Origin of the sequence: Vibrio sp. YT-16, assembly GCF_033337405.1 — a bacterium.
GTDB lineage: Bacteria > Pseudomonadota > Gammaproteobacteria > Enterobacterales > Vibrionaceae > Vibrio > Vibrio alginolyticus.
The window spans coordinates 57,672-115,342 of record NZ_JAWOQQ010000002.1; the positions used below are offsets into that span (position 1 = coordinate 57,672).

The following is a 57,671-nucleotide window of genomic DNA, read 5'->3' on the forward strand; positions in this document are numbered from 1 at the left end:
GAAATGCAAATAAATAACCAAAGTCGTGATGTGTTCTATGTTTCTGACGGTACGGCGATAACATGTGAGACATTAGGGCATGTTGTTCTCGGTCAATTTCCGTTCATTCCTAACGAAAAAACCTTTCCGTTTGTAGAAAGCCAGGACAAAGCTACTGACGTAGTCAAAGAAATTGAAACTTCCTACCAGCGCAATGGCGTCAAACCTCTGGTCTTTTTCTCAATTGTCGTTCCAGAAGTACGTGAAATGCTGCTTGAAGCGCCGGCATACAGTTACGATGTGTTGGAGAGTATTGTGCAGAAAGTGCAAGACGACATTCAGATGGCACCAAAGCCTAAGTTGCAGCGTTCTCGCAGTGTGGGGAAAGATTCCGACACCTATTTTGACCGTATTGCGGCTATTGAATACACATTGGCGCATGATGATGGCATCACGCTAAAAGGGTTGGAACAAGCCGATATTATCCTGCTGGGAGTATCGCGCAGCGGAAAAACGCCGACTAGCTTGTACATGGCGATGCAATTTGGTTTACGTGTTGTGAACTATCCGTTCATTGCGGAAGATGTGAAGATGATGCGTTTGTTGCCTGAGTTTGAGATCCATCGTCATAAGTTGTTTGGGCTGACTATCGATCCCGAGCGCTTGACTGAAATCCGTGAAAATCGTTTGTCTGGAAGTGATTACGCTAGCACAGAGCAGTGCAAGCTGGAGCTAGACACTGTTGAGGCGTTGTTTAGAAGAGAGGCGATCCCATATATCAATACGTCCTCTCTGTCTGTTGAGGAAATTACTACGCGTATTCTGGAAAAAGCAGGAATGAAGCGTCGCTTGTTTGGCTAACAAGAGACGCTCATGTCGCTATGTGTAAGAGGAGGTAAGGTGTGTACCTCCTCTATCGAATGAACCTTAGACAGAATTAATAGTATTGGAACATCTTTTGGATGTCTTGATAGTTTTTGGTCTGAGTCAGTGACAGCATCAGTAAGATACGTGCTTTTTGTGGGTTCAATGTACCAGCGGCAATAAAGCCGTATTTTTCGTCATCAATTTCAGCATCCAAAGTGGTTGAGCCGCTAGGCGTTCGGGAGCTTCTTACAACAACAACGCCATCTTTACTCGCTTTCTCTAGCTCATCAAACACAGTGTGGTACAAGTTACCATTACCGACACCAGCACTTACGATGCCGTCAAACTTCGCATCCACAAAGGCTTTCACTGGCAAATTGGAGGCATTTGCATAGTTATAAACAATACCGACCTTAGGCAACTTAGTAAGCTTTGATACATCGAATGGGGTTTCTGTCGTATGTTTACGCTCTGGGCTTCGTTGATATTTGGCATCGCTATTATGAATGTAGCCGATAGCACCAAAGTTGGGTGACTGGAAAGTGCTGACGGAGGTTGTATTGGTTTTTGTCACATCTCGCGCATCGAAAATCGTGTCATTCATTGCGACTAGCACGCCACGTCCTTCTGAATCTTCATCGGTGGCTGTTACGACTGCATTGTATAAGTTGACTGGTCCATCAGCACTCATTGCGGTGGAAGGACGCATTGCACCAACGATCACGACAGGCTTTGTGCTCTTGACGGTCAGATCAAGGAAGTAAGCGGTTTCCTCTAACGTATCCGTACCATGAGTAATGACGATGCCGTCAACATCATCTTGAGCGAGTAGCTCATTAACTCTTTTCGATAATTTTAGCCACACTTCATCATTCATATCTTGTGAACCGATACTGACCACTTGCTCTCCAGAAATATCGGCAATCTTGGTCATACTCGGCACCGCAGAAATCAATGATTCAACGCCGACTTTACCTGCTGTGTAGTTTGACTCGGTTGCAGATTGACCTGCGCCTGCAATGGTGCCGCCAGTGGCAAGAATTTTAATGTTCGGAAGATCGGATTGCGCGAAAGACAAAGAACTAAGGCACAAACCAAGGGTTATCGTACTGAGGCGGAAAAGATTTTTCGTCATGGGAATCACCTGCTGTTAGGTTGGATGTTGGGGAACTCATCTATCCTAAAAACAGCGGGTTAGATTTTTTGAGTACTAGTTCAACAAATTGCAGATGAAGATCGTGATCAACTAATCACTTAAAGAATATCAAATCAACCAGTTAACCTAATTGACGTGCTTCTTTAACAAGTGAGATGTGCTAGTAACGTGCACAACGTGTTAAGTCCTATAATTTATTGATTTATAAATAAAGGAGGTAGGAGTCTCGTGATGAGGTTATTAAACATGAATTTAGCCGTGCAATTTTCCAAAGTTTACAGTGTAAAAAAAAAGCGGCTTTACCCCGGAACAGATAAAAGCCGCTTGCCAATGATGTGTTAATTCACATCTTATCGCATAATCATTTGTTCACGACCAGGACCCACAGACACCATTTTTACTGGTACGCCCATGAGTTCCTCAATGCGTAGAACGTATTTCTGTGCTGCTACTGGAAGCTCTTCAAACTTACGACAACCTGTGATGTCCTCGCTCCAGCTTTCCATCTTCTCGTAGATTGGCGCAAGAGAGGCAGTTTGAGGCCAGATTGGGTTTTCGCTGTGGTCGCCTTCGTAGCCAACACAGATTTTCAGATCGTTAAGGCCAGTCAAACAGTCTACTTTAGTTAGCGCAATTTCAGTTGCTGCTTGCAGTTCAACACCATTCTTAGTAGCGACTGCGTCGAAGTAGCCCATATCGCGTGGACGACCTGTAGTTGCACCGAACTCGCCTGCAAGTTCGCGGAAAGCATCTTGCTCTTCCATTGCAGTGATCAACGTACCAGTACCTACTGATGAGCTGAATGCTTTTGCAACCGCAATAACGCGCTCAGGGCGAAGTGCCGGAAGACCACTGCCGATACCCGCGTACATTGATACAACGTTAGAAGATGTTGTCCAAGGGTACTCACCGTAAACAAGGTCACGACCTGCGCCAAGCTGTGCTTCGAACAATAGTGTTTTGTCTTTCGCTTGTAGTTCTTTTAGAGGAAGCGTTACGTTGCAAATTGAATCGCGCCAAGGTGCAGAGACTTCTAGCAGCCAGTTCGCCAGTTCTTCAGCGGTTTGTTCAAACTCGAACGTCGGGTAAAGTGAACGCAGTTGCGGCAGTTTCCAATCCATCATGAATTGAAGGCGTTCAACCAATACTTCTGGTTGCTTCAACCAACCAACTAGGATGCCTTTCTTCATTACGCGGTCACCGTAAGCAGGTGCAATACCTTGACGAGTTGAACCGTATGCTTTGTCGCCTAAACGTTGTTCTTCTAGCGTATCTTCTAGTGCGTGTAGAGGTAGACACAGTGTTGCGCGATCTGAGATGCACATATTCACTTTTACGCCTGCTTCTTCAACTTCCGCAATCTCCTGAGACAGCAACGCAGGGCTGATAACCATACCCGGACCTAACACTGCCAAACAGTCTGGGTTGAATACGCCACTTGGTAGCTGGTGCAGCTTAAACGTACCTAGATCGTTAACCACGGTGTGACCCGCGTTGTTACCACCTTGGAAACGAATGCTCGCAGAAGCTTGCTCTGCCAAAAAGTCAACGATGCGGCCTTTGCCTTCATCACCCCAGTTTGCACCCACAACAACGATAGACGACATAATTTAATCTCCAAAAACAGATGCAAAAATCTTAAGACGTTCGCCATAATAAGAGAAATTAATTATACTCATTAACTTGATAAGAATCTCATATCGGAATTGGCAATGTTAGATTTGAACTGGCTGCGAACCTTCGTAACTCTTGCAGAGGTAAAACACTTTGGTAAAACAGCGACGGAACTGCACATGACGCAGCCGAACGTAAGTTTGCATATCAAGCAGTTGGAGCAAGCCACGCGCACGAAATTGATTGAGCGAAATCCCGTGCAGTTGACGCAAGCGGGGAAGCGTTTGTTAGCTACGGCGCAGCGGATGCTCAATGAGCTGCAAATTTGTCAGTCAGATCTCAATGCCATCAACGATCTTACGCAGGGGACGCTTTCTATTGCGGCGAGCGATATTGTTTCACGTTTACTGCTTATCAAACCATTTCAGCAATTCAAAAGTGAATATCCGGGGATCGACTTGGCATTGTTCAACACCACATCTTCTCAAGCGGTGGATTTGGTGAAAAGTGCGCGTGCCGATATCGGCTTTGTTATCGCACAAAAAGAGAGTCAACCGCTGCATTTTACGCCTCTCACGCAGATTCACTGGTGTGCGTTTGGCGATAACATTTTTGAGTGGCAAGACAATCGAAAAGAGAGCCAGACGCTGATCCTGCTAGGGCACGATACTCGAACCCGAGAGCTGATTGATGCGTCTTTACCTGAACTAAATCTGCCTAAGCATCGCGTGATGGAAGTGGGCAGTGTGGAAGCACAAATCGACTGGGCGGAAGCGGGGTTTGGGACTGCTATTGTGCCGGATTTCTCGCTCGATCCGAGATTAAAGCTTTCTCGTGAAGTTACGCCTTTGCCAAGTTTTCCAAACACTGATTTCGGCTACATCGTGCGTCAAAATCAGGTGTTATCCAAAGCGGCAAAACAGTTGTTGGCTTGGGTTGGCGAGAATGTGTCGGTGGTTGAGGGCTAAGGCGATGAAAGAAAAAGCCATGAAAGAAACGAAGATTACGATTTCGCTCCCATCCTTGATTCACCGTATTGGGGGTGACCATGCCAAGCGAGCGAAAACACTCGCAGCAGAAAAACAGTGCGATCTTAAGAGAATTAGACGATCTCGTCACTGGCAAATCTCAGGCGAGGCTTTGGATGTAAAAGCGTTTTTAGAGCATCTCAAAAACGAAGAAGCAGAGACGATGCGATTTGCGATCAACAAGATCGAACAAGCTCTACTTGCTCACCAAGACAAATTGGAACCTTTGGACGTGAAGTTGATACGTTTGGTGAGACAAAACCCAAACATCACCTTAGCGGAGCTGATGGCTGAAACGAACTGCACGTTAGTTCAAGCTCGCACGGCACGATTTGATGCTGAGTTGCTTTAAGATCGGTTTGTGGTTTACTCACTTTATTAACAGATGTTAGGGTACCGATCAAAATCACTCACTAAGACCATTTTATTATGGATATTTGGCAGCTTCTCCTTTTTATTCCTGCTTGCTTTGCTCTCAATATGGCTCCTGGCCCAAACAATTTATTGGCAATGAATAATGCGCGTTGTTACGGCTTTAGGGCCGCGTTTACGGCCAGTTTAGGCAGAATTGCTGCTTTTTCAGCGATGATTGCGTTGTCTGCATCAGGTCTGGCTGTGATTTTGTATACGTCAGAAATGCTATTCTTGGCAATAAAGTTGGTAGGGGCGTTGTATCTACTGTGGATTGCGTTCAACCTTTGGCGTTCAGAGTCCAGCCCGATCTCTGACTTGGACAATTCGCGCAATTACGCAGGACTTGCGAAGCAAGAATTTACGCTTGCTGCTGGCAACCCGAAAGCGATACTTATTTTTACTGCATTCTTGCCGCAATTTGTTGATGCCAATGCCAACGTTCAAGAGCAGTTTTTTGCCCTTGGCTCCACGTTTTTGATATTAGAAATGGTCGCCATTTCAATCTATGCCATCTTTGGTTTGTACTTGAGACACTGGTTTTCAAATCCAAAAATGGCGAAACGTTTCAATCGCGGATGTTCGTTGTTTTTAGCCGCATCAGGTGCGAATTTGCTACTAAGTAAGCAATAACAACACATCATCTCTGTAGATTATTTTTCTATAAAAAAAGCCGCTGATGTTACATCAACGGCTCTTTTCGTTGATGCATCGATTAATTTATTGTTACCACATCAAATCGTCAGGCACGACGAAATCTGCGTATGGATCGTCTTCTGCTGGAATGTCCGATTCAGGTTCTTTTTGTTCGATGATGACGGACTCATCACGTTGAGCAATTTTATTCGCTACTCCACGTGGAATGACAACATAGCTTTCACCAACAATTGCGATTGCCAAAATACCTTTGATCAACTGCTCGCGGATAAGTGAATCTACATAAAGTGATTTCACTAGCGTACCGTGAGTGAAGTTGTATTTGATGTCGCCATCTTTTAAGTCGATCTTGTTCACCTCAATCAATTGATTGATCTGCGCTTTGATCTCTTTATTTAATCGCTCAGCATTTTGTTGCTCGCTCAATTGTTTATCACGCTCTAACTGTTGGCGTTTATTCTCTTCAACCGCCGCTTTTACTTCGCGTGCTTGAACGCGTGATTTTTTAGAGCCTTTCTTCGCTTTCTTTAGTTTCTTTTCATTAACTAAGCCAGCTTTCAGCATTTGTTCTTGAAGGGTAAGTTTTGCCATGTTTTATCCAGTTAGTGCGCAATTTGGGGCATTTTACCCACTATTGCCACTTGTAGTAAATAATAGTGCTTTCTATGGGTCTAAAATGTTTGGTTGGCTTGTTATCTCTTTAATGGAAAGTGCAAAGCGGGCCTTCTCCAAAGCCCGCGAGCATTACTGAAATCTAGGTGGGTTATGGCTGCCACTGTTTAGATGTGACGAGGTTATCCATCACTTTGTTTACCGCTTGATGCGCTTTGTCGACAATGGTGTCTATATCGTTGCGATTCGCGATAAGCGGTGGAGCAAAACCGAGGATGTCACCATGTGGCATAGCGCGAGCGATTAAGCCTTGCTCTAAACAGGCCGCCGCGATTTGCGGGCCTACTTTCAAGTTTGGATCAAAGTGTGCACGGCGGAGCTTGTCTGAAGAAAACTCCAACGCATGCAACAAGCCAACGCCACGAGTATCACCGACCAATGGATGATCGCTAAACGTCTCCGCCATGCGTTGCTGCAAGTAAGCGCCGACTTCGGCCGCGTTTTTTACCAAGCCTTCACGTTCAATGATATCGAGGTTGCAGTTCGCGGCTGCCGCTCCCATTGGGTGACCAGAGTAGGTATAACCGTGTCCGATAGCGCCCCATTGGTCGGTGCCGTTTTCTAGCACACTCCAAACTCGTTCACCGACGATCACGCCAGACAGCGGTTGATACGCTGAGGTTAACCCTTTCGCTACCGTGATGAGATCTGGTTTCATGTCGTAGTGCAGTGAGCCAAAATCGGAGCCGAGGCGACCAAAGCCACACACCACTTCATCCGCAATCAAGAGTACATCGTATTTGTCGAGCACTTTGCGAATCGCCTGCCAGTACCCTGCTGGTGGTGGCACAATACCGCCAGTACCGAGCACTGGTTCTGCAATCATTGCTGCTACCGTTTCTGGGCCTTCTTCCAAGATCATCGCTTCGAGTTGATCTGCGCAATATTGAGAGAATTCGAGCTCAGACATACTCTCGTCTTCACGGCGATAATAATATGGCGCGATGGTGTGTTTGATACGCTCAAGTGGTAAATCAAAATGGGCGTGGAACAGCGGCAAACCTGTCATTGAACCGGACGCAATACTTGAACCATGGTAGCCGCGGTCACGCGAAATGATTTTTTTCTTCTCTGGTAGACCACGAGCATTGTTGTAATACCATACCAACTTAAGTTGAGTTTCGTTCGCATCGCTGCCTGACATGCCGTAGTAAACTTTGCTCATGCCTTCAGGCGCCATTTTGATGATGCGATCTGACAGTGTCACGAGCGCTTCGTTCGTATGACCGACGTACGTGTGGTAGTACGCCAGTTCTTTGGCTTGCTCATAAATCGCATCGGCCATTTCGGTCCTGCCATAGCCAATGTTTACACAATACAACCCGGCAAAGCCGTCTATCAGCTCGATGCCTTCTGAATCGGTGATGCGTATTCCGCTTCCGCTCGAGATAATTCTTCCCGGAAGCTCCCCGGCCGCATACTGCTTCAGGTGGGTTGAGGCATGAAATACTCTCTGACGATCGATCTCTAAAAGTTGTTGGGTTTTGTTACTCATGATCCTTCTCCTCGAATAATTGGATATCCATATTTCGTGTCTCAACTGCCACTGACGGTTGGTAAAGCGCCTAAGCAGCAGTATTTGATTTCGCTGTATTCTTCAAATCCGTGACGGCTTCCTTCTCGTCCAAGACCAGACTGTTTCACGCCGCCGAATGGGATAGGGTGCCCTGTCATTTTGACGGAGTTCACGCTCACCATGCCAAACTCCAAACCGCGCATGCAGTGCCAAATTTGGTGAATATCGTGACCATAAACATAGGCAGCTAAGCCGTACTCAGTGTCGTTGCTCATTTCAATCACGGTATCTAAGTCTTGGTAAGGCAATACGCCTGCCACAGGACAAAAATTCTCTTCGCGATACACCGCCATTTCAGGGGTTACATCGGCTAGCAATGTCGGCGCGAAGAAGTTTTCGCCTGGTACGGGCTGGTGGTATCCCGCTACCAATCGCGCGCCTTTGTCGAGCGCGTCATGCACCAAATCATGCGCTTTATCCACCGCAGTGCGATTAATAAGTGGTCCCATGGTGGTTTTTTCGTCTAAGCCATCGCCCAAAACGATGTGGCTCATTTCTTTGGCAAACGCTTCCAAAAACGCTTCGTACTTATCGTCAGGGACGAATATACGGTTTGCGGCCAAGCAGTCTTGTCCTGCGGTTTGAAACTTCGCATCCACGGCGGCTTTGGCTGCTTGCTCGACATCCATATCTGGCAGCACGATGAAAGGGGCGTTACCACCTAGCTCCATACTGCACTTCTTCACGGTTTGTGCCGCGTCGCGTAGCAATAGTTTGCCTACTCGAGTTGAGCCTGTGAACGAGAGCGCTTTGACTTTATCGGAGTGACACAAGGCTTGTGACACCATCACCGCATCGCCAGTGATCACGTTAAAGACACCAGGTGGAAAGCCAGCTCGGTCTGCTAACTCTGCCAACGCTAACGCAGAAAAAGGCGTTTCACTGGCGGGCTTAATGAGCACCGGACAGCCTATTGCTAGTGCGGCAGCGGCTTTGCGTGTGATCATGGCATTAGGAAAGTTCCATGGCGTAATCAGTGCTGCGACACCAATCGGCTCGCGCACGGTTGATAGCTGCGCATTCGGAATATGACTTGGGATGGTTTCACCATAGCTGCGGCGTGCTTCTTCGGCAAACCAACGAACAAAGGATGCGCCGTAGTCAATCTCACCTACAGCATCACCTAGTGTTTTTCCTTGCTCCATCACCATCAAATGAGCAAGATCTTGCTTTGATTCTAGAATCAGGTCGTGCCAACGCATGAGAATTTCAGCGCGCTCTTCTGCTTGCATTTTTCGCCATTGACGAAAGGCTTGGTCGGCTTCATCAATCGCTTGATAGAGTTGTTGCTGAGATAGCTTAGTGATGTAACCGATGACCGTGCCATCTGCTGGATTATCCACCGGATGAAATTGATCACCACTTACCCATTTGCCATTCACGTACGCTAAACCTCTCACCAAACGTACGTCTTTCATTATCGCCATCATGTCGTGCGAGGCTTTTAATTCTTCAGCGTGTAAGCTGTGCAGTGCTGTCATGAGTCCTTCTCCCAGCATCGTTGTCCATAATGAAACTGTAATGGAGAAGTGACCGAAATAATTTCTGATACCGAGGTTTAAAACGTCAGAACTTTCTTTTTAGTGCCGTTAAATATGGTGTTTTTTCTGTTCACGCCTGATACGCATTTTCCCTTTTATAACAAAGCGTTTTGGTTTACTTCGAATGTGCCCGCATCACGTTTGATTGTTTTTGTCACAATGTAAGTAAAGTAGCGCTCAATGCCCACATCTGAGTCTAACCAGTTGTCGATAAGCCGCTGATATTGGTCGATATCTTCTGACTGAATTTTAAGGATGTAATCGATACCACCGCCCGTGGCATAGCAATCAGTGACTTCTGGTGAATGTTGAACCAGTTGCTCGAAGCGTTTGAACGCTTGGGCGTTGTGTTCTTTGAGCGTAACTTCAACCATAACCGACGTTCGTTTGAACAAAATATCGGTATTTACTTTTGCTCCGTAACCTTCAATGATGCCTGCTTCTTCCAGTTTTTTGACGCGCTCCCAGCAAGGGCTCACGGATAGGTTGATGGCCTCGGCAAGGTGAGATTTGGTGATACGACCATTATCATGAAGTATTTGTAGAATTTTTACGTCGTAGCGATCGAGGCGCATTATGAGTCTCCCTGTTGAATACTAATCATTTCATAAAGGCTGATGACTGGTCGCTGTTATAAGGTGCTTTCCAGTTTGCTTCTGGTATGCCATTTGTTTTGATTTCTTTAGTTGGCTTTTCAATCAGCCTATCTCGCCGCAGTCTTCGGCTATAACTGCGATAGTGTCACCGATATTCACCATAGCAGGAAAACGACGTGCCGCGAAAATACCATTGCGCTGTGACTTGTACTCAACGGGGGCGGTACCTGTGCGCTCGGTCGAGAAGATTCTCACTAATACATCTCCCTTTTTGACGGTATCGCCAAGATCAAATAAGTATTCTGTGATGCCGTGGTGCTGGCTTTGCACATAACAACTTGCATCAGGCATATCTAATAACTTAGTTGGTTGGGTTGGTTGTTCGTAGTCACCGGGCAAGTTGCCTGAGAAGCGTAAGAAGTTGCGAATGCCACGGTCGGAATAAGCGATGGTTTCTGGAGTGCTGGTTCCGCCTCCTCTTAGTTCGGTGGTAACAAAGATTTTTCCCTGAGACTCCACGGCAGTGTCATACAGGCTGGTGGCGTCCATTTCGAGCAAGATCATGGTGTAAGGTGCGCCAAACAGTTTTGCACCTAATATGCAGGCTTCTTCTTGATCGAGATTGTCGAGACGATGGGCAGCGGCGAACGGCACGATATCTAACGTTTTACCACCTGAGTGAATGTCTAACGCAAAATCGCACTTAGGAACTAGGTAACGAGTAAAATAATCCGCAATTTTCTCGGTCACTGTGCCTATGGGGTTGCCGGGAAAGCTGCGATTTAAATTCCCTTTATCGATAAACGACGTACGTGAGGCATTTTGTACCGCAGGTAAGTTCATCATGGGTACAATAATGACACGACCTTGGATTTGATCTGCCTGAAGCGAGTTCGTCAATTTTAGCAGGCTGGTGATGCCTTCGTATTCGTCTCCGTGATTACCGCCAGTAAGCAGTGCGGTTGGTCCGTGACCATTTTTGATCACGGTGATAGGTATCATAATACTGCCCCAAGCGGAGTCGTCATGTGAATAGGGCAGCGTTAAAAAGCCGTGCTGTACACCTTCTCGGTCAAAGTCTATGGTGGCTGTGATCGAGCTTTTTTGCATATCAAGTCCTTTTAGTTCTCAGACCTGGCTCAACAGAGCTTAAGGTTTGAAAAATTAGTGTTTAACAAATAAGTGGCGTGGAAAATCACACAATGTTTTTGCTCCATCATGGGTAATGACGATACTTTCCGTTGTTTCTAACCCCCAATCTTTGAACCACAGCCCCGGCATAAAATGGAATGTCATACCTTCTCTCAAGATGGTTTTATCGGTGTCTCGCAAACTCATGGTTCGTTCCCCCCAATCTGGCGGGTAGCTCAAACCTATTGGATAGCCACAACGGGCGCCTTCGCGTGAGAATCCCGCTTTATCGAGAACCTGGTTTAGTGCATTGGCGATGTCGGCGCAGGTATTTCCGGGCTTTGCCACTTTCAAGCCCGCTTCAAGTCCTAGAGTTAGGGCTTCGTCGGCTCGTTTAAACTTGTCGTCAGGCTCGCCAAGAAAAATAGTGCGTGAGAGTGGGCAATGGTAACGGCGGTGCGCCCCTGCGATTTCAAAAAACGTCCCTTCGCCTTTCTTGAAGGGTCTGTCATCCCAAGTCAGGTGAGGTGCGGAAGCATCAGAACCTGATGGCAAAAGCGGCACAATCGCGGTGTAATCGCCAAAGTGGTCTTCATGCCCGAGCACGGCTTGGCGGTTAATCTCGGCAACAAGGTGGTGTTTCGGTAATCCAGGTTCAATCATGTCGAACGCGACGCGGTGCATATTTTCAACAATGCGAGCGGCACGGTACATGTACGCCAGTTCTTGATCGGATTTAACGGCGCGGCACCAGTTGACTAGTCCAGTTGCATCGAGAAGTTGAGCATTCGGTAGGTGCGTAGTGAGTGATTCGTAAGCGGTGGCGCTAAAGTAATAGTTATCTTTTTCTACGCCGATGCGACCACGATCCCAAAGGCGCGGAGCCAGTACGGCTTCGACTAGGAAATCCATCGGGTGTAACGGCGGGTTCATTACATAATGGTCTGGATAGTAGGTAATGTTTTCTGCCGACATATACGCAGTCCTGTATGCTCCGTTGGCATCTTGGCAGCGTCCAAACCAAACAGGTTCATCAGATGGACCAACAACGACACATTGTGGCACGTAAAAAGACCACCCATCATAGCCTGTCAGCCACGCCATGTTAGAAGGGTCATGAATGATAAGGACATCCAATTCTCTTTCTTCCATCGATTGCCGAACTTTCGTTAACCGATCCTGGAACTCATCCAGTGTAAAATGCAAAGCAACGCCTCTCATATTTTCTCCTTGTTAGAAATCCGACGCCTTATGGGCCTTCGGAGACGCTGAGGTATTTCTACCTTCTACCAGCTAGCCAGATCTGCGTTAAAAATGATTGCAATTTACCTCTGGGGTTGTATTTGGATTGAACGATGCTGTTTAACATGTTTGTTTAACCCATACATTTCATGTCAATCATTACAATTGTGGTTTATTTTTGTGCATTTCACCTCATTTTGTGAGTTAAAGTTCGCTGTTTGTTAAATGGAAGTTACAATGAGCGTTAAAAATGAATCAATTAAAATATTGTGTCATGACAATTTCTTTGAACCCGATCATTCGGCCAGGCACCGCTAAATACATCTCCATTGGTAACTATCTTGTCGAATGTGTCCGCAGTGGTTATCTAAAACCGGGGACTCGATTACCCACACATCGTGAGTTTGCAGAGCAAATTGGCGTCAGCGTACAAACGGTGAGCCATGCATATGGTTATGCAGAGAAAAAAGGGGCGATCGAGTCTTGGGTTGGGAATGGTACTTTTGTCAAATCAGGTTTTGTGGATGAAAGTACGGACACGGAGTTCATGCTGACACAAGAGATGAAAGAAACGCCGGATGAAATTGATATGTCGATTGCACATCCAGTGGTGACCGATCGCCACATTACGCTTTTTAATCAGGCGTTAATGGAGATTGCTGGGCAAACAAACAATCGTGGTTTGATCAGTAAAGCAAAGCCGGTAACAGGTCAGCCTCATCATATTGAGTCAGGGGCACGATTTCTAAGTAGCCAAGGGCTGGATGTGGGTGCCGATCAGATATTACTCACAAATGGTGCATGCCATGGTTTAACGTTGGCTTTAAGCACAGTTGTTGAACACGGTGATTTAGTTGCTTGTGGTCACTTGGTTGATCATGGCTTGATCTCTCGCTCGAGAATGCTTGGATTTAAGTTGCAACCACTTGAAATGGATGAGTTTGGTATAACGCCGGATGCATTTGAATGGGCATGTAAACACAAACCAATCAAGGTATTGTGTTGCACACCTAGCATGGCTAACCCGACTAGTGCGCATATGGATCTTGCACGCCGAGAGGCGATAGCGAATATTGCGCAGCAATACGACATCTATGTCATTGAAGATGACGTGTATGGAGCACTAGAACCTAACCGTGTCCCACCCCTTGCCACATTGTTACCCGAACAAGCTTTCTATGTAACCAGTTTAACCAAAGTTGTAGCGCCAGGCATGCGCACTGGCTATCTGACGGTCCCACGTCATTTTTTGCAGCACGCGATTGGTCGTTTAGCCGCAACGAGTTGGTCTGCGACTCCATTACCATTTGAAGTTGCTCATTTGTGGATCGAGAACGGTACGTTAAATCGACTTATTCGCTTTCAAGTCAATGAGTTTGCTAAGCGACAACGAATAGCAAAAGCCGCTTTAGAAGGGCATGTTTATAGCTCGCACCCGAATGGACAGCACATTTGGTTGAGACTACCCGAGCAGTGGAATAGCGATGACCTGGTTGCTTCGGCAAAGCGTTCAGGGGTGCAGATTACGGGATATAAACCGTTTGTTCTCGATACAAATCAGCCAATGCCTTACGTGCGAATCAGTTTGGGAGCAGAAACAAACCGAGGCTACATCAAACACGGGTTATCTGTGATTGCTGAAATTCTCGATACCAACCCTCCCACCTCACACTTTTTGGTCTGAGCGATAGGTTATTTATGCTTTTATCTGATGGGCTTAAACGTTTGTAACTGAGTTTTTTCTTGTCGCCATTGTCTCGGCGATTTCCCCGTCCAACGGCGAAAGTGGCGGCTGAATACCGCAGTTTCTGCATAGCCCAGTTGCAACGCGATATCGGTAATACTCTGAATATTCTCACTTAAACGCTGCTCGGCGAAATCCTGACGCACTTGCTGCAGTAGCTGTCGATAACTCGTGCCCTGCTGCTTTAGCTTGCTTTGCAGCATTCTCGGGTGTAAATCCAATGCTCTGGCGACACGCTCCACGCTGCATTCTCCGGTCGATAGCAAACGGCCAATCATGTTTGCTGCTTGGTCACTGAGATTGTTGGGGTAACGGGTTTGCAGCTCTTTGAGGTGCTGTTGAAAATGGCGCTCTAGTGCGTCTTCATCTTGGTGGTTCTTAGCGTTAAGCAGAGTCGCTTTAAGTAGGATACCGTCAAACTTATCACCGAAACGCAGTTTGTTCTGCTGGGCAAACTTGCTTTTTTCTACTTCCAATGTTGCGTGTTGAGTCAAATGTAGCGCGAAGTGACTTGCTTCAATATCAAGCAGACTGGCAATAAACATCGCCAGATGCGACACACTGAGCTGCATCAACTGCGCGATACCTCGTTCGCTGTGCACATCAATATTGAGCGACAACCGTACCCAATCATCTTGTGGCGTCATGTTGAGAGTGACCCCTGACGAATGCAGATAGAGAAAATCATTCACCCGCGCCAAGGCTTCACCGACCGTTTGCGCCCGGGAAACCAGCATTGGTAAGTCTCCCAAGCTCTGTAGGTTTTGACGCTCGGCGAGCAACACGCCAAACAGCGGTTGCTGACAACGAGCAGCCGCTTCCTCCAGCAATTCAGCCAGCCTAGGGTAGGCGAGATACGTATCGGGATTGCGAAACTGCGCCGCAGACAGCCCGACGGCAGCCATAATCTCAACCGGATTCTGCCCCAGTTCGGAAACCAAGTTATCAAATTTATCGGCAGCGCCACTTCGTACGATATACATGTCTCGATTTTTAAATGTTAACAGGTTGTAAGTCGCAATGTATCAAATTTACTTCGCAAAAGGTCAAGTGAGTGTCAGTGAGTTGATCTAGGTTACATTTTGATAACAACAAAGCATGGATGAGAAGGTGTATGGAACTTATCAATAAAACGGCCATTGTGACTGGGGCAGCTGGTGGAATTGGCCAAGCCATCATTGCAAAGCTGAGAGAGCAAGGAGCCAAAGTGCTTGCTGTCGATATTTCAGAACAATCACTGCAAATGTACACAAGTTTTGACCCAAAGCAGTTGGGAACCTTTGTCGCGGACGTCACCGATTACCAACAAGTTGAAGCTATGGTGAAGTGCGCGGTTGAACAGTTTGGCTCGCTTGACATCATGGTCAACAACGCGGGCATCGGTGCACCGAAACCTCTGCTTGACCACGACCCAATTGTCGATTTTGAGCCGATCTCTAAGGTCAACCAAAATGGCGTTTACTACGGCATTCTTGCCTCTGGAAGACAATTCCAAGCGCAAGGCACGCCGGGCGTGATCCTCAATACTTCTTCTGTTTACGCACGAATGGCGTCTGAGATGACCTTTACCTACAACGTCAGTAAAGCCGCAGTCGATATGATGACCAAATGCGCCGCATTAGAACTCGCACCATTGGGTATTCGTGTTTGCGCTGTCGCTCCGGGACGCGTTGATACTCCGATGTTAAGGCAATACGAAGAGATTGGCCTGTGGGACCACATCCGCAAAGAACAGATGCGTCAAAACTTCACACAACCAGAAGAGATTGCTGATGTGGTGGCGTTTCTGGTCAGCGAGAAAGCCAACTGTATCAACGGTTGTACCATCAGCGCATCTGACGGTTTCGAGAATTTTAAGTACCCACTTATGGGATAGGCGAGTACGCCACATTACAGCAATAGCGAGGATGTAAGTTATGTCATTACCAGAAGTTATTCAGCACCAAGATTTCTTATTAACTCTTAATATCAATGAAGAGTCGATCATCAAAGACGCGCTACCGGGTGTGGATGTTTACCCATTGTTTCTTGACCCAGAAAACGGGACTTGGGTGATTCGCGCCAAGTTCAAATCGGGTATCACTCTGCCTAAGCACTTCCACACTGGTGTGGTGCATTTCTATACGCTGAGTGGTGCTTGGCACTACATTGAGTACCCAGATCAAGTCCAAACCGCTGGTAGTTATTTGTATGAGCCAGGTGGTTCGATTCATACCTTTCACTGTCCAGAAGAGTCGGGTGGTGCAGATGGCTTTATGGTGATCCAAGGTGCGAACATTAACTTTGACGACGAGGGTAACTTCATCAACATCATGGATGCAGGTTGGATTGAGCAAGTTGTTATTGCAACAGCGAAAGCACAAGGCTTCACTGCGCGCTACATCAAACCGGGTGCGATTGCTGGCCTAAGCGATGAGCTAGCGGAGTAACCCCATGCAACAGATGAACAGTATCATAATGCAGGATGGTAGTGTCCGCCTGAAGCAAGTCGAAATCCCCAAACCTGCAGCGGGACAAGTGTTGGTTCGTAGTCTAGCTTGTGGCATTTGTGGCTCCGACCTTCACATTACTCGACACGCGGATGAGGTATTTGATGTATTCCACCAGCTCGGGTTGATGCCTGATGAAGCCGGTGAGCACGCTCAAGTGATGTTGGGGCATGAGTTCTGTGCGGAAATTATCGAATACGGTGCCGATACGCAGCAAACGTTGTCCGTTGGTAGCCGAGTCACCTCAGTGCCGATGTTGCTCAGCCAAAATGGCGCGGGCGTTGGTGTTACTCCGGGTACTTATGGCGCTTACTCTGAGTATTTCCTGCTTGATGAAGCGTTATTGCTACCTGTGCCAGACGGAATGCCGTCTGAGGCGGCGGCATTAACCGAACCACTAGCGGTCGGTTTGCACGCGGTCAACCGCAGTGAAATCGAAACGGAAGAAACAGCGCTGGTTGTCGGTTGCGGCCCTATAGGGCTGGCGGTGATTGCTGCACTGAAACAACGTGGCGTCAGCAATATTCTTGCGGTCGATCTTCAGGAAGAAAAGCTGCAACTTGCCAGCGAGTTTGGCGCAAATCGATTGATCAACCCGACCAAGGAAGACGAGATCGCCGTTGGTGAGCAGTACGCGATGAATTCACGCCTGGTCATTTATGAGTGTGTTGGCAAGCATACCTTGATTGACGATTTTCTGCGCCGCGCTCCTGCCCGAGCGCGAATCGTCATCTCGGGTATCCATACGACACCCGCAATCATTAACTACGCGTACGCGACGGTAAAAGAGCTCGATTTGAGATTCTCTTACTACTACCAACCGCACGAGTTTGAGCAATGCCTACAAGCGATTGCCGAACATAAGTTGCCTTGGCAGAAAATGCTCACCGCCAAAGTGGGAATCGATGGTGTCGAAGACGCATTTACAAAGTTAATGACGCCAAATGATCACATCAAAGTCGTTATCGAACCTTGGCGCAGCGGCGCGTTAGAAGTGATTTAACTCTTAGCCAGATTAAGCTAGCTAAAACCAATTTTAGTTTGGTGACAGCCCCAACCGTAGCAGCTAGGTTGGGGCTTTTTTGTTAGGCCTGTTCTGCGCATTCCTGTTGCAGAGCAGGGTAATCGGTGTAGCCTCGTTCGTTTCCGCCAAACAACGTTGAGCCATCGAGTTCTGCCAACGGATGGTGATGTTGCAAGCGAGAGACTAAGTCTGGGTTTGCTACGAATGGCCGTCCGAATGCGACAAGATCCGCGTAGCCTTTCTCTAACACTTCGTTTGCTCGTTGAGGATTGTAGCGACCTGCGACAATGATAGCGTTGCGAAAGCGCTTTCTAAGTTCGATTCGGAACGTCTCTGGAATCGTTGGTGCATCGGCCCAATCGGCCTCGGACAAGTGCAAGTAGGCAATGTCGCGCTCCTGTAGCTGTTTTGATGCCTCTAAGATCGTTGGCACGATATCTGGGCAGTCCATATCTTTAAAGGTAATGAATGGTGCCAATCTCACTCCAACTCGATGCGCACCAACAGCGGCGATAACTGCCTCCACTACTTCGATAAGAAAACGGATACGATTTTCTCGTGAACCGCCGTAGTTGTCTGTTCGATGGTTTGAGTTGGTTCTTAAGAACTGATCGATCAGATACCCATTCCCGCCGTGGATTTCTACACCATCAAAACCCGATTCAATGGCGCGTTTGGCTGCGTTCGCGAAATCACCGACAACTCGGTTGATATCTGCTTGTGTCATGGCGCGAGGCTCAACACAATCGACCATATTGCCGTTGCCTTGTTCATCTGCAATCCAAACTTGCGTCTCTACCGGAGCGAGCGCAGATGGCGCGATAGGCTGTTCACCATTTTGGAATGTTGGGTGAGACACTCTGCCCACATGCCATAGCTGACAAAACATCGCTGCGCCTTGTGATTTGACCGCTTGGGTCACACCTTGCCAGCCCGCCACTTGCGCATCGGTGTAAACGCCAGGGGTGAACGAATAGCCTTGAGAATCGTCCGAAATTTGCGTGGCTTCGGAAATGATCAGCCCGGCAGAAGCGCGCTGTTGATAATACGTTGCCATCATCTCATTCGGGATGTTGCCCGGCTGAGTGGTGCGTGCGCGAGTCATTGGTGCCATGACAATACGGTTTTGTAGTGACAACGATTTCAGTTGAGCTGGCTCAAACAGCTTATTTGTTCTTTGTTGCATGTTGCGCTCCTTAGATAAGTACAGGCACGTTGGTTGCTTTACGAGCGATTGCCATCCAGTGAAGTACGGCTGGATCCCATTGCACTTCGGGCGCACTGAAAAAGCCGCGTAGAATGGAAAACATAATGGCTTGATCAACCAGTGACGTTTGCTTTTCTGAACTTAGGTTGAGCAAGGGTTTGGTTTGTTCTATCAAAGCGGCGACTTCTTTCGCAATCGCAGGTGTATCGTTAATCAAAGCTTCAAAATTTAACGCTTCGGTTTCTTTTTTTGCACGCCATGCTTGTTTAGCGGTTTCTGTTGCAAATTCCGGTAACGTCATGTTTGACCAACGCGGATACCCGACTTTTTGTAGCGGTAAAAACGCTTGTTTTTGCCAGTCTAAAACCGGTTTGGAGGGTTGGCTGTTTTCGCTGGAAGATGCCAATTCAAGGAAGTAGTTGATGATGTCTAAGCTTTCCGCCATGGCTTCACCATCGTCTTTGATCAAAAGAGGAACTTGTTTTGCGCCGATGAGGTTTGTGGTGGTGCTCTCGTCGTTATAAGCAATGTTGATGACATCCAGCTTAATATTCAGCATGCCTGCAACAAAACGGACGCGGGCGCTAAAGGGGCAATGTTCATAAATGTACAGTTTCATTTTTTGTTTCCTATCTCTTGGCTGGGCAGGGCGTGTTGTTGTGCGTTGTACAGCGTTACGGCGTTTAACTTTTCCCTGTCACATAACGTTCTGGGTCTAAACAATGTCGATAGGGTCAGTATATGGATTCGACTTAATTTGATAATTGGGTAATATCTAAATTGATTATTCAGTTTTTCCAAATAATAAGAGCACGAAGATGGATAAGTTTTCGGATATGACGTTGTTTGTCAGCATCGTTAAACATCAAGGTCTGGCGGCGGCGGGAAGGGCGTTAGGTTTGTCTCCGGCGACGGTAACGGCAAGGCTGCAAGCGATAGAAGAACGCTATGGCGTAAAGCTGCTCAACCGAAGCACACGCCACGTATCACTCACGGACGCAGGGGCAATGTACCATCAAGCTTGTCTTAACATCATTGATAGCGTGAAAGAGACGGAAAACTTGCTGCAAACGGGTATTTCGCAAGTGCGCGGAACGTTGAAAATTTCAGCTCCACGAGATATTGGCAAACAAATTATTTCGCCGATGGTGTCGGCTTTTTCTGAGCAATATCCGGATGTGACGCCTTATCTTTATCTTAATGACAATTTATCGAACTTGGCTGAATCGGGGCTCGATTTGGTGATTCGTTATGGCGAGTTAGCGGACAGCAATCTCATTTCGCGCAGGCTGGCGTCGAGTCAACGCGTGCTGTGCGCATCACCTGACTATTTGTCGAAGCAAGGTGTCCCAAACTGTCCACAAGATCTCGCGGACCATCGCTGCTTAGCCATGGTGCGCAGCAATGAAGAATTAAAAACGTGGCACTTTAAAGATGAAGAGTCTCACCAATCGATCACGGTCACGCCAAAGCGATTTTCTGATGATGGTGAAGTGATTCGACAATGGGCGTTGGACGGTGCGGGGATTGCGTTGAAATCGATTTTAGATATTCAGCAAGACCTCAAAAAACAACGTTTAGTAACGGTTTTGGATGGGTATATGAAAAACTTCAGCGCCTTTTCGCAAGGCGCTGAAGCGGATCTACATGTCATTTATCAAAGCCGCCAATATCAACCGAAAAGAGTTCGCCTGTTTTTGGACTTTCTAGTTGAGCAATTTAGCGCGCTGAGTGATGCCAGCAATCAGATCTAGATGCGATTCAGAGGTTTCTCGGCGGTGGCGATAAATCCCGACGGTGCCAGGGTTTGGTTCGTTTTCCATGGTTAAGCATCGTAAGCCAAAGGATTCCAAATACGGTTTGAGGTGCCCGGTATAAGACATCACCGCGACGCTTTCTTTCAGTACATCAATACTGGCGAGCAGAGAATCCACTTCGTAAGTCGGTCTGTCATCCAGTTGCTGCCTTTCGCGTTCATTTTGCTTCGGGATTGGGTTATCGATGACGTGAGCGAATTTCTTAGCATCATAAGTGACCGAAAGAGCTGGGTATTCGTGCAGCATATCTTCGGTGACGGTTTTCCCTAGAAGTGGGTGGTTTGGGGAAACAAAATAGGCATCAACCGTTTGAAATAGCGGAATAAACGTAACATCACATTTAGACGACAAGCCGACAATCTCGTGGCCGATGAAGAATTCAATCTGTTCGTTGATTAATGAATCCATCAAGCCTAAGTGGTTGCCAAATTCGACGTGCGTAGATGCCGAAGGCTGCTTGGTCAGATGTTCATTGAGTGCTTTTTGGACGAACAGCGGCCACCACGCATCGCCAGTACCCATTTTAATTTTTCCGACTTGGTATTGTTTCCGTTCATCAATGCTTTGCATCATTTGGTTGTATTCATGCTGCATCGCGTTGCTATGGCGATAGAGGATGCGTCCGTATTCGGTCAATACCATGCCATTAGGGTGACGTTCAAACAGCGTCACGCCGAGATTCTCTTCCAGCTTCTTTAAATTGCTTGTTACCGTTGGCTGGCTTAACCCTGCCATTCTTGCCGCAGCACTGATGCTTTGGCAGCGTGCAACCAGTAAAAATTGCTGCAGAGATTTGTCCATTTTCTTTCCCCTCTAAGAACGAGGGGTATTTTGCACAATTTCATTTATAAATCACAAATCTATAATCTCATTTGATTGAAATTATGCGCATTTCATAGATCTACATCACTGTTGGGGTCTAACGTATAGATGTTATCTATAGCTCGCTCCTGACTTCCTATTTTCCCCTCAAAAAGGTGTTCTTTAGACTGTCGCCAAAACAACAATCTAAGGGATGAACATGAAACCGAGTTTTATTGCGCTTGCTGTCGCGTCTTGTATTGGTCTTGCTGGATGTGGGTCAGATTCTTCTGATGCGCCAGTGCCGGTCGACAAACCAATTATTTCAGCCGACTTATATTTACGTGGTTTAAATGGGGATTGGGGCACGGCAGAGCATGCCAAGCTAAACTATTTGGGTAATAACGAGTACGAAACCGTACTGCGCGTCGCTCGAGGTAGTAATCAGTTCAAGATTGCTGATCCGGGTTGGCAGATCCAATACACCTATTTTGAGGAGCCCGCGGCGTTCGATAAAGCTCAGGAGTACCAGCCAAAACCGGACACGAATGAAGCGTGTATGAACGATGATTGCAACTCTGAGATCACGTTTGAAGACAAAGGGTATTACAAGTTTTCTGTGAGCTTTGCCGATGAAAGTCGCGCGACAATGACTGTGACGAAAGCAACGCAAGAAGAAGCGGAAAAATACTACTCTGATGCGATTCTCGACCCTGCAATGGTGCATGAAGGGCATCAGAGCAAAGAAGTGAAACTGTTCGCCAATTACGATGACTCGAGTGATACCGTGATTTTTTCGGTGAAAGATCCTAAAGCTGAACTGCGTGAATTTGGTATTTCAACGACGACAGAATTGCGTGATGCGCTCGACCAAGGCTTAGTGATTAATGAGCAAACAGGGCCGCGAGTGGTGTCGGGTGATGTCGCGTTTGACGCGTTGTTTGCGTTGACGATGAAAGAGCTAGACCAGCTTGCCGTTTCTGAAATCAAAGACGGCAATTACAACTACAACAACCCAATCAAAGCGGAAGTTTTTGAGACGGGCGCGAAGTGGCATTACGTATGGACGCGTGATTTAGCGTACGCAGCAGACCTTTCGCTTGCATTGATGAATCCAACTCGGGTGCAAAATGGTTTGAATTTCAAATTGTCTGCTTTCCGCGACACGACCGATCAGCAATACGATGGCGAGCAGATTGTGCAAGACACGGGCACTGGCGGCAGTTGGCCAATCAGTACCGATCGCACGACTTGGGCGCTTGGTGCTGAACGCTTACTTTCGGCATTAGATGGGGAAGAGTACAACCAATTTGCCGAGCGCGCTTACAAAGCGATCAGTAATACACTTGAAGCCGATCGCCTGGCGGCTTTTGATGCGAAATCTGGTTTATACACTGGTGAGCAATCATTCCTTGATTGGCGTGAGCAAACGTATTCAACGTGGACGCCAAACGATGTCAATGCGATTGGTAGCAGCAAAGCGTTATCGACAAACGTGGTTCACTACCGCGCGATTCAGCTCGCGGCTAAGTTGGCAGAGAAGTACGATTCAACCAACGCGGTCAAATACACCGAGTGGGCTGCACAGCTAAAAACCGCTATCAACGAGCAGTTTTGGAATGCCGAACGCGGTATGTACGTAAGTTATTTGTTTGATAATGGCAAAGACATCGCGGTCGACAAATATGACATGTTGGGCGAAGCACTGGCGATCATCAGTGGTGTGGCAAGTGATGCGCAGGCGAAACAAATCATGGCCAATTACCCACACAGTGAGTTTGGCGTGCCGGTTTATTTCCCTCAACAACCAGACGTGCCTGTGTACCATAACCGCGCAATTTGGCCATTTGTTACCGCGTACAGCTTGCGCGCCGCGCATCAAACACAAAACGTGGCAGCAGCGAACAATGCCATTCAATCGTTGGTTCGTGGTACAGCGACCAATTTATCCAACATGGAAAACTTAGAGTGGCTTTCTGGTAAGTCATTCATCATCCATAGTGATCATGGCGAAGATCCGAGCTTGGATGGCCCAGTGATTAACTCTCAGCGTCAGCTTTGGTCTGTGGGTGGCTACTTGAACATGGTGGTAGAGACCCTATTTGGCATCCATACCGAAACAGGTAAGTTGGAAGTGAAGCCATTTATCACAAGTTGGGTGCGCAATAACTTGTTGGCTCAGTCTGAACAAATCACGTTGGAAAACTTTGCCTTCAAAGGAAAGAACTACTCGGTAACGATTGACTTGCCTGAAGTAAGCAAAGATGAAACAGGTTACTACCCAGTTGAAAATGTCACGATGGACGAAGAGGGGCATTTCCACGTGACACTGGGCGCGCTTGTGAATGTAGATAGCAGCATTACTTTAGTTTCTGGGGTGAAACCGTATGTGAGTGAAGATAGCCGCGTTTATTCTCCGCAAGAGCCAACATTGGTGGTAAAAAGCGTTGATAATTCGGTTTCGATTGACGTGATGAGCAAGTACAACGTGAACTTGTATCGCAATGGCGAGCTGATTCAAAAGAACGTGATTGCTCAATCTTATTCCGATACGCCAACAGGTTTTGCGTGTTATTTGGCTGAAAGCATTAACGATAAAGGTTTCCGCTCTAATCCGAGCCAACCAGTTTGTGTCGGTGAAGAGATCCGCATCAAACTTGATGGCGAATATCAGCCACTCAAAGACAATGTCTCAGTGGTTACGGTGAGCAAAGAGAGTGCCATCGTAAAAGGTGCAGAGTCGTTTACAGCTCCTGTAACGGGCACTTACCAGTTCGATGCTTGGTACAACAATAACCTGGGGCAACTTAATACTGGCATCACGAACACCGTGAAATTGTTAGAGGTATTGGATGATGCAGGTAAAGTGGTTGGTCAAGGTTACTTGCAGATGGGCCATATTGGTGAAAACCAAGGTATGCGTTACTCAACGCCAATTGAAGTGACGTTGGAGCAGGGGAAAACCTATCAGATCGCGCTGAAGGACCACTTCAATATGAGTTACCTCAAATCGAATGAAACCTACATTTACGCTGGTGGTATTGAGGGTGAAAAAAACGAAGCGCAAATCGCAGATATTCGAATCACACCTTTAATGTAGGCTGTTTTAACAAAGCTGCGTTCTAAAAACTGTGTTCTAAGAAAAACAAAGCCGCTGAGATTATCAGCGGCTTTGTTGTATTTGCTATCGGGGGCCGTTTACAGGTTAGTTTGCCGCCTGCGGACGAGGTTTACGGCGCTGACCTGACGGTTTGTTTCCTGCAGGTTTAGCATTGTTTGGCTTGCGGTTACCTGACGGTTTACCAGCGTTGCCACTCTTATTACCGTTTGGTTTATTTCCATTCGGTTTATTGCCATTTGGCTTGTTGCCGTTAGGTTTGCGGTCATCTGGTTTGCTGTTTGCACGACCTTGGCCTTCACGGTTGCCTTTAGGCTTGCCCGCACCGCCTTGGTTGGTGCTGTTTTTGTTGCCGTTGTTACCACCGTTGAAGCGACGTTTAGGTTTGTTTGCACCATTGCCTGCTTTCTTTTCGGCTGCTGGGGCGTTTTCACTTGCAGCATTTGGCGCTTTTGGTTTTTTCGGCTTCTTAGGTTTTTTCGGTTTGATTGGGCGAGTATCCAGTTTAGATTCTGGCACCACATTGGTTGGCGCAAAACCTTCCAACTCTTTACGTGGTAGTACTTCTTGAATCAAACGTTCAATCGCAAACAACTCAGATGCTTCTAGCGCACACACCAGTGAAATCGCTTTACCTACTTCGCCCGCGCGGCCAGTACGACCAATACGGTGAACGTAGTCTTCTGCCACTTTCGGTAGCTCAAAGTTCACCACTTGCGGTAATTGCGGAATATCAATACCGCGCGCAGCAATGTCCGTCGCGACCAAAACACGAATTTCACCCGATTTGAAATCCGCCAGTGCTTTGGTACGTGCGCCTTGGCTCTTGTTGCCGTGGATGGCAGCAGCCGGTAGATTTTGTTCGATCAGGAACTTCGCTAGACGGTTTGCGCCGTGTTTCGTTTTCGTAAACACCAGCACTTGCTTCCAATCGCCGTCTTTGATCAATTTAACCAACATCGGTGCTTTTTTCTTCACGTCTGCTGGGTAGATGCTTTGCTCAACCGTTCTCGCCGTCGAGTTTGCCGGGTTCACTGAAATCTCAACCGGGTTGTTCACCAAGCCTTTCGCAAGATCGCGGATCTCATCCGAGAAAGTCGCCGAGAACAGTAGGTTCTGACGTTGTTTTGGTAGCAGAGCTAGGATCTTACGAATGTCACGGATAAAGCCCATATCCAACATGCGGTCAGCTTCATCCAGTACCAGAACTTCTAGTTGGTCGAACTTCACTGCATTTTGGTTGTACAAATCCATCAGGCGGCCTGGTGTTGCTACCAACACATCCGCACCTTTGCGAAGACGCAGCATTTGCGGGTTGATCTTCACACCACCAAAAACAACCGCACTGCTTAGTGGAAGATGACGGCCGTACATAAACACGTTTTCTTGCACCTGAGCTGCAAGCTCACGTGTTGGCGTTAGGATCAGTGCTCGAACTTGGTTAGCACGAACGCGAGGGCCGTTCGATAAACGCTCAAGAATCGGTAGCGTAAAGCCTGCAGTTTTACCTGTACCAGTCTGCGCTGCTGCCATTACGTCTTTCCCTTCCAAAATAGCAGGAATTGCTTTTGCCTGAATTGGCGAAGGGGTGTCGTAGCCTTTCTCTTGAATAGCTTTAAGGATTGGAGCAGATAGACCTAACGAGGTAAAACCCATATGTATGATTCTCAATTGTAGAGTTAGATAACAACGCGCCGAAAACAAATCGGTGCGAAAAGTGCGACATTCTGAGGCTTTTACGCGCAGGCTTCAACTAATTCCGTCATGGATAAATATTTGAACTGGATCTCATTTCTTTTTGGCAGGCAAAACTGATAACTGGTTTGGTCGATCGATTGAATGGTTTTACGTTGGCGATGCCCATTCTTACATCGCTATCACGGTATGCAGTTTTAGTTTATCAAATGCTGTTCGGAGTGTGGGGGAGGCTTGCTCCTTTCATTACTCCGCTTTTGCATGCGTTAAAAACGCACTCGTCAATTGCTGAAAGAGCGAATCTACCGATGGGCGGTCGGATACATGATGGAAGAGCGGTGTGTGGACATCACCACGAATATCATCGCTGTGACCGCAAAGCTGATTACACATTCGTACTGGTTCGACAATCTTCTCGACGTCGGCATCAATCAGAATGCATGCTTGTGACAATACCACTTGTCCGCCGCCTTTTTTAAGTAAAACACGCTGCGCGGTTCCCACGACTTTTTGCCCGCCAATGTTGAGGTTGTACTCGCCATCGCAGTAGGAATAAGGCGTAGCATGAACATCCACTTTCACGCCGAGCTGTTTAAAGAAAACCGTTAATATTGCACATAAATCGAGATACGCTTTTTTGATGTTGTAAGGCTCGCCTTCTGGCCAGTGGTAAATGTGGGATAGATTGATAATACCTGGCACCTGAGGGACTGGGGCACCACCGGTTTTACGAGAAAAGAGCTTCCAGCCAGACGTATTTAACGCATGTTCTAACTCATTAGACACTGGCCATTTCTTACCCGCGGGAAGCACGAGCGTTGGACTTTTTACTTGCCAAAGCAATAGCACTTGCGAGAGTTGGTTGGACTGAACTTGTTTAATGAGCTCATCTTCTTTGTCAAATGCATCAGCGACTTCCGTAGCTGTGTAGCGAATTAGCTTATTTTTAGCAACCAAACTCTATCCCTCGCGGCTATTTAATCGTTACTGTTGTATCTCAGATACAGCTTTATTGCTAGGTCTGAGTGATTAGGCTTTTGCTCGCTAGCTGCATGATCACCTTTTGGATCTTTTCCGTTGTCCATTAATTCTGCTTGAACACGCGATAAAAAGTTTTTGCTAGTCATCACATCAGCCATTCATAAAATCTGCCATCTATGAAAAATTTTGGCGATATAAGTATGAAAAAGCGAGTGATGACTCTCGCGTTAGCGGCATCATTAACGGGATGTGTGACGTCCCCAACTCAAGAATCTGAGCAAGTACAGGTGCTTTGGGACAATGTGAATGCGATTGAAAACTGTGAACTAATGGGTACCGTGATCGGCTCAGAAGGACACTTTTACGACTACTGGTTTCACGCAGATAAAGACATGGTTTGGGGGACGCTAAACCAAATGCGCATCAAGGCGGCGGATTTAGGCGCAGATACCTTGTACTTGTATCAACCGTTGAGCTTTTCTACGTCAGTGACGATGTTTGCAAATGCTTACAAGTGCAAACAGTAGCGATTTTCTTGCTCATAATTGAAAGACAGGCGCTGCTCGCCTGTCTTTGATGCGTTCTACAAATACTGGCGACTTTGCGTTAATTGACGTTTGCTGTCGCCACCGCTGATGTATCAGAAAACGACAACGTAAAGTCTCGCTCGGTATTAAGTACTTTGGCTGGAAACTCTAAGCTCAACTGTGTATGTGGCGCGACTTCTGAAGCAATGCTAGTAACGAATTTTCGGGTTTCTCCAGGAGAGATCGATATGTCACTTCCACCTTGTGATGAGAGCTCAGCGATACCCATTGTTTCAAGTGTGTTACCTGCAGTATCCGCCAGGTGTAATAAAGATTCTGACTTGTAGATTAATTCTCCACTTTCTGTGCGATATGCATTAAACGAGTTGAAATTTGGTTGCAATGATCCTTGTGAACCAATGTTAGTAACGGAAAATGTCACATTAGCGCCATCAAAGTTCTCGACTCTTACGAGTACGTTACCGTCTTGGTAACGAGCGGCTGCAGCCGCGGTTGCTTGCTGTTTCTGCCTCTGTTTCTCTTTTTCAATGTCGCTTAACTGTTTCTGCTCATTAGCGATTCGATTCTTTGCCATGTAGTACGACTGATCGACCATTGCTATTAAAGCGGGGATTGAATACAAAGTGAGGCCTTCCAAATGGTCAAAGTCGATTTTGGCATGTTGAGTACGTTTATGATTAGAAAATTGGCAGTAACCATCAATCAAACTGATGAAAGCCACTTCAAAAGTGCCCTGTAATCGGCTTACTTCCTGTGCTGCTTTCTCTAGATTTGAGCGGACTTTCCGAATCTCTTCCAAACTCTTTTGTGAAAGACGACCGTTTGGCGATACGTCGTTAGAAACCGAAACCAGTTCTTCGGTCACAAATGGATTGTTTTCGGCTGGAATCACCGTAGTGATACGGTTGGATTTGGTGATGTCTTCGCCCAATAAAACCATCATTTTTTGCGATGCGGCAGTTGTGTTGCCCGCTAATACGTCACTACAGTTTGGCGACGTATTGGCATACACGGCGAATGCGGTAAAAAGTGAAAGTGTAACGGACCAGCCGATGGTGACGAGTCCTGTCGTGGTTCGAGTATTCATCCTGATAACCCCTCTGTCATTTGGTGCGATTCACTGACGTAATTGCCAATCAAAAGATTGGCTCGCGACATTCAGAATGGTTCTGGTCAACCCTTCGTAGTGGGTATGCCCACAGATGCTTTTTTAGTCGTTTATCAACCGCTAAGCCACGATTGATAAAGTGTCTGAAATTGAGAGCATTAACGCTGCGAAGTTGATGTCTTTGACTGAAAGATAGACGTAACTTTTCTAACCATCAAATACGTGATTGAGTTCTCATTTTTATATGAGTGAGAGGTTCAAGAGAAAACAGGCACTTACTGTAGAGAGTTGATTTGAAGGAAAAATATAAATTTTTTTGGGGAACTTTTTTGATGCTGCCTTTGAGACTTTTTTTGAATCTCAAAGGCAGGTTCTTACACTCGCGTTCAATTACAACGTGTTGAGGACATCCGCGAGTCGAGAGACAGCTGTCGTCAGTTCTTCTGGTGTGGCATTGGTAAAGTTAAGACGCAGAGCGGCTTTTACCTTTGAACCTTCTGGATAAAAGACCGGGCTAGGCACTACAGCAACCCAGTTTGCGAGAAGGTTTTTCGCCAGTTCGAAGGTGTCACATTCTGGAATCTCGACCCAAACGAACATACCACCATCGACGGGTTTGAGTACGCAACTTTCTGGCAGCTGTTTTTGTAGTTCAGCAAACATGACATCGTAACGTGATTTGTAAAGCGCACAGATGGTTGAAATGTGCGTTTCGAAGTTGTCATGTTGGAGCAGGCCATGCAGCAAAGCTTGCATAGGAATACTAGAGTGCAGATCGGCACCTTGTTTAATTTTGATGAGTGGCTCAAGGTAGCTACTCTTGCCCGTAACTACACCAATACGCAAGCCTGGTGAAGCTATTTTGGAGAAAGAGCGCAATACGATGGAGTGCTGTGGGCAGAAGTCCGAAACCAGTGGAAGCGCTTCACCAGAAAAACGCAGCTCGCGGTATGGTGCGTCTTCAATGAACGCCACGTCGTATTGTATACAAAGCTCGGCAACTTTTTGGCGAGTCTCTAGCGCCCAGCATACGCCCGTTGGGTTGTGAAAATCGGGTACGGCGTAGAACATTTTTGGTTGCTGCGTGGCAAAGCACTGTTCGAGTTCTTCAAGGTTTGGGCCACACTCGGTTTGTGAAACGGTCACGATGTTGGCTTGCACTAGACCGAATACTTGCATAGCACCAAGGTAGCTCGGTGCTTCCATCACCACTTTATCGCCCGGATTTACGTACGCACGCGCAATCAAATCTAGCCCTTGCTGAGAGCCCGTTGTGATCATAGCCAAATGAGATTCCGGCAGCTGGTAATAATCGGTCAAAAAGTTAAGTAGCGGGGCGTAGCCTGCTGTTGCGCCATATTGAAACACCTCTGGCATATTAGCGAGGTTTTCGAGCGTCGGTTTCATTAAGTCGATCGGGAAGGTTTTTTCGTCCGGCAAGCCACCTGCAAGAGAAATGACGTTCTTATCGCTCGCTGCTGCGAGGATCTCTCGGATGTAGGATGACTTAGTTTGTTGTAATGACTGTGCGATTTCCATGTGCTGTGCTTCTCGTAATTGTCTTTTTTTATGTCAGAAATAGTATAGGTAAATTGCCAAGCTTGGTGTGTCCATTTATGCTGTTAAATATGTCCATTTATGCTATTTAAGCGAAAGTTTACTCCGTGAGCCATCAACAAGTTTCCAGAATCAATGACGTGCTGTTTTACATTCACCAGGACATTAGCAGAGATTTATCGGCTAAAGAGCTAGCAGATGTAGCAGCCTATTCTGAACAGCACTTCCATCGTATTTTTAAAGATGTGGTAGGGGAGTCTGTCCATCAATATATCCGTCGAACAAGAATGGAATACGCCGCCAATCAACTGATGTTTGATACCAGCTCATCGGTGTTAGACATTGCTAACAAGTGCGGCTTTAGCTCGGTATCTTCTTTTAGCCGAGCGTTTAAAGCAACGTTCGCTATGTCTCCTGGTGCGTGGCGAAAGCATGATTTACAAGTCGCAGAAAAGCCGTATCTAAAAGATCCGGAAGTGGCTGCGGGTTATCATCGGGTTGCTAAACGCGAGTTGCCAGAACCTAAAATTATGGAGGTTCCACAACGCTTTGCGGCTTATGTGCGGCATGAGGGTTATAGCCGTTCCATTCGCAATGCGTGGCTGATTTTGAAGGCGTGGGCAAGCTCTGAGAATCGGGACTTTTCGGTTCAATATGGTTTGCATCACTCCAACCCCGCTTGGGTCGAGCTAGATAAGTGTCGCTATGTGGCTTGTATGGCGATTGATAAGCCGCTTAAAGTACGCGGTGTCGTGAATCAAATGACGATTCCGGGTGGTTTGCATGCTGTTTTTCGCTTAACAGGCGTATATGGAGAGCTTCTTCCTCAATTGAGTATGGTGTTAGAGAAGTGGTTGCCGAATTCAGGCTTTAAGCAGCGTTCTACACCCGCTTATGTTCACTATCAGAAAAACCATTTCCTTAGCCATGATGAGGCGTTTGAGCTGGACTTCTATCTGCCCATCAGCTTTTTCTAATTGGAGTATTTATTTACTATCCGTAAGGAAGAAAATGCTAAGCTCTATATGGTGATTTTTTACAAATAATTGAAAATTAAATGAACATCGATCATGTAAAGCTATTTGTCCGTTTGGCTTCGACACACAACATCAGCATGGCTGGTCAGGAGCTTGGACTTTCTCCTGCTGTCGCTAGCGCACACATCAATAAACTTGAGGACAGCTTAGGAGTTCGTTTAGTTCATCGCACCACACGCAAAGTTTCCTTAACTGAAGAGGGGCAGGCTTTTTTACCTCACGCGGAGGAGGTCCTTGCAACAGTGGAGGCAGCAAGGGGAGCTGTTGGCTCAGGGCAGAGTGCGCCAACGGGAGTATTACGTATAACCGCCTCTGCAACTTTTGGTCGCTTGCATATTGTGCCCGCATTAAAAGGTTTTATGGCGCGTTACCCAGGGTTAACCGTGGACTGCCGATTTTCTGATTCCATTATTGATCTGGTTGAGGGAGGTTTTGATGTCGCCATTCGTGTCGCTGAGTTGAAAGATTCTTCATTGGTTGCAAGAAAGCTTGCGCCAGATCGTCGTATTATCGTTGCATCACCAGATTATATTGAACAATTTGGGAGACCTAACAAGCCCCAAGACTTGGCGAATCATGAATGTATTAACTTAGTTGGAATGAATAATTGGTCATTCAATACAAAAGATGGAATGTTCAATGTAAGAACTTCTGGTCGTTTTAAAACCGATAATGGTGATGCGATGAGAGACGCGACGGTAAACGGGTTAGGTATTTCTATCAACTCGGTTTGGAGTGTTTATCAAGAATTACAAAGTGGTCAGCTAGTGGAAGTACTCGAAGATCACCCTTTAGCGATGGATGCTGGGATTTGGGCTGTGTACCCAAGCTCTCGTTTAATTGCGCCTAAGGTGCGTGCTTTTATTGATTACTTTGCTGAATACTATGGCACGCCACCTTATTGGGAGTTTGCGGAAAAGTGATAATAAGTTTCAATTATCGAATACATTGTTTTTAAGGTCCGAATAAAAACGAACCTCAAGATAATTCTTAATTGTTATTAATAGAGTTTGCTTAGGATTAATTCAATACTATCAATTATCTGCTGTGTTTTGCTCTGATCTAATGCATCAGGGTGTGGGGGCGCGAATGCTTCAATGTCATTATCGAAGTACATACCATGCGCTTGAGCAAACTCTTCTGATAGCGCAGCGCGAGTTAGAATATCTGCTCCTAAGCGGATATCACCACCAGCAACCCCATAAGCATCTTTAACCATCTTACTACCTAGGAATGATTTTGGGTTTACTGATACCAACATAGGGCCAGTGTTCTTAAGCTTTAGTCCGATTGCTCGTGACCACATCGTTAATGCCAATTTGCTTTGGGCATATGCTTCGCCATCTGACAATGGTTTATTACCGACTAAAGCGCTAGTGTTTACTGTTGTTTGTGCAGCTGAAGACAAATTAACCACACGACCCGTATCACCGAGCAACGGCAATAGCTCTCTAGTGAGTAAGTAGGGAGCAATGGTGTTGACTGCGAAGCGTACATCAAGACCCTCTTTAGTTCTTGGATTTGGTGTTGCGTACACACCAGCATTGTTAATGATGACGTCTAAACGATTGAACCGTTCTGTTATCTCCATCACTATCTGTTTTACCGCATTGGGAGAGGATAAATCAGCAACAAGGCTTTCAACTTTACCACTTTTCATCTCCCTCAAAATTTGCTCAACTTGTTGAATTTTCTCTATATTCCGGCCATGGATTATTACGTGTTGTTCACGGTTAATTAACATTTTCGCGGTTTCTAAACCAATACCGTCAGTAGATCCAGTAACTAGAATTGTCTTTCGCATGATCGCTCTCATTGTTGAGGGTTATTATAGAACGATCATAGTGGCATCTTTTGCATTCGACTATTGAGACTAAAAAGAAAACACTTTCTAGGAAAAATTGAAAATAACTTTGTTGTTCTTTTTGTGGACGGTGCGACGAATTAACGTCTCATTAGATGCTACGGTTATACATGTGGTGCTCAAAAATTAGGCACTGTTTTGTACTCAAATAATAGCCAAGAGGTCTCTATGTTAGGTGAAAATCACTCATTAACTCATGAATTCCCAGAACATTTGGATACCATTACTCAGCTTACCGAAAACGATGCATCATTTGCTGAAACCGTTAAAAACTACAATGCTTTAGATAAGGAAATCCGCGTACTAGAACTTCAAGGAAGCCCGATTGATGATCACGAAATGAACGTGTTAAAACATAACCGGGCTGAGCTCAAAGACTGGCTCCACTCGCGAATAATGGGTTCTTAGTGACGAAATGATCATCGGCTCGTAAATTGCGGGCCGATTTTAGTTCCAATGGACGATGCCAAGTGTGCAAACATTAGGAGTGCTGAGCAGGAGCTTGGAGCGGCAGGTGACCAGTTTTTACCCAAATGATCGTTTCTTGCTCTACAAAAGGAAAATGCTCGCTCATATGTGGGCTTCGGATCCAAGAGAGAGCGGGATAGGTACCTAGCTCGTCTCTAAACTCTCCTGACAATACGAAAATTTCTTCACCACCAAAGTGACGGGGTGGTTGAAACTTCTCACCTTTTGGCCATTTAACCAACGCGACATGTTCGTGCTCAAAATGATGCAGAGGCATGACTTGCAACCCACCGACACCACTCTGCCAGCTCGCTTGGTTTGTATTAATGCGAACTGTTTCAAGATCCTCAGATTCGAACTGATTTAGTTTAACTAAAATCACACAGCCTTCTTTGCTAAATGGTGCGTGTTGACTTCCTGGAGGGTTACGAAGGTAAGTGCCAGCAGGGTAGTCACCGTATTCGTCAGAGAATACTCCCTCGAGCACTAATATTTCTTCTCCGTGAGGATGAGGATGAGTCGAAAAGTGCGAATTTGGCTCGTATTTAACGACGCTGGTGGTGTGCCCTGATTCTTTGGCTTCTCGTTCCAAAGGTTTACGCCACACACCTTTGGAAGGGCTGGCGATCCATTCCTGTTGAGCAGTATCTATCACGATTCTTTTTGAAAAATCCATATTCAACATATTGAAATTCCGTTACTTATTTAATTACTAATTCTCATTAGTATACGTTTAAAAAACATCAATTGATTCATTTGTTGATAGCCTAATTCATGGATTGAGTACGAACAGGAAATCGGAACCTAATTTAAATTTCTGCTTGTGTAATGAGAATTGTTATATTATAACATCGCAAAATTAAATGTTATAACATAACAAAAAGGAAAAAGTAGTGAATAAGAAATTGGTGTCTCTCGTGATCGGTAGCATTTTTGCATCCCCTGTTTTTGCCGACACACTATCGAACCCACAGATTGGTGTTGTTGTTGATGGCTACTACCAAGATGGCCAACGTCATAATTCTGAGCGCGAAGAAGGCTTTGGTCTAGGCCATACGGAATTAAACTTCTCATCGAATATCGACGACAAGTTTTACGGTGCATTGACCGCGGTTCTTGAAAGTCACGGTGATGAGACAGAATTAGAGCTTGAAGAGGCATTCATCGAAACTTTGGCATTGCCATATGGTGTAAATGTGCGCGCTGGCCGATTCCTATCTGACTTTGGTTACCTGAACAACCAACACATGCACACCGATAGCTTTGTCGAGCGTCCAATTGCTTATCGTACTTTCCTTGGCTCGCACTACTACGATGATGGTGTACGTGCAAACATCGTGTTGCCAACCGACCTTTACGTAAAATTTGGTGTAGAAGCGCTTAGTGGTAGCAAAATGTCTTCTGTCGAAGATGGTTCTGAAGTTGGCGTGTACACCACGACGCTGAAGCTTGGGAATGACTTCTCCGAATCTTCAAGTTGGCAGTTTGGTTTAAGTTACCTGCGCAACGAAAACGGCAAGGTTAAAGAATTCGAAGATCACGACCACGGTCATGAAGAAGAGCATGATCACGATCACCATCATGGCGCAGCAGTGACAGGTGCGAACCTTTACGGGGCTGATTTTGTTTGGAAATGGGCACCAGACGGTAATTACAAATACAGCAACTTCACGCTATCGGCTGAATACATGCTGCTAGACGGTGTGGTAGACAGTAAATATAAAAACGATGCAGAGTCACCAGACAACTTAAGCGCCTACTATGTTTCGGGCGTTTATCGCTTCAACCCAAGCTGGTCAGCAGGTCTACGTTACGGCGAAGCAGAAAGCTACGATGGTCATGCACACGGCGACCACATGCATTTTACTGAGCTGAATGATAAAGAAATGGATGCGATGATCGCATGGGATTCTTCTCATTTCGGTACTATCCGTGCGCAATACACTCGCATTGATAACCAAGACAGCGAGACAGACAACGTGTTCACTCTGCAATACGTGATGACATTTGGAGCGCACGGTGCTCATGCGTTCTAAGCTGACATTGAATAAATGCAGTTTGGTGATGATGGCAGCAGGAGCTGCCATCATCTCTTCGCCTGCTTTGGCTCTAAACATTTTCGTTTGTGAGCCAGAATGGAAAGCCTTTCTTGAAAGCCACGCGCCAGATGCCAGTATTTATTCAGCGACAACGGCTAAGCAAGACCCACATTACGTACAAGCTCGTCCTTCTTTGATTGCGAAGATGCGCCAAGCGGACATGGCAATGTGCTCGGGTGCAGAACTAGAAGTGGGGTGGTTACCTATGCTGCAAGTTCGTAGCAGCAATGCGGCGGTGCAAAATGGTGCGCCGAGCATGATCTACGCGACGGACTTCGTGCGCATGTTAGATACTCATGCTCACGTTGACCGTAGCATGGGAGATATACACGCTCACGGTAACCCACATGTTCAATTTGCGGCAAATGACATGATTCCATTATCTCGTAAAGTCACGGATCGCCTAAAAGCGATTGATCCCGACAACGCACAAAGTTACCAAGTGAATGGTATGAAGTTTCGTGCTCATTGGCGTAAAAAGCTTAAAGAATGGAATGAGAAAGGGGCTGCTTTAAAGGGTAAGCAAGTTGTCGGTTATCACGCGACGTATCGTTATTTGTACGATTGGCTCGGAATGAAGCAGATTGCCGATCTCGAACCTAAACCGGGCATTTCACCGACCACATCTCACCTGCAATCACTTACCAAGTTAGATGCTGACAGTTTTGATGCGATTGTTTACTCCTCTCATCAGGATCAGCGTCCAGCGAACTGGTTGCAAGATCATACTGACAAACCTGTGATTCAACTGCCATTGACCGTTTCTGAGGGTGAAAACTTGGATGAGATGTACGATCAGGTCATTGATGATTTACTGGATGTGTTAGTGCCGCCCGTTCCTGTGAAGATCTGAGCCATGGCTGATTATGCATGGCTTTTACCTGCGGTTTTGTGTGGTTTAATTGCGTTAGTTGGCAACATCGTTCTGGGGCAACAAGTTCTTAATCGTCAGATCATCTTTATAGATTTGGCGGTGGCGCAAGTCGCGGCATTGGGGGCAGCACTTAGCCACTACTGGTTGAGCCAATACGCGCTGTTCTCAGGCTCATTCTTTGGCGAAATGATTGGCCCTTGGGTGATGTCTTTGATGCTTTGCGGTTTGATCGCCCTTATGGAGAAACGATACCAGCAGCATTTAGAGCCCATGATTGGCAGCTTGTTTGTCGTGTCTGCATCGCTGGCAATCCTGCTGGTGAGCAAAGACCCACACGGCGGAGACTTTATTCAAGGCATTCTTAATGGGCAACTGTTATGGGCGACTTGGGCAGACGTCTGGCCTTTGGCACTCATTACCGCTGCGATGTTGCTATTGGTTTGGTTAAAACCTGCGTTTATGCGCGGTAGTGGTTTTTATCTGATCTTTGCTATTCTGATGCCCATTACGGTCAAGTTAACCGGCATTTATTTAGAATTTGCTTTGTTGGTGATTCCAGCTTTATGTGCGGCAGCATTGAAGGGAACTCGATTCTTTGTCGCCAGTATCAGCATTGGTATTGTTGGGATCTTATCGGGTATTGCCGCATCGGCTCGCTATGACTTACCGAGTGGTGCGAGTATTGTGATCACCCTGTTTATTGCTGGCATGTTGTTTAATCTCTTGCTTCAGCCTTTTCTGGTGAAAATAACAAAACCAGCTTTTGTAAGAGATTAAGAGACAAGTAATATTGGTCTGATGAAGTAGTATTTGATTAATCAGACCAATACTTTTCTATCCAAGCCCTCCAATCGTGTAACTTTGCGCCTTCCAACACACTTTCTTACGTTGATCTTGCCATAGTCATCAAGTTGCCTTGATTAGTTCACATCCGACTCCCAGACTGTTTCTATAGTTTTTATAAGATATAAAAGACCCTGCGTATGAGAAGCGCAGCTGTAACGCGACTAGGCATAAAAACAAAAACGCTAGGGATACAAGCGAATTTGTAATCTCAACATTTAAGGAAGACCAAGATGAAACCGGAAAAAGTAGCAGTAGTCACTGGTGCGGCTCGTGGTATTGGCCAAGCGATTTGTGAACAATTACTGGAGGATGGATTCCACGTAATCGGGCTAGACATATCGCCCGTGGAATGGAGTCAGTCGGCGCAGCTAAGCAGTTATCAAGTCAACTTGTGTGATGCCGAAGCCGTAAGTGAAGTAGTAGAAAGTGTTGTAGAGCAGCACGGAAGAATCGATGCTCTGGTTAACAACGCGGGCATCACTCGAGATGCATTGTTGCCAGATATGTTAGAGCAAGACTGGGACAGCGTGATCGACGTGAACCTAAAAGCGGTGTTCTTACTCACCCAACGTGTTGCTCCTGTCATGCTAGAGCAGGGCACAGGCAGTATTGTTAGCATTTCTTCTATAGTGGGAACGGATGGTAATATCGGCCAGAGCAACTACGGCGCAAGTAAAGGCGGCGTCATCTCAATGAGCAAAGGCTGGGCGAAAGAACTTTCAAGAAAGGGTGCACAGATACGCGTCAACTGTGTCGCGCCAGGCTTTATCGCCACCGACATGACCAAGAACCTGCCAGAGAAAGTCATTCAAATGATGGAAGGCAAAACCCCATTAGGGCGCATGGGCTCAGTTCAAGATATTGCCAATGGCGTCTCTTTCCTAACCTCAGATAAGAGCGCCTACATCACAGGCCAAGTGCTCAAGATTGACGGTGGGCTGGTGTTATAGCTCGCTAATCAAAACGTCAAATAACAAACGCCCTTTACTTATATGAAGGGCGTTTTTGTTTGAGGAACCCGACTTATGTGAGTACTACTAACTACTAATAGAAAGCTTCGATGCCGCTTCGAGTTGAGTTTTTGAAGCAAAAGGCCAATACGTTTGAATAGCGTCTCCTCTTAAACACTGCATTCCCTAAAGCACAGTATTCCCAAAAGAAAAGCCCACCGAAAAGCGGGCTTTGTTCTCTTCTAATAACGAGAAAAATAACTAGTAGCTCGCTTGAATGCTGACACCGCTATAGTTTGAGTAACCTTGAATCATGACGTGATAACGTCCACTTTGCGTCGCACTGACCGTACATGTTTCATTGTTACCGTATTTGAAAGGTCGGCAGTCCCATGCATTCAGTGCTGGTTTTGCTCCAAAACGGAGATACAAATCCGCATCGCCACTGCCACCATACATTTGTACGGTTAAGCGCTGCCCAGCTTCTACATCAACATAGTAATACGCTACTTGACCAGTTGAACTACTTAAACCACTTACTGGCACGCCCGAGGTTAATTTGCCTTCTGGGTCCGGTGTTGGGTCTGGGCCACCGCAGTCTTGGCCACAATCTGCATCCGTTAAGCTATAAAGTAGCTTGTTCACGCTGCCTCTTGTGTCCGTCACTTTTCCGCTAGTTGCGCGGCTAACGATCAAGGCCTCTACTTGGCTTGGAGACAGTGAACTGTTTTCTTGAAGATACAATGCTGCTACACCCGCCACATGTGGCGTCGCCATCGAAGTGCCACTAATGGTTTTGTAGCCACCGTCATACCATGCAGATTTGATTTGTGAACCTGGCGCAAATACATCCACACAACTGCCCCAGTTTGAAAAACTCGAACGTGCATCCGTGCTAGTGGTCGATCCGACAGTTACTCCGGAAGCAACGCGTGCTGGAGAATAGTTACACGCATCGGCGTTGGAGTTACCTGCTGCTAGCATAAAGCTGACACCTGACTGAACCGCACTTTGCACCGCACTATCCAGAGCGACGGATTGACCGCCGCCTAAACTCATGTTGGCGACTGAAGGTCCGGAAGCGTTCGCAGCCACCCAGTCCACACCGGCAATAACACCAGAAGTAGAACCCGATCCGGTACAGCTCAATACTCTCACGCCGACAAGGTTGACGTTTTTCGCAACACCATACAAGCTGCCGCCAATGGTGCCCGCTACGTGTGTGCCGTGTCCATTACAGTCACTTGCATCTGCATCGTTATCGACAAAGTCATACCCTGAAACTGAGCGACCACCGAACTCAACATGCGCGTTATTCACACCAGTATCGATGACATAAGCCGTTACCCCAGTCCCATCAAAGTTGGCACTGTAGTTGTTATCGAGTGGCAAGTTTCGTTGGTCGATTCGGTCTAGTCCCCAAATGGCATTGGTTTGATTTGCGTCTGCCGAGACTATTGGGTCAAGCGATAGGATTCTGTCTTGCTCAATGTAGTCCACACGAGGATCAGAACGCAGATCTTTTAGTTGCTCAGGACTCAAGTTAGCGACAAATCCACTTATCGAGTGGTCAAAAACCGACTCCACTTTTACCGAATACAAACCAGACATGCGGTCTACGGATTGTTGCGTGAATTGCTCGAATTCCGTTGAGTTGCTCGCCATCATTTGCGGTTGTTGAAATACCACTATGTAGCGATCTGCAATGGCGATCTCGTCCGGTGCGAGCATTAATGTGGCTGGTAATATGTCCGGAGCTTGTTGTAACTCTGCACTGTCCGCAATCTCATTGGGTTGCGAAAAAGCGAGAGAAGAATGAAAACAGAGTGCGGAGGTGATACAACAACTTAGTAGTTTCTTTAACATAAAATGTTCCTCGAAATCATAGTCTTGTTGATTTTTACCTAGTACCAAACTGTCAACACGAAAACACAGACAATCAGCGTAGTGCGTGCTGAAGTGACGTTACACAAGTCAAACTAGACAATGAGCAATCATATGCATAACTGATAATAATTCGCATACTCAGAAACATGATCAATAACCAAGCTTTATTGAAATTGAAATGCAAAGATTCATTTAGACTTAGAGCAAAATCCCTAAAATAGAATAATTCTACACACCTGACATATTGCCTGTTATATGACTTCATCTTACCGATAATTTACGCAATAAAAACCTAACTATCCTTTTATTGGTCATAACTCAAATCGGTTGATAGATGTTAATATAGCCACCTGATTTCTGATGTTTTTAACTCATGGTTACTATCCAAGTTCAATATCGTTTCTGTAATAAAACAGAGCCCGTTCGTGAACATGGAAAAGGGCATTCTGGCTCTCCTCGCTCCAGATGTATCGAGTGTCGAAAGAGCTTTAACTCGATTACGTTTACGAAGCCCGCAAGCCAGATGTAAAAGAAAAAACTGTTGATATGTCAATGAATAGCTCTGGCGTTAGGGAAACAGTACAAGTGTTGAATGTCGTATACAACACAGTATTGAGTACTTTAAAAAATCTCGCCAAGGTAAGTAACCTCAATGCCTTTCGATAAAGCAAATATAAGACTAATTTGTAAACTTGAAAGGCTAGCTGTATTGGTTGAGGTATATGAGGAAAACACTTCCCCATTTAAGAACTGAAACACACTTTTGCCCCTTTTCGTGTTAGCACGGAAACTGTCCTGCTACCAGACTTGTGTTTCAATAGTGCCTTGTAGTATCGAAAACACTTACCACAAACTCTAGAGATTTATGTACTATACCACCTACTGGAAGCTTGATGGGTGGTATTGACGTGAACTTATCTCAAATTGATCTGAATTTGCTCTTTGTTTTAAAGCACTTGCTCGAAGAGAAGCATGTATCTAACACCGCTATGGCTTTAAATATGAGCCAGTCTGCGGTAAGTCGAGCACTGCAAAAAATGAGAGTTTTCTTTAATGACGAATTACTGGTGCGCAAGAAATACGGCTATGAACTGACTCCAAAAGCAGAGTCAGTAAGGCAAGACATCAATAATGTGATTACCAGTTTAGAAAAACTTGCCCATAGAGACTCGTTTGATCCGAGCACTGTATCAAGCACCGTTAAGGTTTACGGCCTTCTTCCTCAGATTAATACCTTAATGCCTAAGGTTATCGCTAAGATTCGGCAAGAGGCTCCAAACCTTAAGGTCAGTTTGGACTCAGCACCAAAACGTCATTTTGATGCGTTGGTGGCTGGAGATGTTCATTTCGCACTTTCCTCTCATCAACCGCCAAGCTCTGAGCAAAATATCTATCGAATGGTTGTTGCTAAGCGTACTTTCCGTTTGCTTATGAGCCGCTATCATCCACTGGCCGATTTAGAGCTAACTCCAGAGCGTTTGGCCGAATTTGACTTTGGACAAGTCTCTTTGCAGGGTGAGAAGCGATTGTCGTTTGAGCATAAATACCAAGAGCTAGGGTTAGCGAACAAAAAAAAGCGTTTATCAGCGCCAGTGCAACTGAATAACTTTAGTTCTGCTCCAAGTATCGCTGCGGAGACTGAGATTATATTTCATCTACCGACACCTTTTGCAGAGGCAGCTTGTCAAGACCCTCGCTTGATCGTTCGAGAAGTACCTGCCGAGCTACAGTTGGACTTTCAAGAAGTCTTCCTATATTGGCACAAACGCTTTAACGATGATCCTATGTGTGAATGGGTACGAGAGATCTTTAAACAGCTCTATGTTGGAACCGATACTTTAGCTTAAATGCTTATATCGGGTAATTCGTGGTTAACTATTCGTATATTGGATAGTGATATTCTCTTTTCTCGATAGTGATTAACTTGTCAGTGATTATGATAATCAGGTTTAATTGATAATAATTATTAAATGCAATTACATTTTAAGCCTATTCAATATGAAGCCTCTTTTCACATACTCTCTATTTTCTACATCAGTTGTTTCTGCTTGTATTACTGTACCTATGGTCGTTGTTGCAAATGACCAGTTACCTGAGACTGGTATCAATACAACAGCAATGGAAACCGTAGTGGTTACAGCCTCTGGTTACGAACAGAATGTCACAGAAGCGCCAGCAACAATAAGTGTTCTCACCCGAGAGCAACTTGAAAATCGCTCATATAAAGATTTGACTGATGCTTTAAGTGATATACCTGGGGTAACCGTTACAGGAGGTGGTGATGGCCAAGATATCTCAATTCGAGGTATGCCTGCTCAATATACGGCCATTCTTGTTGATGGCAGGAAGCAGTCTGGTCGAGAAACTCAAACTAATGGTAGTACGTTTACTGAACAAGACTGGCTTCCCCCGTTGAGTGCAATTGAACGTATTGAAGTTGTACGTGGCCCTATGTCAAACCTTTATGGGTCTGATGCTTTGGGGGGTGTGATTAATATTATTACGCGTAAAAATTATCAAGAGTGGCACGGAAGCTTGCGTGCAGAAACGACGCTTCAAGAAAATTCAAAATCTGGAAATAGCTATCAAGGGCAGCTTTACCTTGCTGGCCCTGTCATTGATGGTCTGTTGAGTACTTCTTTGACTGGACTGTATCAGGAAAGAAAAGAAGATGAAATTGAAAGTGGTTATGCAGGTAAGACTCTCGACAACTATCGAGCTTCTTTGTACCTCACACCTACCTCGGATGACACTTTTACTCTGGAGTTCACCAATCATAACCAAGAGCGAGAGACCACTCTAGGTAAATCAGTGGAGCGAGAGTCTCAAGTTGCAGTACGAGAATATGAACGCCAATCTATTGGTTTTAGCCACGACGGAAACTACTCTTGGGGTACAAGTTCTTCATTTATCAGTAATGAAACAGTAAAAAATATCGGTGCAGATAAAGAAGTCGAGAATAGTCAAATTAATACGCAATGGGGTCTGCCTCTTAATGCTCACTACTTAACACTGGGCGCATCTTTCGAGCAAAAGGATCTGACTGATAATAAACTGTCATTGACCTCTAAAAACAAGCAATGGGCAGTATTTGCTGAGGACGAGTGGTATCTCACGGATACATTCGCTCTCACCCTTGGTTTACGTTACGACGACAATGAGATCTTTGACGGGCAATTTAGCCCAAGAGCTTACGGGGTCTGGTCTATTGACCCTAGTTGGACGCTAAAAGGTGGTGTGTCTACGGGTTATCGAGCACCTAGTTTGACACAAATGGACGAAGAGTGGGTTCAAGAGAGCTGTAGAGGGCGTTGTTCTATTTACGGTAATCCAGACTTAACAGCAGAAACCTCCATCAATACAGAGATGGGACTGTATTACGTTAATGAGCGAGACCTTTCTGCAAACATTACTTTGTTTTACAGCGACTTCAAAGACAAGATCGAAAGTGAGTTTGTCGATCCGACGTGTACTGATAGCAGAAGTTGCGACCGCACTTACGTCAACATTGATGATGCGAACAGCTATGGTGCAGAAAGTTCCGTATCTAAGGGTATTACAGAGTCAATTACACTAAGTGCAACCTACTCGTATACTCGTAGTGAAAAGAACACTAATGACGATGATGATGGCTTGCCTCTTGTACAAGCACCTGAACATATCTTCTCACTTAATGGTGATTGGGCAGTGCGTGATGATGTTGCTTCATGGGCCCGCATGAACTATCAAGGCAAAGAGAAAAACAACATCACTAGTGATAGCACAAGAACGTTGGCACCTTCTATTACTTACGTAGATCTCGGTGTGAACTGGCGTGTAACTAAGAATGTGAAGTTAATGGCAGCGGTTTATAACTTGTTCGATGAGCAAATCACAGAGGAAGAGTTTGGCTACATTGAAGATGGCCGACGCTACTGGTTAGCTGCTGAAGCGACTTTCTAATCTACTTACTTTTTTAAGCGAATAACAAAACAATGAATACGAAAATTAAGTCTGCGATGACCTCTCTGCTACTTATGCCCTTTGTCTGTTTGGCTGGGGAGTTCAATGTAGAGAAGGATATCTTGTTCAAAACTGTAGGTGAAAGAGAGATTAAACTCGATCTTTATACTCCTTCGGTTGAATCAAATACTCAGTACCCGTTATTAGTCTGGGTACATGGTGGTGCATGGAAACGTGGGAGCAAAGACGCCATCCCAGAAAAGAACCCATTATTACTTCAGTCTGTGTTGAATGAAGGTTATGCGCTAGCTTCAGTTGATTATCGTTTAAGTGGAGAAGCGATCTTTCCTCAACCAGTACAAGACATTAATGATGCACTGAACTATTTGTACGACAATGCTGAAAAGCTCGGTATTAAAGCGGACAATGTTGTGATAATGGGACGCTCTGCTGGCGGGCACCTCGCTGGCTTTATTGGTGCGACTAACTCGGCATACAACCAAGTAGATTTCTATGAGCCACCAAAGTACAAGGTCTCAGCCGTAGTAAGCTTTTTTGGCCCTACCGATTTACTTGAGTTAAGTAATAAAGGTGGCAAGAAAACCAGCAAAAAATCGTCTGTATCTCGTTTCTTAGGAGATATTCCAAACAATATTCCAAAGCTTGCCAAGAAAGCATCAACGACGAGTTATGTGAATGAAAATACTCCACCATATATACAGTTACACGGCACCTTGGATAAGCGAGTGCCTCTATCTCAAAGTGAGATACTTAAGGCTAAGCTTGATGAGCATGGAGTTACCAACCAACTTTTCATTGAAGAAGGTGTAGGACACAGTGCACCTGTCTTTGATACCGAGAAGTATGTTACTCATGTTTTGGACTTCTTAAATAAACACTTTCCGAACTAACGCTCTAGTCAATATAAGGCTTAAAAGTTCAAGGGGAAATACTGAGCCAACTGTGATTACAGTTGGCTTTTTCATGTATCTCTATTGGGCATTTTATCATTCTGATTAATGGGAGCGGCTGGCTCATTTTCAGGCAGTGGTTGAATAAATCTATGGCTACTTTAGGGTATGTATTCTAACGTACTTCTGTCCAAAAAAGTGTTTCGTTAGCTTGAATTAGAACAACAAAGCGCTCTTCACAGAAAATGAAGGTCGTTTATCTCGTCTTAACAGCCTTTCAAGTTGTTTGAAATGAGGTATCGAGATCCGCTTCGCTCTTAGTTACGTTCAACCTTAGCTGCTACTTTTCATCAATAAATAGAGATGAGTTACCATCAAGTAGCATAGGGAAGCGAGGGAGTATTCTCTCAAATGAACACTAAACCCCTTCTTTGTGGCCTGTCACCTTCAAACTACTTCCTCTAGCGCTAACAATTAATTCAAATGTGCGCTGGTTAATGATTTTTCTGTAAGTAACACAATTGAACGTGATAGAAGTAACAAAATCACCTCTTTGTGGTAACGTTCCCGAAAAGTTTATATATTATCGCCCTCATTGATATAAGTAGTAGAGACGCTCTGAGTACGAGCGCTCTGAAATTCAGGCTTTAGATGGACATTTAAAGTCACCATAAGTTTGCGATTTTTCTTGGGAACGTTTGCAATATGCCTAAGTATAAATTTACGTGAGACTATGGAAATGAAACTACACACTTTGACGATGGCAGTAGCGCTTGGACTGGTTACTGCACCTGTATTCGCAGAAACAGATGTTGACGCTCTTGAAAAGCGAATTAATGAATTAGAACAGAGACTTGAGCAGACGGAAAAAGCATCCACAGAAGCAAATGAGGAAGCCTCAAGCTTTGAGTTTCATGGCTACGCTCGTTCCGGGCTACTGATTAATGACGATCTGAATGGTGCAGTGGGCACTGGTCCTTACATGACGGCAGCTGGTGCTATTGGCGCTCCAGTTGGGCGATTAGGGGTAGAGGATGATCATTATGTGGAAGCAAACCTTATTCACAAACGTTTTGCAGATGATGGTTCCAGCGCATTGTTCCGAATCATGTTGGCAGATAGTACGGAAACCAATAACGAATGGACGGCGAGCGAGAGTCAATTAAACGTTCGTCAGGTATATGCTGAGCTAAACAAGTTGAGCATGTTCTCTGAATCAAGTGCGTTTGCTGACGCGACGTTTTGGGCTGGTAAACGATTTGACCGTGATAACTTTGACATTCACTTCTTTGACTCGGATATTGTTTTCTTATCTGGCACTGGTGCTGGTGTGTATGACGTCCAAATGAGCGAATCATGGAAAGCAAACTTCTCGATCTATGGTCGTGATTTTGGTGAGATTGATAGCTCGTCAACGGATGTTGAAAACTATATCGCGACAATGAACAACCGTTTTGGTAATTGGCAATTGATGCTGAGCGGCATGACGTCTGCTGATAACAATGATCGCGTAGAAGGTGCAGCAGACAAAGGTTTACATGCGATGTTTGCCTACCATGGCGATAACTTCTTTGGCATGAGTGAAGGCTTCTCTAAAACTGGTATTTTGATGGGTGATGGACTGGGTGCAGAACTTAAAGGCATTGGTTCAAACGGTGATTTGCTAGAAGACGCAAAAGCCGTACGTTTGTTCAGTTATGGTGTAACACGCATCGGCGACAACTGGCGTGTAGCACCTGCGTTGCTAGCAGAACATAGCCAAGATCGCTTTGCTAAAAATGATGAATTTACTTGGGCATCGTTCAACATCCGCTTAGCGCAAGAGTTTACGCAGAACTTTGAGATGGTTTATGAAGGCTCATACCAATACATGGACCTCGACAATGCGATTGATAAAGCAAGTGGCAGTTTTTACAAAGCGACAATTGCACCAACGCTTAAGATGTCTACCGCTGCAGGTTTCTTTGACCGTCCGGAGCTACGTTTTGCAGTTAGCTACGTTGATTGGAGCGAAGACTTGAATGGCTACTCGATTAGCCAGGATGCGGGTGCTGCAACGATGGGTGATGGTGGTGAAGTTCTGTTTGCACTGCAAATGGAAACTTGGTTCTAAAGGGATCTAACCGACAAAGAGTAATAAGAAAAGCGCCAACTGATTTCAGTTGGCGCTTTTTCATTAACAGGACTGACGCTCAATTGTTTTGAAGGTTAGTACCATCTTACTCATTTCAAAACTTCTGTTGGCAATTCTATCTAGTAGCAGTTTCGCACCATTTTCACCCGCTTTATCAAATGCATAGTTAAATGTTGATAAGGTTGGGGTGCACACTGATGCGAGCTCATCATCACCAACTCCTAGCACTAAAACGTCTTTACCCGGTGTTAACCCGAGCTCTTGAATCGCTCTCATCGCACCGATAGCAATACGGTCTGTCGCACAGAACAAGCCATCTAGCTTAGGGTTCTTTGTTAAGTGTTGTTTTGCCAATGAATAGCCAGAATCGATGGTAAAGTCACCACGAGCATGGAAGGCGATCTCAAAACCATGATGCTGTAGCGCTTGAACAAATCCTTCAGAGCGTTGCTTATCTACCGCGATATCGTCACCTTGCACACCAATAAAACCCATGGTTTGGCAACCTTTTGCAACCAGTCTATTTCCCGCTTCAAACCCTACTCGTGCGTCATCATGAATGATGCTTGGAATATTAAACATGGACCCATCTTGACCGACGAGCACAACTGGGACGGCTGAGTTTTGAATTGCTCTTACCAGCTTGGAATCGAGGTGGGTGGCGTAAAGAATGATCCCTTCAACCCGTTTTTGGTTAAAGATCTGAATGTATTCCAGTTCTTTTTCGTGGGCTTGGTGAGTGCTAGCAAGTAAGACATGTTTCCCGGCTTTTTCAAGGACATCGGTTAATCCATCGACACCTTGGGATGTGGCATGAGAGGAAACCCGAGGAACAATGACACCAACCAGATTGGTCTTTTGAGATTTTAGATCTTTAGCGACTTGGTTCGGCACATAGCCACACTCCGCTACTGCTTGGCGGACTTTCAGTTTTGTCGCTTCTTTTACGCCATATTCATCGTTTATAACCCGTGACACTGTTGATTTTGATACGCCAGCCAGACGGGCGACATCATGTAGACTCGCCATTGTTCCTATCCATTCTGTTTTTCGTTTTTGGGATTGTTTGCAAAGAGAAGATGAAAAGCTCTTTGATAAGTAGCGATTCTAACCTCCTATACTGCTCTTAGGGAGAGAATTTGACGATCATTCTCACATTCTCTCTGCTTTATCTTTGATCATTTGGTTTTATTGAGCAAAAATCTATTTTGCAAACGTTCCCGAAAATTTCGCAAGCTCAGATAATAATCCAATGGGGTATGAAATGAATTATCCGGCAGTAGCAAAAGAGTTGTTAACTCTATTAGGTGGTAAAAGCAACATCACCGCACTTGCGCATTGTGCGACACGCTTACGCCTTGCCGTTGCAGATGAGCAAAAAATAGATGAACAAGCGATTGATAGCCTTGAAGGAGTAAAAGGGCAGTTCAAAGTTGCGGGTCAGTACCAAATCATTTTTGGATCTGGCATCGTAAACCAAGTTTATGCAGAAATGGCGAAGTTGACGGGGATGAATGAAATGTCCACCAACGACGTTGCGTCTGCTGGCGCAGAGAAACAAAACATTGTTCAGCGCGCGGTGAAAGGGCTGTCTGATATTTTCGTTCCAATCATTCCAGCAATCGTCGCTGGTGGTTTGTTGATGGGTATCTATAACCTATTGACTGCTCAAGGCTTGTTCATTGATGGCAAATCTTTGATTGATGCCAACCCAGGACTGACAGACTTGGCGAACATGATCAACACGTTTGCGAACGCGCCGTTTGTTTACCTGCCTATTCTGCTGGCATTTTCAGCCAGTAAGAAGTTTGGCGGTAACCCATATTTAGGGGCGGCGCTAGGTATGTTGATGGTTCACCCTGACTTGCTGAATGGTTGGGGATTCGGCGGCGCATCTGTGTCTGGCAACATTCCGGTTTGGAATATTCTTGGCTTTGAAATCCAAAAAGTGGGTTACCAAGGTTCGGTGTTACCGGTTTTGGTATCGGCATTCATTCTTGCGAAGGTTGAGCTAGGCTTACGTAAAGTCATACCTTCTGTTTTAGACAACCTTTTAACGCCATTACTGGCGATTTTCATAGCGGGTTTGCTGACGTTTACTGTCGTCGGTCCGTTCACGCGTGATATCGGTTTCCTATTGGGTGATGGTCTGAACTGGCTATACAACACTGCTGGCTTTGTTGGTGGTGCGGTATTTGGTCTTATTTATGCTCCGTTTGTTATTACTGGTATGCATCACAGCTTCATTGCGATTGAAACTCAACTTCTTGCGGATATTGCGACGACGGGCGGCACCTTTATCTTTCCTATTGCGGCGATGTCTAACGTTTCTCAAGGAGCGGCAGCGTTGGCGGTGGGCGTGATGAGCAAAGATAAGAAGATGAAAGGTATTGCGATTCCATCGGGTGTTACGGGTTTGCTGGGTATTACAGAGCCAGCCATGTTTGGTGTTAATCTAAAACTACGTTACCCATTTATTGCGGCAGTTTGCGCTGCGGCGTTATCGAGCGCGTTCATTACAATGTTTAATGTGAAAGCTCAGGCATTGGGTGCAGCAGGTCTTCCAGGCATCATTTCTATTACGCCAGAGAAGATTGGGTACTACATCGCGGGTATGGTGATCGCGTTCTTGACCGCATTTGTTCTCACCATTGTTCTTGGTATGCGTGACCGCGCTAAAGCCGGTAGAAAAGCAGCGGCTTAATCTGAACTCCTTAAGGGTGGAGTCCCCCAAAATCCACTTCTTTTCCTAAATGTTTGGGGTGCTAGCCAAGCACTAATGGCTTGGCTAGCCTTTTTCAATTTTTACTTGGTAGTGAAGGTGTTCAACACGTTGGACTATCAGGGCTTTAATTTCAAGGTAAGCAAGATGAATCAAGTGTGGGTAACTGGTGATGCTGTTGTCGATCTAATACCGGAATCTGAGACTTCTTTACTCAAATGTCCCGGTGGTGCACCAGCGAATGTCGCCGTAGCAATTGCTCGTCTATCTGGTAAGAGTGCGTTTTTTGGACGTGTAGGTGATGACCCATTTGGTCGCTTCATGCAATCAACGCTCGATCAAGAGGGCGTGAGCACGGAGTTTCTCGTTAAAGACCCAGAGCAAAGAACATCAACAGTGGTGGTGGATTTAGATGATCAAGGTGAACGCAGCTTTACGTTTATGGTAAAACCGAGCGCTGATCAGTTTATGTCTGTTGAAGACATCCCAAACTTTAAGCAAGGTGACTGGCTACACGTTTGCTCAATTTCACTGGCAAATGAGCCAAGTAGAAGCAGCACATTTGAGGCGATCAAAAGAGCAAAAGCCGCTGGTGGTTTCATTAGCTTTGACCCTAACTTGCGTGATGAAGTGTGGCAAGATCAATCAGAAATCCAAGCTGTCGTGATGAAGGCTGTAGCGATGGCCGATGTGGTTAAGTTCTCTGAAGAAGAGCTTTTGTTCTTAACTGACTCAACGTCGATGGCGCAAGGTTTACAACAAATAGCCTCTTTGAATATTGCTTTGGTCTTGGTGACACAAGGTGCGAAAGGTGTTTGGCGCGTCTTTGAAAGTCAGAGTGAACTGATCACAGGTCAAGTCGTTAGTCCGATTGACACCACAGGTGCGGGTGATGCTTTTGTCGGAGGGCTACTGGCATGCCTGTCTCGGCATGACGATTGGAAAAATCATCCTGTTGTTAGCTCTGCGATTCAATGGGCAAATGGCTGTGGTGCATTAGCGACGACGCAAAAAGGCGCAATGACCGCGCTTCCGACCCAGACAGAGTTGCTGCAATTTATTGGGCAATGATCTTCAGATCCAATTTCAGTTGAGAAAAATTATGAGCTTAAACAACCGTTGGACTGTAGAGCAAAGATATCGTCGACTTGAGCAAATCCCTCAGTGTGATATCGAAGAAATGACACTTTCACGTCAGCAAGATAAAGGCTTTCCTAGTTTTCATATCGCCCCTAGATTTGGGCTGTTAAATGACCCAAATGGGTTGTGCTATTTCAATGGTGAGCACCACATCTTTTACCAGTGGACGCCTGTGGGACCAGTCCATGGAATGAAGTATTGGTATCACCTTTCTACTAAAGACTTCATCCATTTTACTGATCATGGCGTGGGTCTTCATCCCGACCAAGACTACGATTCACATGGTGTCTATTCGGGCGGCGCTTTGGTGGAAAACAACAAGGCTTTGCTGTTTTTTACTGGCAACAAGCGTGACCAAAACTGGAATCGAATCCCAACACAGTGTTTTGCCACCATGGATTCAGACGGCAGCATTGAAAAGCACGGTGTAGTCATTGAGAACGAACATTACACGGAGCACTTTCGTGACCCAAAAGTTTGGAAGAAAGGCGACGACTATTTGATGGTGGTGGGTGCTCAAACCAAAACCGAGCATGGTTCTATGGCGCTCTATCAAAGCAAAGATTTGAAAACGTGGCAGCATAAAGGTCCTATCAAGACCAAGTTCTCTGACCTTGGGTACATGTGGGAGTGTCCTGATTTATTTGAGATTAATGGTCAATCGGTGATGCTGTTTTCTCCACAGGGCGTGAGCAGTAGTAATCCTTATGATTTCAAAAACATCTATTCTGTCGCGTATATCGTGGGTGATCAGTTGAACCTAGAGTCGATGACTTTAGAAAACCACCAAGATATTTTACAGCCAGATTATGGGTTTGATTTCTACGCCCCACAAACCTATTTAGATGAGAATGGGCGTCGCATTCTTATTGCATGGATAGGGTTGCCAGAAATCGACACGCCATCGGTCACACACCAGTGGGCAGGAATGTTGTCTCTTCCTAGAGAACTAACGTTGAAAGATGGTTTTCTTGTTCAAACTCCACTCCCTGAATTGGAGAGTTTAAGAAAAGAAGAGGTAGTCTTTGCACAGTCCCATACACTGGAAAGCACAAGTTGTTTGATCCAATTAGACCTTGAGGGCGATGGCTTTGAACTTGAGCTGAGTAACCTCAAAGGTGACAACATCGTCTTTAGTGCGACAAAGCACGAGTTTATGCTGGACCGTCGTCACATGTCTCATTTGTACGCAGAAGAATTTGGTAGCATTCGAAAAGCACCAAGATTGGACGCTAAGCAGACGATTGATATATATATCGACAATTCTGTCATCGAGATTTTCATTAATGGTGGCAAACACACGATGACCAGTCGTTTCTTTATTGATGACCTGAATACGGTAACGTTGAGAGGGTTGGAGCAAGCAAGGCTTTTCCCTTTGAAAGGTATTTCTGGTTTGTTTGAATCAGCTAAGTAACGGTTTTGAATACATTAAAACGCCCTTCATTGATTTAGTGAAGGGCGTTTTTCTTTCTAACTATCTAACTTAACTGCCTATCACGCACGTAAGTTGTTTGAACTAAGGTATCCAGAACAACTTCATTCTTGGTGACTTTGAAGTTTAGCGGTTGTTCTAAATCCCCAAATAGAGGTGCGCCGCCGCCAAGTAGGATAGGGAAGCGCGTGATCACCATTTCATCGATAAGATCTTCTTTCAGGAAGTTCTGAATCATCACTCCGCCGTCGATGTAAAGATCGTTAAAGCCTTTTGCGTTTAGCTCCGCAAGCACATCTTTTTGCTCGCCTTTTACTAGAAAGACTTTGTCTTCGTAGCCTTGTGGCACTTCTGTCATGGTATTGCTGAGTACAAACACAGGTTTGCTGTATGGCCAATCGCAATCAAAGCTCAGTACGACATCTAGGGTGTTGCGCCCCATTACCAAGCCATCAATACGCTCCATCAGTGAGAAGAAACCAGTATCAATGTTGTCTGGATTTGGTACTGAATGTAGCCAGTCGAGTTTGCCCTGCTTATCTGCGATGTAACCGTCCAGACTGGTTGCAATAAATACGATATTTGCCATGAGTACCTCATCAAAATGGTGATGCTTGAGCCAAGCTAAAGTATGGTTTAAAATTAACTCTACAATGTAGAATAAGTGTGAGTTTATCGAGAAGATCAAATGTCTGTCAACGAAAAGAAACGCGGGAGACCAGCCGCTAAGCAGTCGCAGTTAAGCGCAGAAAGCATCCTAGATACAGCTAAGTCATTGATGAAAAAGGATAGCAAGGTACCAAGTATTCGCTCGTTAGCGACGCAATTAAATGTGGATCCTATGGCGATCTATTACTACTTCAAAAACAAGAATGCGTTGCTTGAAGCGTTGACCACATCGCTGGTGGAGGAAATTTATCAACCGAAAGTGAATGAAGATTGGCAAGGCGAACTCAAAAATTTGTGTGTTAGCTACATTGAACTGCTGCGTGAGTACAACGGGTTATTGCAAACCATGCTGAGCATGACATCGTATGGCCCTGCTCAAGTGTTTACCGAGCGCTATCAAATCATTGTTCAGTCTTTGGCATTGTCTCCGCAAGTGGAGAGAGACAGTTTGGATCTATTGGCAGATTACCTACACGGGTTCGCGCTTTCGATCAGTTGTTGCCACGATACGAGCTTGATTAAGACGGAGATGTTGGATGGACCGTTGAATCTGATCTGTTCTTCGTTATTGGCATCTCGAACCTAGTTCACATTATCGCGACGTTTTTACTTATAGCGTGAAAGAAAATCCCATAACCAAAGGTTCTAACTAAAAGAGATTGCAGGACTTTTATTTAGCGAATTCGACCTAATATCTTGAGTATGCCTAATCGCAGTTGGCGAAGAGGTGATGTTAATAATGCTTGCTGGCGCGTAAGACCCGTCAGTTTGAAGATGCATTCAAACACAATAAGGGAAAACAATGGCTAACAAATACATTCCACCAAAAGTTTGGACAAACGATAATGAAAACGGCGGTCAGTGGGCGAGCATCAACCGTCCGGATTCTGGCGCACGTCATGAGCAAGAGCTTCCAATTGGTGAGCACCCATTCCAACTTTACTCAATGGGTACCCCAAATGGTCAGAAAGTGACGATCATGTTTGAAGAGCTTTTGGCGGCTGGCGTAACGGCAGCAGAATACGATGCATACCTGATTAAGATTGGCGATGGTGACCAGTTTGGCTCTGGCTTTGTAGCTGTTAACCCAAACTCAAAAATTCCGGCATTGGTTGACCGTTCGGGTTCTGAGCCAGTGAACGTGTTTGAATCTGGCAACATCTTGTTTTATCTAGCAGAGAAATTTGATCATTTCTTACCAAAAGAAGGCGCTAAGCGTGCTGAGGTAATGAACTGGTTATTCTGGCTGCAAGGTTCTGCGCCATACCTAGGCGGTGGTTTTGGTCACTTCTACGCGTACGCACCAGAGAAGTTCGAGTACCCAATCAACCGCTTTACAATGGAAGCAAAACGTCAGTTAGATGTATTAGACAAGCGTCTTGCGAACAATGAATTCCTAGGTGGCGATGAGTACAGCATCGCTGATATCGCAACATGGCCATGGTACGGCAACCTTGTGTTGGGTCGTGCTTACGATGCGGCTGAATTCTTAGACGTAGAAAGCTACAAAAACGTTGTGCGTTGGGCAAAAGTAATTGATGAGCGTGAAGCGGTAAAACGTGGTCGAATTGTGAACCGTTCATGGGGTGAAGAATGGGAGCAGTTACCTGAGCGCCACAGCGCAGAAGATATTGATAAAGTATTGAAACTTAAACCATAAGCAATCTTGGCCTAGCTACGTCAAATGAGTTTAGTTTTATCTATGCTTATACAGTGACCTTAATCAAATCTATAGCGCACCATATACGGTGCGCTATTTTTATTCTCATTTAGTCTCGAAATGCTAATTTATATCACCTCTTGAAGAGCATTTAGTTCGTAGATGAATCTTTAATGTATTTATATATTATGATGCAAAACAAAGCTCATATTTCCATGTTAAATATGGACTGGTCATACTGCTTTCTAATAATTAAATTATTTAAAAATTATAAACTGATTTTATATCCATTATAAATAAAATTAATGATAATTAATATTTGACATAACCACTAAATTTATGTGGAATATGCGGGTTGATTTGTTTTGAAGAAATAAAATCAATTTCTAGTACTTTTATTTAAGACAAGCTTAGCTTTTAGCGATGTTTAATTATTAATGCTTATATCATGAAAGAGGATATGTATGATGTCGTCGTTTGAGTCGTACTGGGTTGGGATACGTCAAAGAATAGCCGCACAAACCGAAGGTAACCGCAGTTTAAAGTCTCTAGTCATTAAAAAGCAGCGTGTGAACTTAAATAACAGTGGGTTATCCTTTCGCGCTAAGTCCGGATGCCTTATTCCTCACTGTTATACCAAGTTCTCTGATGAGATAAACCTAAAAACATCGAAAAAATCGTCTCTTAGTTTTAAAAAAGGAAAGCTGTATTTTTCTCCAGTTTAATAATAAATGAAATTTGCATAAATTATAATATTAGGTTTTTAAATTTATCGATAATTAATTACGATTTTATGATGCGTTTTTAATATGTTTTCTTGGTAAATAATTAGCTGGGCTTATTGTTGATTGTTTTTGTTGTTTCCTATTTAGATATGGATAAAAGCTCAACTACTTTTCCTATACCAACTTACTCCCTGAATTGGCTTGCGCGCTTTTTCTCCCCTCTCAAAAAACATAGCGTTACGGAATTATTTTCGCTCCTGTTTCATTCTTCAAGACGAAAGCTCTACCTACCTCTCATTATTTTCGACAAACATTGAGTAAAAGTAACCAATCGTAACAAGGTGGCTGTAACTGAGCGCCGTTTCAATATACTCGTTTTTTAACTAGGTAATCCCGCGCTTTGAATTCATTCGGGTACCGTTTGTAAGCCTTAAATGCTACTAAGATAAGATGTCATGATGAGAAAAAGTACTATATTACACACAGTGTTAATTACAGGGTTCGCTGCTGTATCCTCGTTGGCTTATGCTGCGCCTTCAGTTGTGCCAAATGCGCCGGAACTCAGTTCTCGTGGTTATGTTTTGATGGACTTCCATACGGGGAAAGTACTGGTTGAACGTGATGCCCACAAACGTTTAAACCCCGCGAGTTTAACGAAGTTGATGACTGCTTATGTAGCTGGTCAAGAAATTAATACAGGCAATATTACGTTGAATGATGAGGTTGTCATCAGCCGAAATGCTTGGGCAAAAAATTTCCCAGATTCTTCAAAAATGTTTATTGAAGTCAATACTTCCGTTTCTTTGTCTGACTTATACCGTGGTCTGATTGTTCAATCTGGTAACGATGCCAGTGTCGCTATTGCTGAGCATGTTGCGGGAAGTGAATCAGGGTTTGTGAGTTTGATGAATAGTTGGGCCGCCAAGCTTGAATTGTCTAACACGGCATTCACCAACCCTCACGGCCTAGACAGTGACGGTTTATATTCGACACCTTATGATATTGCCAAGTTGGGCCAAGCGATTATTCGTGACTTACCTGATATCTATCCGCTGTATAGCGAAACCTCTTTTACTTACAATGGCATCACTCAATACAACCGTAATGGCTTGCTTCGTGATCGTAGTATGAATGTCGATGGCATGAAAACTGGATATACAAGCGGTGCGGGTTATAGTCTAGCGACTTCTGCAACACAAGGTGATATGCGTCTGATTGCTGTAGTGATGGGAGCGAAGAGCGAGAATGTTCGTGAATCAGAAAGCAAGCAGCTGTTAAGTTATGGCTTCCGCTTTTACGATACGGTAATGCCGACTGAGGCGGGTGCGGAACTTGCGAAAGCTCGAGTTTGGATGGGCGAAAAAGACGAGCTTACTGTCGGCGTAGCTAACGATGTTTATCTCACTTTGCCAAAAGGAGATGTAAAAAAGTTGCAAGCGGAAGTTGAATACAACGGTGATTTAGTTGCGCCAATTTCTGAGCAACAAGTGGTTGGTAAAGTGCTTTACAAAGTCGACGGTAAGGTCGTAAATGAAGCCGAGCTCGTTGCATTGGAGTCCGTGGAGGAAGGCAGTTTATTCAAGCGAATTTTAGACTGGTTTAAACAATTGGTCGCTAGCTGGTTCTAAACAGTAGCGAACTTCTGTCTATATCACTCTATCTTGTTAATGTTCTATTAAATCAATTTACTAAGGCGACCAACGTGGTCGCCTTACGTTTTTGGAATACTCGTTGCGTTAAAACGCAGGC

At 45.4% G+C, this 57,671-nt stretch carries 49 protein-coding genes and 2 pseudogenes; 30 read left to right on the top strand and 21 right to left on the bottom strand.

Going from position 1 to position 57,671, the window contains the following annotated elements; genetic code table 11:
* The first annotated feature begins 3 nt into the window (after nt 1-3).
* On the top strand, nt 4-840 hold the full coding sequence (locus R7F07_RS03670; RefSeq protein WP_005373820.1) for a pyruvate, water dikinase regulatory protein: 837 nt from the start codon (nt 4-6) through the stop codon (nt 838-840).
* 76 nt (nt 841-916) lie between these two features.
* Here the strand turns inward: R7F07_RS03670 and ansB are convergent, their stop codons facing one another.
* Both ansB and R7F07_RS03680 read right to left on the bottom strand, forming a co-directional pair.
* On the bottom strand, nt 917-1,981 hold the full coding sequence (gene ansB / locus R7F07_RS03675) for an L-asparaginase 2 (protein ID WP_171342638.1): 1,065 nt from the start codon (nt 1,979-1,981) through the stop codon (nt 917-919).
* 371 nt (nt 1,982-2,352) lie between these two features.
* Entirely contained in the window at nt 2,353-3,609 is a 1,257-nt protein-coding gene (locus tag R7F07_RS03680; protein ID WP_171342637.1) for an adenylosuccinate synthase, read from the bottom strand.
* A 105-nt stretch (nt 3,610-3,714) separates the two neighbouring features.
* Between R7F07_RS03680 and R7F07_RS03685 the strand changes: the two genes are divergently transcribed.
* The 3 genes from R7F07_RS03685 to R7F07_RS03695 all read left to right on the top strand — a co-directional run bounded on the left by R7F07_RS03685 (nt 3,715) and on the right by R7F07_RS03695 (nt 5,688).
* The gene (locus tag R7F07_RS03685; protein ID WP_005373812.1) at nt 3,715-4,584 is read left to right on the top strand and encodes a LysR family transcriptional regulator; all 870 of its coding nucleotides are present in this window, start codon (nt 3,715-3,717) and stop codon (nt 4,582-4,584) included.
* A 19-nt stretch (nt 4,585-4,603) separates the two neighbouring features.
* A complete protein-coding gene (locus tag R7F07_RS03690; RefSeq protein ID WP_017819813.1) occupies nt 4,604-4,996 on the top strand; it encodes a ribosome recycling factor family protein in 393 nt (130 codons plus the stop codon).
* Between the two features lie 77 nt (nt 4,997-5,073).
* Entirely contained in the window at nt 5,074-5,688 is a 615-nt protein-coding gene (locus R7F07_RS03695; protein ID WP_017633575.1) for a LysE family translocator, read from the top strand.
* 93 nt (nt 5,689-5,781) lie between these two features.
* Here the strand turns inward: R7F07_RS03695 and R7F07_RS03700 are convergent, their stop codons facing one another.
* The 6 genes from R7F07_RS03700 to doeA form a co-directional block, all read right to left on the bottom strand.
* Nucleotides 5,782-6,303, bottom strand: coding sequence for a DUF2058 domain-containing protein (locus tag R7F07_RS03700; RefSeq protein ID WP_005387057.1), 522 nt, complete (start codon nt 6,301-6,303; stop codon nt 5,782-5,784).
* Nucleotides 6,304-6,475: 172 nt separating this feature from the next.
* A complete protein-coding gene (locus tag R7F07_RS03705) occupies nt 6,476-7,879 on the bottom strand; it encodes an aspartate aminotransferase family protein (protein WP_017633577.1) in 1,404 nt (467 codons plus the stop codon).
* Between the two features lie 41 nt (nt 7,880-7,920).
* Nucleotides 7,921-9,441 (bottom strand): NAD-dependent succinate-semialdehyde dehydrogenase, encoded by a 1,521-nt coding sequence (locus R7F07_RS03710; protein ID WP_171342636.1) that lies wholly within the window; start codon nt 9,439-9,441, stop codon nt 7,921-7,923.
* A 155-nt stretch (nt 9,442-9,596) separates the two neighbouring features.
* Nucleotides 9,597-10,076 (bottom strand): Lrp/AsnC family transcriptional regulator, encoded by a 480-nt coding sequence (locus R7F07_RS03715; protein ID WP_005387046.1) that lies wholly within the window; start codon nt 10,074-10,076, stop codon nt 9,597-9,599.
* Between the two features lie 123 nt (nt 10,077-10,199).
* Nucleotides 10,200-11,207, bottom strand: a complete 1,008-nt coding sequence (gene doeB / locus R7F07_RS03720; RefSeq protein WP_005373782.1) for a N(2)-acetyl-L-2,4-diaminobutanoate deacetylase DoeB — start codon at nt 11,205-11,207, stop codon at nt 10,200-10,202.
* 54 nt (nt 11,208-11,261) lie between these two features.
* Nucleotides 11,262-12,449 (bottom strand): ectoine hydrolase DoeA, encoded by a 1,188-nt coding sequence (gene doeA, locus R7F07_RS03725; RefSeq protein ID WP_005373780.1) that lies wholly within the window; start codon nt 12,447-12,449, stop codon nt 11,262-11,264.
* A gap of 271 nt (nt 12,450-12,720) precedes the next feature.
* Between doeA and R7F07_RS03730 the strand changes: the two genes are divergently transcribed.
* On the top strand, nt 12,721-14,154 hold the full coding sequence (locus tag R7F07_RS03730) for a PLP-dependent aminotransferase family protein (RefSeq protein WP_080996812.1): 1,434 nt from the start codon (nt 12,721-12,723) through the stop codon (nt 14,152-14,154).
* Nucleotides 14,155-14,174: 20 nt separating this feature from the next.
* On the opposite strand, the gene R7F07_RS03735 is transcribed toward R7F07_RS03730, so the two are convergent.
* Nucleotides 14,175-15,197 carry a helix-turn-helix transcriptional regulator gene (locus R7F07_RS03735; protein ID WP_138940058.1) on the bottom strand — a complete coding sequence of 341 codons (1,023 nt, stop codon included), beginning with the start codon at nt 15,195-15,197 and terminating at the stop codon, nt 14,175-14,177.
* 131 nt (nt 15,198-15,328) lie between these two features.
* Here R7F07_RS03735 and R7F07_RS03740 point away from each other — a divergent pair, with 131 nt between their 5' ends.
* The 3 genes from R7F07_RS03740 to R7F07_RS03750 are packed head-to-tail and all read left to right on the top strand — an operon-like array spanning nt 15,329 to nt 17,706.
* Nucleotides 15,329-16,090 carry an SDR family NAD(P)-dependent oxidoreductase gene (locus tag R7F07_RS03740; RefSeq protein ID WP_025767974.1) on the top strand — a complete coding sequence of 254 codons (762 nt, stop codon included), beginning with the start codon at nt 15,329-15,331 and terminating at the stop codon, nt 16,088-16,090.
* A 40-nt stretch (nt 16,091-16,130) separates the two neighbouring features.
* A complete protein-coding gene (locus R7F07_RS03745) occupies nt 16,131-16,643 on the top strand; it encodes a 2,4'-dihydroxyacetophenone dioxygenase family protein (RefSeq protein ID WP_171342635.1) in 513 nt (170 codons plus the stop codon).
* 4 nt (nt 16,644-16,647) lie between these two features.
* Entirely contained in the window at nt 16,648-17,706 is a 1,059-nt protein-coding gene (locus R7F07_RS03750; RefSeq protein WP_064369391.1) for a zinc-binding dehydrogenase, read from the top strand.
* 82 nt (nt 17,707-17,788) lie between these two features.
* Here the strand turns inward: R7F07_RS03750 and R7F07_RS03755 are convergent, their stop codons facing one another.
* The gene (locus tag R7F07_RS03755; protein WP_171342634.1) at nt 17,789-18,913 is read right to left on the bottom strand and encodes an alkene reductase; all 1,125 of its coding nucleotides are present in this window, start codon (nt 18,911-18,913) and stop codon (nt 17,789-17,791) included.
* Between the two features lie 10 nt (nt 18,914-18,923).
* Entirely contained in the window at nt 18,924-19,553 is a 630-nt protein-coding gene (gene grxB, locus R7F07_RS03760; protein ID WP_054729335.1) for a glutaredoxin 2, read from the bottom strand.
* A gap of 199 nt (nt 19,554-19,752) precedes the next feature.
* On the opposite strand from grxB, the gene R7F07_RS03765 reads away from it, so the two are divergent.
* Nucleotides 19,753-20,688 carry a LysR family transcriptional regulator gene (locus R7F07_RS03765; RefSeq protein WP_318110446.1) on the top strand — a complete coding sequence of 312 codons (936 nt, stop codon included), beginning with the start codon at nt 19,753-19,755 and terminating at the stop codon, nt 20,686-20,688.
* On the opposite strand, the gene R7F07_RS03770 is transcribed toward R7F07_RS03765, so the two are convergent.
* Complete coding sequence (locus R7F07_RS03770) at nt 20,641-21,552, bottom strand: LysR family transcriptional regulator (protein ID WP_171342633.1); 912 nt, start codon at nt 21,550-21,552, stop codon at nt 20,641-20,643. The two genes, R7F07_RS03765 and R7F07_RS03770, sit on opposite strands and share 48 nt — an antisense overlap.
* A 220-nt stretch (nt 21,553-21,772) precedes the next feature.
* Between R7F07_RS03770 and R7F07_RS03775 the strand changes: the two genes are divergently transcribed.
* The gene (locus R7F07_RS03775) at nt 21,773-24,652 is read left to right on the top strand and encodes an MGH1-like glycoside hydrolase domain-containing protein (protein ID WP_171342632.1); all 2,880 of its coding nucleotides are present in this window, start codon (nt 21,773-21,775) and stop codon (nt 24,650-24,652) included.
* Nucleotides 24,653-24,757: 105 nt separating this feature from the next.
* Here R7F07_RS03775 and R7F07_RS03780 read toward each other — a convergent pair whose 3' ends face one another.
* Entirely contained in the window at nt 24,758-26,326 is a 1,569-nt protein-coding gene (locus R7F07_RS03780) for a DEAD/DEAH box helicase (protein ID WP_171342631.1), read from the bottom strand.
* Between the two features lie 148 nt (nt 26,327-26,474).
* On the opposite strand from R7F07_RS03780, the pseudogene R7F07_RS25600 reads away from it, so the two are divergent.
* Nucleotides 26,475-26,552: pseudogene (locus tag R7F07_RS25600) on the top strand (VOC family protein); the annotation flags it as partial.
* Between the two features lie 59 nt (nt 26,553-26,611).
* Here the strand turns inward: R7F07_RS25600 and R7F07_RS03785 are convergent.
* Complete coding sequence (locus R7F07_RS03785) at nt 26,612-27,322, bottom strand: biotin/lipoate A/B protein ligase family protein (RefSeq protein WP_005373753.1); 711 nt, start codon at nt 27,320-27,322, stop codon at nt 26,612-26,614.
* 224 nt (nt 27,323-27,546) lie between these two features.
* Between R7F07_RS03785 and R7F07_RS03790 the strand changes: the two genes are divergently transcribed.
* Nucleotides 27,547-27,873, top strand: a complete 327-nt coding sequence (locus R7F07_RS03790) for a DUF4156 domain-containing protein (protein WP_017819832.1) — start codon at nt 27,547-27,549, stop codon at nt 27,871-27,873.
* A 79-nt stretch (nt 27,874-27,952) separates the two neighbouring features.
* Here the strand turns inward: R7F07_RS03790 and R7F07_RS03795 are convergent, their stop codons facing one another.
* Entirely contained in the window at nt 27,953-28,981 is a 1,029-nt protein-coding gene (locus R7F07_RS03795) for a hypothetical protein (RefSeq protein ID WP_017819833.1), read from the bottom strand.
* Nucleotides 28,982-29,392: 411 nt separating this feature from the next.
* Complete coding sequence (locus R7F07_RS03800) at nt 29,393-30,541, bottom strand: PLP-dependent aminotransferase family protein (protein ID WP_017819834.1); 1,149 nt, start codon at nt 30,539-30,541, stop codon at nt 29,393-29,395.
* A 125-nt stretch (nt 30,542-30,666) separates the two neighbouring features.
* Here R7F07_RS03800 and R7F07_RS03805 point away from each other — a divergent pair, with 125 nt between their 5' ends.
* Complete coding sequence (locus tag R7F07_RS03805; protein WP_017819835.1) at nt 30,667-31,536, top strand: AraC family transcriptional regulator; 870 nt, start codon at nt 30,667-30,669, stop codon at nt 31,534-31,536.
* Between the two features lie 80 nt (nt 31,537-31,616).
* Nucleotides 31,617-32,519, top strand: a complete 903-nt coding sequence (locus R7F07_RS03810) for a LysR family transcriptional regulator (protein ID WP_017819836.1) — start codon at nt 31,617-31,619, stop codon at nt 32,517-32,519.
* Between the two features lie 77 nt (nt 32,520-32,596).
* On the opposite strand, the gene R7F07_RS03815 is transcribed toward R7F07_RS03810, so the two are convergent.
* Nucleotides 32,597-33,400 (bottom strand): SDR family NAD(P)-dependent oxidoreductase, encoded by an 804-nt coding sequence (locus tag R7F07_RS03815; RefSeq protein WP_017819837.1) that lies wholly within the window; start codon nt 33,398-33,400, stop codon nt 32,597-32,599.
* 228 nt (nt 33,401-33,628) lie between these two features.
* On the opposite strand from R7F07_RS03815, the gene R7F07_RS03820 reads away from it, so the two are divergent.
* Nucleotides 33,629-33,868 (top strand): YdcH family protein, encoded by a 240-nt coding sequence (locus tag R7F07_RS03820; protein ID WP_005373737.1) that lies wholly within the window; start codon nt 33,629-33,631, stop codon nt 33,866-33,868.
* A 73-nt stretch (nt 33,869-33,941) separates the two neighbouring features.
* On the opposite strand, the gene R7F07_RS03825 is transcribed toward R7F07_RS03820, so the two are convergent.
* Complete coding sequence (locus R7F07_RS03825; RefSeq protein ID WP_171342630.1) at nt 33,942-34,613, bottom strand: cupin domain-containing protein; 672 nt, start codon at nt 34,611-34,613, stop codon at nt 33,942-33,944.
* A gap of 208 nt (nt 34,614-34,821) precedes the next feature.
* Between R7F07_RS03825 and R7F07_RS03830 the strand changes: the two genes are divergently transcribed.
* From R7F07_RS03830 to fabG, 4 genes are all read left to right on the top strand, one after another.
* Nucleotides 34,822-35,964, top strand: coding sequence for a hypothetical protein (locus tag R7F07_RS03830; RefSeq protein WP_054577734.1), 1,143 nt, complete (start codon nt 34,822-34,824; stop codon nt 35,962-35,964).
* The gene (locus R7F07_RS03835) at nt 35,954-36,880 is read left to right on the top strand and encodes a metal ABC transporter solute-binding protein, Zn/Mn family (RefSeq protein WP_171342629.1); all 927 of its coding nucleotides are present in this window, start codon (nt 35,954-35,956) and stop codon (nt 36,878-36,880) included. Before R7F07_RS03830 ends, R7F07_RS03835 begins: the two co-directional genes overlap by 11 nt.
* Nucleotides 36,881-36,883: 3 nt before the next feature.
* Nucleotides 36,884-37,678: a metal ABC transporter permease gene (locus R7F07_RS03840; protein ID WP_005373725.1), complete on the top strand. Its 795-nt coding sequence runs from the start codon at nt 36,884-36,886 to the stop codon at nt 37,676-37,678.
* A gap of 299 nt (nt 37,679-37,977) precedes the next feature.
* Nucleotides 37,978-38,697, top strand: coding sequence for a 3-oxoacyl-ACP reductase FabG (gene fabG, locus R7F07_RS03845; protein ID WP_017633598.1), 720 nt, complete (start codon nt 37,978-37,980; stop codon nt 38,695-38,697).
* A gap of 261 nt (nt 38,698-38,958) precedes the next feature.
* Here the strand turns inward: fabG and R7F07_RS03850 are convergent, their stop codons facing one another.
* On the bottom strand, nt 38,959-40,563 hold the full coding sequence (locus tag R7F07_RS03850) for a S8 family peptidase (protein WP_171342628.1): 1,605 nt from the start codon (nt 40,561-40,563) through the stop codon (nt 38,959-38,961).
* A 394-nt stretch (nt 40,564-40,957) separates the two neighbouring features.
* On the opposite strand from R7F07_RS03850, the pseudogene R7F07_RS03855 reads away from it, so the two are divergent.
* The 5 genes and pseudogenes from R7F07_RS03855 to R7F07_RS03875 all read left to right on the top strand — a co-directional run.
* A pseudogene (locus tag R7F07_RS03855) lies at nt 40,958-41,281 on the top strand (IS1-like element transposase); the annotation flags it as partial.
* A gap of 196 nt (nt 41,282-41,477) precedes the next feature.
* Nucleotides 41,478-42,431, top strand: a complete 954-nt coding sequence (locus tag R7F07_RS03860; RefSeq protein WP_017819843.1) for a LysR family transcriptional regulator — start codon at nt 41,478-41,480, stop codon at nt 42,429-42,431.
* Between the two features lie 151 nt (nt 42,432-42,582).
* Nucleotides 42,583-44,526, top strand: coding sequence for a TonB-dependent receptor domain-containing protein (locus R7F07_RS03865; protein ID WP_171342627.1), 1,944 nt, complete (start codon nt 42,583-42,585; stop codon nt 44,524-44,526).
* Between the two features lie 32 nt (nt 44,527-44,558).
* Nucleotides 44,559-45,437, top strand: a complete 879-nt coding sequence (locus R7F07_RS03870) for an alpha/beta hydrolase (protein ID WP_017819845.1) — start codon at nt 44,559-44,561, stop codon at nt 45,435-45,437.
* A gap of 739 nt (nt 45,438-46,176) precedes the next feature.
* Nucleotides 46,177-47,550, top strand: a complete 1,374-nt coding sequence (locus R7F07_RS03875) for a carbohydrate porin (RefSeq protein ID WP_171342686.1) — start codon at nt 46,177-46,179, stop codon at nt 47,548-47,550.
* A 63-nt stretch (nt 47,551-47,613) separates the two neighbouring features.
* On the opposite strand, the gene R7F07_RS03880 is transcribed toward R7F07_RS03875, so the two are convergent.
* Nucleotides 47,614-48,600: a LacI family DNA-binding transcriptional regulator gene (locus R7F07_RS03880; RefSeq protein WP_054574571.1), complete on the bottom strand. Its 987-nt coding sequence runs from the start codon at nt 48,598-48,600 to the stop codon at nt 47,614-47,616.
* Nucleotides 48,601-48,835: 235 nt separating this feature from the next.
* On the opposite strand from R7F07_RS03880, the gene R7F07_RS03885 reads away from it, so the two are divergent.
* The 3 genes from R7F07_RS03885 (at nt 48,836) to R7F07_RS03895 (ending at nt 52,850) form a co-directional block, all read left to right on the top strand.
* The gene (locus R7F07_RS03885; protein WP_054574572.1) at nt 48,836-50,275 is read left to right on the top strand and encodes a sucrose-specific PTS transporter subunit IIBC; all 1,440 of its coding nucleotides are present in this window, start codon (nt 48,836-48,838) and stop codon (nt 50,273-50,275) included.
* Nucleotides 50,276-50,440: 165 nt separating this feature from the next.
* On the top strand, nt 50,441-51,364 hold the full coding sequence (locus R7F07_RS03890; RefSeq protein WP_053349293.1) for an aminoimidazole riboside kinase: 924 nt from the start codon (nt 50,441-50,443) through the stop codon (nt 51,362-51,364).
* A gap of 31 nt (nt 51,365-51,395) precedes the next feature.
* Complete coding sequence (locus R7F07_RS03895; RefSeq protein WP_042523221.1) at nt 51,396-52,850, top strand: sucrose-6-phosphate hydrolase; 1,455 nt, start codon at nt 51,396-51,398, stop codon at nt 52,848-52,850.
* A 64-nt stretch (nt 52,851-52,914) separates the two neighbouring features.
* On the opposite strand, the gene R7F07_RS03900 is transcribed toward R7F07_RS03895, so the two are convergent.
* Nucleotides 52,915-53,457, bottom strand: a complete 543-nt coding sequence (locus R7F07_RS03900) for a dihydrofolate reductase family protein (RefSeq protein ID WP_171342626.1) — start codon at nt 53,455-53,457, stop codon at nt 52,915-52,917.
* A 99-nt stretch (nt 53,458-53,556) separates the two neighbouring features.
* Here R7F07_RS03900 and R7F07_RS03905 point away from each other — a divergent pair, with 99 nt between their 5' ends.
* The 3 genes from R7F07_RS03905 (at nt 53,557) to R7F07_RS03915 (ending at nt 57,550) form a co-directional block, all read left to right on the top strand.
* Nucleotides 53,557-54,123, top strand: a complete 567-nt coding sequence (locus R7F07_RS03905; RefSeq protein WP_042523218.1) for a TetR/AcrR family transcriptional regulator — start codon at nt 53,557-53,559, stop codon at nt 54,121-54,123.
* A 216-nt stretch (nt 54,124-54,339) separates the two neighbouring features.
* On the top strand, nt 54,340-55,197 hold the full coding sequence (gene yghU / locus R7F07_RS03910) for a glutathione-dependent disulfide-bond oxidoreductase (protein WP_047102742.1): 858 nt from the start codon (nt 54,340-54,342) through the stop codon (nt 55,195-55,197).
* A gap of 1,183 nt (nt 55,198-56,380) precedes the next feature.
* Entirely contained in the window at nt 56,381-57,550 is a 1,170-nt protein-coding gene (locus R7F07_RS03915) for a D-alanyl-D-alanine carboxypeptidase family protein (RefSeq protein WP_171342685.1), read from the top strand.
* Nucleotides 57,551-57,671: the final 121 nt, after the last annotated feature.

Coding starts and splice junctions, on each gene's coding strand:
- R7F07_RS03670 (WP_005373820.1), top strand. CDS start 4: ATGCAAATAAATAACCAAAGTCGTGATGTGTTCTATGTTTCTGACGGT.
- ansB (WP_171342638.1), bottom strand. CDS start 1,981: ATGACGAAAAATCTTTTCCGCCTCAGTACGATAACCCTTGGTTTGTGC.
- R7F07_RS03680 (WP_171342637.1), bottom strand. CDS start 3,609: ATGTCGTCTATCGTTGTTGTGGGTGCAAACTGGGGTGATGAAGGCAAA.
- R7F07_RS03685 (WP_005373812.1), top strand. CDS start 3,715: ATGTTAGATTTGAACTGGCTGCGAACCTTCGTAACTCTTGCAGAGGTA.
- R7F07_RS03690 (WP_017819813.1), top strand. CDS start 4,604: ATGAAAGAAACGAAGATTACGATTTCGCTCCCATCCTTGATTCACCGT.
- R7F07_RS03695 (WP_017633575.1), top strand. CDS start 5,074: ATGGATATTTGGCAGCTTCTCCTTTTTATTCCTGCTTGCTTTGCTCTC.
- R7F07_RS03700 (WP_005387057.1), bottom strand. CDS start 6,303: ATGGCAAAACTTACCCTTCAAGAACAAATGCTGAAAGCTGGCTTAGTT.
- R7F07_RS03705 (WP_017633577.1), bottom strand. CDS start 7,879: ATGAGTAACAAAACCCAACAACTTTTAGAGATCGATCGTCAGAGAGTA.
- R7F07_RS03710 (WP_171342636.1), bottom strand. CDS start 9,441: ATGACAGCACTGCACAGCTTACACGCTGAAGAATTAAAAGCCTCGCAC.
- R7F07_RS03715 (WP_005387046.1), bottom strand. CDS start 10,076: ATGCGCCTCGATCGCTACGACGTAAAAATTCTACAAATACTTCATGAT.
- doeB (WP_005373782.1), bottom strand. CDS start 11,207: ATGCAAAAAAGCTCGATCACAGCCACCATAGACTTTGACCGAGAAGGT.
- doeA (WP_005373780.1), bottom strand. CDS start 12,449: ATGAGAGGCGTTGCTTTGCATTTTACACTGGATGAGTTCCAGGATCGG.
- R7F07_RS03730 (WP_080996812.1), top strand. CDS start 12,721: ATGAATCAATTAAAATATTGTGTCATGACAATTTCTTTGAACCCGATC.
- R7F07_RS03735 (WP_138940058.1), bottom strand. CDS start 15,197: ATGTATATCGTACGAAGTGGCGCTGCCGATAAATTTGATAACTTGGTT.
- R7F07_RS03740 (WP_025767974.1), top strand. CDS start 15,329: ATGGAACTTATCAATAAAACGGCCATTGTGACTGGGGCAGCTGGTGGA.
- R7F07_RS03745 (WP_171342635.1), top strand. CDS start 16,131: ATGTCATTACCAGAAGTTATTCAGCACCAAGATTTCTTATTAACTCTT.
- R7F07_RS03750 (WP_064369391.1), top strand. CDS start 16,648: ATGCAACAGATGAACAGTATCATAATGCAGGATGGTAGTGTCCGCCTG.
- R7F07_RS03755 (WP_171342634.1), bottom strand. CDS start 18,913: ATGCAACAAAGAACAAATAAGCTGTTTGAGCCAGCTCAACTGAAATCG.
- grxB (WP_054729335.1), bottom strand. CDS start 19,553: ATGAAACTGTACATTTATGAACATTGCCCCTTTAGCGCCCGCGTCCGT.
- R7F07_RS03765 (WP_318110446.1), top strand. CDS start 19,753: ATGGATAAGTTTTCGGATATGACGTTGTTTGTCAGCATCGTTAAACAT.
- R7F07_RS03770 (WP_171342633.1), bottom strand. CDS start 21,552: ATGGACAAATCTCTGCAGCAATTTTTACTGGTTGCACGCTGCCAAAGC.
- R7F07_RS03775 (WP_171342632.1), top strand. CDS start 21,773: ATGAAACCGAGTTTTATTGCGCTTGCTGTCGCGTCTTGTATTGGTCTT.
- R7F07_RS03780 (WP_171342631.1), bottom strand. CDS start 26,326: ATGGGTTTTACCTCGTTAGGTCTATCTGCTCCAATCCTTAAAGCTATT.
- R7F07_RS03790 (WP_017819832.1), top strand. CDS start 27,547: ATGAAAAAGCGAGTGATGACTCTCGCGTTAGCGGCATCATTAACGGGA.
- R7F07_RS03795 (WP_017819833.1), bottom strand. CDS start 28,981: ATGAATACTCGAACCACGACAGGACTCGTCACCATCGGCTGGTCCGTT.
- R7F07_RS03800 (WP_017819834.1), bottom strand. CDS start 30,541: ATGGAAATCGCACAGTCATTACAACAAACTAAGTCATCCTACATCCGA.
- R7F07_RS03810 (WP_017819836.1), top strand. CDS start 31,617: ATGAACATCGATCATGTAAAGCTATTTGTCCGTTTGGCTTCGACACAC.
- R7F07_RS03815 (WP_017819837.1), bottom strand. CDS start 33,400: ATGCGAAAGACAATTCTAGTTACTGGATCTACTGACGGTATTGGTTTA.
- R7F07_RS03820 (WP_005373737.1), top strand. CDS start 33,629: ATGTTAGGTGAAAATCACTCATTAACTCATGAATTCCCAGAACATTTG.
- R7F07_RS03825 (WP_171342630.1), bottom strand. CDS start 34,613: ATGTTGAATATGGATTTTTCAAAAAGAATCGTGATAGATACTGCTCAA.
- R7F07_RS03835 (WP_171342629.1), top strand. CDS start 35,954: ATGCGTTCTAAGCTGACATTGAATAAATGCAGTTTGGTGATGATGGCA.
- R7F07_RS03840 (WP_005373725.1), top strand. CDS start 36,884: ATGGCTGATTATGCATGGCTTTTACCTGCGGTTTTGTGTGGTTTAATT.
- fabG (WP_017633598.1), top strand. CDS start 37,978: ATGAAACCGGAAAAAGTAGCAGTAGTCACTGGTGCGGCTCGTGGTATT.
- R7F07_RS03850 (WP_171342628.1), bottom strand. CDS start 40,563: ATGTTAAAGAAACTACTAAGTTGTTGTATCACCTCCGCACTCTGTTTT.
- R7F07_RS03860 (WP_017819843.1), top strand. CDS start 41,478: ATGGGTGGTATTGACGTGAACTTATCTCAAATTGATCTGAATTTGCTC.
- R7F07_RS03865 (WP_171342627.1), top strand. CDS start 42,583: ATGAAGCCTCTTTTCACATACTCTCTATTTTCTACATCAGTTGTTTCT.
- R7F07_RS03870 (WP_017819845.1), top strand. CDS start 44,559: ATGAATACGAAAATTAAGTCTGCGATGACCTCTCTGCTACTTATGCCC.
- R7F07_RS03875 (WP_171342686.1), top strand. CDS start 46,177: ATGAAACTACACACTTTGACGATGGCAGTAGCGCTTGGACTGGTTACT.
- R7F07_RS03880 (WP_054574571.1), bottom strand. CDS start 48,600: ATGGCGAGTCTACATGATGTCGCCCGTCTGGCTGGCGTATCAAAATCA.
- R7F07_RS03885 (WP_054574572.1), top strand. CDS start 48,836: ATGAATTATCCGGCAGTAGCAAAAGAGTTGTTAACTCTATTAGGTGGT.
- R7F07_RS03890 (WP_053349293.1), top strand. CDS start 50,441: ATGAATCAAGTGTGGGTAACTGGTGATGCTGTTGTCGATCTAATACCG.
- R7F07_RS03895 (WP_042523221.1), top strand. CDS start 51,396: ATGAGCTTAAACAACCGTTGGACTGTAGAGCAAAGATATCGTCGACTT.
- R7F07_RS03900 (WP_171342626.1), bottom strand. CDS start 53,457: ATGGCAAATATCGTATTTATTGCAACCAGTCTGGACGGTTACATCGCA.
- R7F07_RS03905 (WP_042523218.1), top strand. CDS start 53,557: ATGTCTGTCAACGAAAAGAAACGCGGGAGACCAGCCGCTAAGCAGTCG.
- yghU (WP_047102742.1), top strand. CDS start 54,340: ATGGCTAACAAATACATTCCACCAAAAGTTTGGACAAACGATAATGAA.
- R7F07_RS03915 (WP_171342685.1), top strand. CDS start 56,381: ATGAGAAAAAGTACTATATTACACACAGTGTTAATTACAGGGTTCGCT.